The organism is Silvania confinis (assembly GCF_025564085.1).
In the GTDB taxonomy this organism is placed as follows: domain Bacteria; phylum Pseudomonadota; class Gammaproteobacteria; order Enterobacterales; family Enterobacteriaceae; genus Enterobacter; species Enterobacter confinis.
This window is the reverse complement of the sequence record NZ_JAMGZJ010000069.1, coordinates 115344-171505: the sequence shown is the minus strand read 5'-3', so window position 1 is coordinate 171505 and position 56162 is coordinate 115344. Positions and strand designations below refer to the sequence as shown.

The window sequence follows — 56162 nt, the reverse complement described above, 5'->3', positions numbered from 1 at the left end:
ATCTCTCGCATCCCACGGCATAAGCGACTCCATATACGGGTTCTTATGCCTTAGTTGTAAGTGTCTACCATGTCCCCGAACAAGCGTTCACTATGTCCCCAGTCTGTACACCCACGGGGAGAGGGAGTTTTAAGTAGGCCGGGCAAGGCGAAGCTGCCGCCCGGCATCACAGACTTACACCTTCGTTGCAATCCAGTTCATCATCAACTCCGGCCATACGGCCAGCGGCAATCCCTGGGCATCCCGAATACCAAATCCGTGTTTCCCGCGCTCGAACAGATGCATCTCTACCGCCACACCCTGGCGGCGCAAGGCGTTGAACATCATCAGGCTGTTCTCTACTTTCACCGCCGGATCGTCTGACGCATGCAACAGGAAGGTCGGCGGTGCGTCGCGAGTGACCCGGTCTTCCAGCGAATAGTGGCGGATCTGCGCCTCGGTCGGCGTGTCGCCCATCAGCTCGTGGCGTGAGCCAGGATGGTGCGGCCCGCTGTGCATGGTGATCACCGGATACGCCAGCGCCATAAACGCCGGGCGGGCAGAGCATTCGTCGACGGCGTCCAGCGGCGTATACACCGCTTCATCGTGGCGGGTGCCGAGGCTGGCCGCCACGTGCCCGCCTGCGGAAAAGCCCAGCACCCCGATGCGGGATGGATCCAGCTTCCATTCCCGGGCATTGGCGCGGATCACCCGCATCGCCCGCTGTATGTCGGCCAGCGGCGCGTCGGCACCTTCTTCATGACCATCGCCCGGCGCGCGGTAGGTCATCACAAACAGGGTATAGCCGCGTGGGTTAAAGAACGCCGCCAGCGCGCTGCCTTCTTTATCCAGCACCACCCGACGATACGAACCGCCCGGTGCCACCAGAATACCGATGCCGTTGGGTTTATCCGGGGCGTAGACGGTGATTTGCGGGGCCCGCACGCCGGTGACGGCGCGATCGAACGCGGAGGTGCCGCTGTGGCGTGGCTCGGGGGTAAAGACGGCGTCGCTGGAATGCGCGCCTGGCGCTTCAGGGGGGGGCCAGATCGGAAAAGTGGCTGAACGGGCAACGGCTTGCGCCATCTGCTGTTCTAAGGTGTCGCGGCTCAATGCTTCCATGTTAACGCTCCCTCTTGTGGAAAGCGTTTGTTATATCAGGGTTAATGAAATGAAAACCGGAACAAATTCACAGCTTGCGGACAGCAGGGCTGTCCGCGGTGAAATTAAAGGGCAGCGAATTTATCTAAGGTTCGCACCAGTTGGGTGACAAACCCGTATTCGTTGTCGTACCAGGCGACCGTTTTCACCAGCTGCACATCACCCGCATCGGTGACTTCGGTCTGGGTAGCGTCGAACACCGAGCCAAAATGCGAGCCGATAACGTCAGACGAGACAATCTCTTCCTCGGTATAGCCAAAGGAGTCATTGCCCTCGGTGGCCTTTTTCAGCGCCGCATGGATCTCATCGACGGTGACTTTCTTGTTCAGAATAGCCACCAGCTCGGTCACGGAACCGGTTTTTACCGGCACGCGCTGGGCATGGCCCTTCAGCTTGCCGCTCAGATCCGGGATCACCAGCCCGATGGCTTTCGCCGCCCCGGTGGTATGGGGGATGATATTTTCCGCTGCTGCCCGCGAGGCGCGCAGATCCTTCCCGCGTGGGCCATCGACCAGCGCCTGGGTGCCGGTATAGGCGTGGATAGTGGTCATGGTGCCCGCCCGGATGCCAAAGGCATCGTGCAGTACCTTGGCCAGCGGTGCCAGGCAGTTGGTGGTGCAGGAGGCGACAGAGATAATGGTATCGCTGGCGTCAATGGTGTCGTCGTTGACGTTAAAGACGATGGTTTTCATCTCGCCAGCGGGGGCGGAGATGAGCACTTTTTTGGCCCCGGCGTCGAGGTGCGCCTGCGACGATTCTTTCGAGGTGTAGAACCCGGTGCATTCCACCACCAGATCCACCCCGGCGGTCTGCCACGGGATATGTTTGGCTTCTTTTTCGGCGTACACCGCAATCGATTTGCCGTCGACGATCAGCGAATCTTCGGTGAAGTCCACGCTCCACGGGAACGCGCCGTAGTTTGAGTCGTGTTTTAACAGGTAGGCCAACACTTTCGGCGACGTTAAATCGTTTATCGCCACCACGGTATTACTGTCCTGGGTTTCCAGTAATCGACGCAGTACCAGTCGACCAATGCGACCAAAACCGTTAATGCCAATCTTACTCATGATGTTCTCCTGAATGGACGTACGGGATGTTGAACTCCACCAGGATTAGACCATCAGCCTGACGGAGGCAATTGAAGATGCTTCATTTATCGGGAAGTTTTTGAAAATCCATGGACAAAACTTAATGAATTTTTAACGGAAGGTGGTTATTTTACATTTTTGTTCGCCTTATATTCAGGAAAGTCTTATGCGTAATAAATACACCGGCCTGCAAATCGGTATTCACTGGTTAGTGTTCTTGCTGGTGATCGTGGCCTACTGTGCCATGGAGTTTCGCGGCTTTTTCCCGCGCAGCGCACGCCCGCTGATTAACATGATCCACGTTTCCTGCGGGATCTCGATCCTGGTGTTGATGGTGGCGCGCCTGCTGGTGCGGCTTAAGTATCCGGCTCCGCCGATCGTGCCAAAACCGAAACCGATGTACATCGGCTTATCCCACCTCGGCCACCTGGCGATCTACCTGCTGTTTATTGCGCTGCCGATAATCGGCCTGGTGATGATGTATAACCGGGGCAACACCTGGTTTGCCTTCGGACTGGGTATGCCGCACGCCGCCGAGTCTAATTTTGACGTGGTGGATTTGATGAAGTCCTGGCACGTGACCCTAGCCAACCTCGGCTACGTTATTATCGGCATTCACGCCTTTGCCGCGCTGCTTCACCATTACTTCTGGAAAGACAACACCCTGCTGCGCATGATGCCGAAAAAGCGTTAATCTGCCCGACCCCCTCTGACCAGCCGGTGAATCGGCTGGTCGCTTAGGCTTTATTTCAGCGTTACAGGCCCAGATCGGATAACCCCGGATGATCGTCAGGACGACGACCCAGCGGCCAGTGGAACTTGCGTTCACTTTCTTTGATCGGCATGTCATTGATACAGGCAAAGCGACGCTGCATCAGACCGTCTTCGCCGAATTCCCAGTTCTCGTTACCGTAAGAGCGGAACCAGTTACCTGAGTCATCGCGCCACTCGTAGGCATAACGGACCGCTATGCGGTTGCCACCAAACGCCCATAATTCTTTGATCAGGCGATACTCGAGCTCTTTTTTCCATTTGCGTTCAAGGAACCCTCTGGCTTCTTCGCGATTGACGGCGAATTCGGCACGGTTACGCCATTGGGTGTCCAGAGAGTAGGCCAGCGACACTTTTTCAGCATCGCGGCTGTTCCAGCCATCTTCAGCGAGACGCACTTTTTCAATCGCAGATTCGAGGGAGAAGGGAGGAAGCGGCGGACGATTTTGTGAATCAGTCATGGTTAAGACTCCTGTAAATGTGGATAGACCCGGTTAAGCTATTTTCAATATTCAGACATAAGGCTTCGCCCCTTGCTAACTTATTTCCGTTACGCTAATGACAGTTCTGAATAATGCATCAGCGTGGATATTCATCTGACCTGGGGAGTCACTTGTTGTCCATGCATTCATGGTAGAACGTTCGTTCTACCTCGTCAAGGGAGTATTTAATAAGGTGATGGGAATAGGGGTGGCAGGAGAGGGGGTTGCTCTTCTTTCAATAAGCATGAATGGTGTTAGCTACTGTTTTTAAATGGTTTAATTCGATGTGGCGTTGTGTTGGGCTCGGTGATGAAATAGTGGGTAGGGTGTAATTGCAGGGGGGGCGTAGTGCAAATAAAAAATCCGACAAAAGTCGGCATAGGTTATTTCATGATTAGACAGTATGGGCTGATTTTTTATATCAGACAGTCACTCTTCGATAAGCGTAATATCAAAATTGAACGTCTCGAATGTTATGTATTCGAGCCGTTCCCCGCGTAATGTAACTAATAGAATGATTCAGCGTTGGCAATCAGGTCTCGATTACGAGACCTGTTTCAGTAACAGCTCAGCTATATCCCTTGCATCGTCGGCGGCACTGTAATCGCCCATCACGCGTGACATTGTGATGGCACCCTCAATCAGTATCAGCAGCTGCCGGGCCAGGGGTGAGGCGTGTTCAATATTCAGTTGCCCGGTAAGTTCACGCGTGTAATCGAGTAATTTCTGTTTGTGCAGTCTGGCAATCTGTCGCACAGGATCGGCGCTGTCGCCTACCTCACCGGCGGTATTGATGAATGCGCAGCCGCGATAGCCTTCTGACTCAAACCAGCCCTTAAGTACGGTAAAAATATTCAGGATCCGCGCCTGCGGCGTATCCGCTTTGTCGCACTCGGAGCGGAACCATTCCATCCAGCGCACATCACGCGCATTCAGCGCGGCCGCCGCCACTTCGTCTTTGTTGGCGAAATAGCGATAGATACTTTTGCGCGCGACGCCTGACGTCTTCACCAGAAGATCCATGCCGGTAGCATGAATGCCGTTCTGGTAAATGAGTTCCTCAGCCGTCGTGAGGATTTTTTCTCGGGTATTAGTTGTATTTGTGTTCATAGGTCAAGGGTAGAACGGTCGTTCTCCTGGGTCAAGTGTTAGTCATTCATTTTTCTGTTTCTGAAGGCCGCCACTTTCATCCGATTGCCACACGTCGCCATACTGCACCAGCGGCGGCGATGCGATTTACTCAAATCGTGGAACAGTAAAATACAGTTATGGGCTTCACACTGGCGCACGAACTCAAACTTATCGCCGGTGATCAGTTTCACCAGCGCATCGGCAACGGGCCAGAGCAGGCTTACAGGGCTATTACTGGCGGGATAAGCCTCGACAAGATACTGCCGGGTTTCTTCATCCCATTGCAGTCTCGTCAGAGGATGTCCCTTTTCAAGGATCCTGTTAATCACCGCCAAATCAGCCGCAACAGAGTCCATCGCGGCATGCACGACTGCCCTGGCGGTATCGCGGAGCTGGCGGGCTTCTGCCAATAATCCTGCCGGGGGCTCAGTCCCGTCAGGGACAACGCCCGTCGTGACCAGCCAGTCTAAAACGCTACGATCGTCGGCAAAGCAATCATGTCGCTCTTCACCTGTACCGTATTCACTGTTGATGAAATCCAGCGCGAGGTTATCGGCCAGAAAGAGCGGCTGACCAGAATGTTGTTTAATGTCCATACCTGTCCGTAACTCATAAAATCATTTTGACAGGTTACCAAATTTAGCTGTAACCTTCAATTAGGCACTTTAACGGTTACAAGAGGGTTTATCATGACATCTTCCCCCATCGGACTGTCTGCTGCAGAAAATGCATCAGCTTCGTCAGCACTAAAAATACATTACCGCTACCAGCAGGCAGGCGATGTTAAGGTTTTCTACCGTGAGGCTGGCGATCCGCAGTCACCGACGTTACTTCTGCTGCACGGTTTTGCGGGCTCATCGTTTATGTTTCGTGACCTGATTGCGCAACTGGCCGATCGCTATCACCTGATCGCCCCAGACCTGCCGGCCTTTGGCTTTACCGAAGCGCCACCGAGAGGCGAATACGCTTATACCTTTGACCAGCTTGCTCAGACCATGGATCAGTTTACCGACGCGCTCAATCTCAGGACCTATGCGCTGATGGTGCACGATTACGGTGCCCCTGTCGGGTGGCGACTGGCGTTAGCGCATCCCCAGCGCGTGACCGCCATCATTTCTCAGAATGGCAACGCATACGAAGAGGGGCTGGGCGAAGCCTGGGCACCTATTCAGCGATACTGGCGCGACCCCACGTCGGAGAACCGCAGTGCGCTGAGTGAATTTCCGACACCGGCCGCAATCAAATGGCAGTATCTGGAAGGGGTATCCGATCAGAGTCTTGTGTCGCCGGATGGCTATTCGCTTGAAGGGATGCAGATATTGCGGCCAGGCAATGCGGAGATCCAACTCGACCTGCTCCTCGATTACGCCTCGAATGTGAAGATGTACCCGCAATTTCAGCAATATTACCGTCAGCATCAGCCACCGCTATTAGCCGTCTGGGGAAAACATGATCCGTTCTTCATGCCTGCGGGTGCCGAAGCCTGGAAACGCGATTTGCCGCAAGCAGAGATACATTTTTATGACACTGGACACTTCGCCCTTGAAACACATGCCACTGAGATAGCGGCGGACGTTCGCGACTTCCTGGAGCGGCATCTGCGCCCGTCAGAGTAAAAGACCTGGCGGTTTCAAATCTTGAAAAAAGTGCCAGGTTCGTTATTCAACGAGTATAAATAAAAATGCGCCCCTATATTCCATGGGCGCATTCTCTGATGCCTCGATTATAATATGTGACCTCCGGCGGTCATATCAGTGTCAGGCTATATTCTCTATTCACGCTTCGTCCTTTTTTCCACCGCTATGGCTATTATGTCCGCCTTTTTTACCGGCCTCTGATGCCCGCTGCGGATCGTTCTTAAAGTTGCCACCACTGCGCTGCCCGCCCTTGCGGCCTGCTTCGGCCGCACGCTCGCGGTTTTCTGCGAAATTGCCTGCACCACCTCGATGTTTTGCCATACCACCTCTCCCGTATTAAATGATGATATTGAATGCGGAAAATAAATCTCTTCTGTCCGTGCAAAATAAATGTAGTTACCACCCTAAAAACGTCAATAAGCCTTCTTGCTCTTTTTATTGTCGGCGCGACAGTTATTTTCCGATTATTCTGAGGGCGGGCATAAATAGCGTTCGGCGGTGGAAATCCTGTGATAAGGCTAGCGACACTGCTCCCGCTCGACCACCTCTTTGACCTTCAATAATGCCAGACGTAAATGCTCGACCGTGACCGAACCGAGGGCGATGCGGATCGCCTGCGGCTGGCAGGTGATCCGCTGGGCGCTGATACTTGCGCTACCTTTTATGGTCGTGGCCTCATTTTTCGCGATGCCCGCAACATTGCACGGCATCACTCTGTCTGCCTGGGTTGCCCTGGGGTATGTATCGTTGTTCAGTATGCTGATTGGCTTTATCTTCTGGTATAAGGGACTGGCCAGGGCGGGATCGCTGCGGTCGGTCAGCTGCAGCTACTGCAACCGTTCCTCGGGCTGGGCCTCAGTGCCTGGCCGCTGCATGAACGGGTCAGCCCGCTGATGATGCTGATCTCGTTGGGCGTCATTGGCTGCGTTATCGGGTCCAGAAAGTTCTCCCGCTGAATTTTACAAGGAATCAACGATGTTTACAGGTCTGAGTGCATTCCCCCTGACGCCGCTGGTGAAGGGTGAGATTGACGAACAACGGTTTGCGGCGCTGATTGAGTCGCTGGCGGCGAGCGGCGTGAATTCCATTGGCGCGCTGGGCTCCACGGGAAGCTATGCCTACTTAACCCGCAAGCAGCGCCTGGCGGCCACTACCCTGGCGGTACGCGCCGCCGGGGAGATTCCGGTGATGACCAGCATCGGCAGCGTCAACGCCGACGAGGTGATGCGTCTGGCCGAAGATGCCCAGCAGGCCGGGGTGCGCGGACTGCTGATGGCACCCCTCAGCTACCAGCCGCTGACGGCCGATGAAGTGTTTCGCCTGTATGAACGTGTGACCAACGAACTGTCGGTTCCGCTGTGCATCTACGACAACCCGGCCACCAGCGGGTTTGAATTTACGGATGAACTGCTGGTGGCGTTGTCGCACCTGCACCATATTGGCTCTGTTAAGCTCGGCGTGTTCCCGGCTGACCCGGTTGAGGCCGCGGCGCGCGTTGCCCGGCTGAAAAGCACGCTGGCAGAAGGGGTGACCGTAGGGATCAGCGGTGACGGCCAGGCCGCCGCCGGGCTCGTCGCCGGGTGCGATGTCTGGTACTCGGTGCTGGCCGGGCTTTTCCCGCAGGTTTGCCTGCGTCTGACTCAGGCGGCGGTGCGCGGTGATGCTGAGGAAACCGGGCGGCTTAACCGCGGCCTGGAGCCGCTGTGGGTCTATTTCCGCCGTCACGGCAGCCTGCGGGTGATTGCCACGGTCGCCGAACTGATGGGCAGCGTCACTGCGCCGTGCCTGCCGTTCCCGCTGCAAACGCTGACGGGTGACGCGCGCGATGCGCTGCGTACCACGCTGGAACAGCTGCCGTTGAACCGGGTATAGCCTGGCACTCCGGCACGGACTGGCCCCTCTATTCCCCACATTGTGGCGTTGGAGGCCCGCACGTAAACGTACTGATCTGATTTGCGAGGCGGCTTCCAGGATATCGTCCTGGCCCCCCTTGTCGCCTCGCCTCTCCGCTGTATCCTCATGTTGCGCCTGCTAAAGACGCTGCCATTCTCGTGTTCCTCTCGCTTATGGCTTAGCGCGTAGTTTAGCCACTCGTCAAAGCGGTTCATACGTTATCAAGAACGATGATGTTCTGGTCTGATGGGAATGTGCGGAGGCTACGATTTTTCATTTATATCCCATAATGGGACTAAAAGGATTGCGGTAGTCCCATTATGGGACTACCCTTTACGATGAAGATCATCTCAGTAAAGATACTAAGGGATTTCTGGGCGGAGAACCCCGATGCCGAACAACCGCTAAAGTCCTGGGTGGATGAAGCTACAAAGGCTGACTGGCAAAACCCGGCAGAAATTAAAGACCAGTACCGCAGTGCCAGTATTCTTAAAAACAGGCGAGTGGTCTTCAATATCAAAGGAAACAGTTACCGGTTAATCGTTGCCATTGCGTATCAACGTGGATGGATTTTCGTGAAGTTTATCGGAACGCATAAAGACTATGACGCGACAGATGCGGATACGATTGAACGGGAGTGAACAATGAACATTAAACCTATTCGAACTGAGCAAGACTATAAAGACGCGCTCCAGGCGGTCGAACCGATGTTCGAAAATGAACCTGCAATGGACACGCCGGAAGGTGAATACTTTGAGGTGATGTGCCTTTTGATCGAAAATTATGAGAAAAAGCACTACCCCATTGAGCCACCATCCCCGATTGAGGCCATTAAATTCCGCATGGAGCAGCAGGGGCTCAGTGCTAAGGATCTTGAACCGGCGATTGGTAAGTTAAATCGTGTTTACGAAATTCTGAACGGCACGCGGACACTCACGTTACCGATGATCCGCCGTCTGCATGCGCAGCTGGGTATTCCTCTTGAGAGTCTGGTGGGTGTATGACAATGTGAAAGGTCTTTCAGACGCAAAAAACAGATCATCTTCCGTTCGCCAAATCAGCGTGTAACCTTTGTGGATCAGGAAACACTTTGCTTCCGGTGTGTTAATTAAATTGCTCACGGGGCATGGAGTGTAAGGGCAAGAGTGGAGTCGATATTTAGCTGGAAATGTTCCGCCGCCAGAAAACTATCACCAGTCATTTAACGTTAATCCAGAAATGGATAAATCTATTAAGGAAGATACATCCCCGACGTAATAATCTGTTATTGCCGAAAGGCATCAGGTTGCGTGTTTGCCTGGTCCTTGTCGGTTTTTTTTAACAGAGAGGAACAGGTTATGAATATGACTTTACGCACTTTAAGCCGCGTTACCGCCGTCGCGATCCTGAGTCTGACCATGGCCTCCGCCGCGCTGGCGACCGAGCAGGCGCACCAGCGCCGTGAAGCGCGCGATACCCGTCAGGACACCCGTTCGGATGCCCGCGATGCCAAGCATGAGTGCAAGCAGGCGGACGATAAGAGCAACCACGACTGCCGTCAGGACAAGCGCGCAACCAGGCAGGATGGCCGTCAGGAAGCCCGCGATATAAAGTACTGATCTGATTTGCGAGGTAGCTTCCAGGATATCGTCCTGGCCCCCCTTGTTGCCTCGCTCCCATCTCCGTATCCTCTTGTCACGCCTGCAAAATCAGGCGTCGGGATTAGCCTCTCGGGTAAAATTACAGGCGATATAGTAATATGTCGTGCGCACGGTTACATCTCAATGGTAGGCCGGGCGGGGGCGTCGAAAGACGCGCCGGTTTCCTGTAATGCCGGTAAGGCTAACTCTGCTCGGTTCTGCCACCACGAGATTAGCCTCTCGGGTGGCAGAAAAAATGCAAATTACAGGAGGCTGCCATCATGGCTACGACCACCACCCTTGATCATTCTTTATTTACCGCACCGTTCTCCCATAACACCGATTTCACCGAGCTGGCAGATCATTGCGAGCGCTTTGCCCACACCCTGCTGGAAAGCGACGACCCGGCGGAAAAGCTGGCCCTCTGCGGTCGCCTTTCTGCCTGTCTCGCGCTGCTGCAGCCGACGCTCAACGAGCCGATCCCGCCGCATCTGGTGGAGTTCTTCACCCTCAACGATCTCCCCGCGCATCTGCCCGCGTTTGAGCCGGAAAGCGATCTGCTCGGCTTGTATTGCCAGACCGTCACCCAGCTGCTGCTCAGCAAGGCACTACCGCCAGAGATGGCAGAGGTGATGGAAGGGCTGCTGTATGAGCTGGTGAGCTACTACGCCGACACGCTGAACGCGCCGCGATGGCTGCACACCGCGGAGGGGCGGGTGGCGATAGAGGAGTTGATTAACTAAAAAGCGGGAAGGTTTCTGCCATTACAGCGATGAAGTCATGACTGGACAATAAAGAGATAACCGCGACGTCCTGGTCCGGCTGTAAATCGCTGAGGCGTTGACCGCAGGCCGGGGCGAGGCGCAGGGATACGCCGAGAGGGCGTGACCTACAGGGATGTAGGATCACGGCCGACCCGAAGCCGAAGGGAATAAGCCGAAGACAAAATTGCCGGGAGCAATTTTGAACAGCGCTTGCGCTGGCCCCGGAGGGGTGAGCCCCATGGAGGGGGCGAATAATCCGCGTAGCGGCGATTTTCTTGCCGGTAGCCCGGGTTGCCAGGGCGGCGGCGATTGAGCCGCCATGGCACGTTCACCGGTTCGGTGATTTCAGAGTAGCAATGAACGTAAAGTGAACGGAACCACCACCTCAGTCGCATGTTCCCCCTCACCCCAACCCCCTCCCCAAAAAGGAGAGGGGGCCGTCCGTGCAATTTAACGCGCTTTCTGCACGGTTTGGCGTTAAACCAGAGTGGTTTCTGTGAGACTGGTGATTCCGTTGTTGTGAGTCCCGTTGATGGGCGGGTGAATCGCACCACCCGATTCGTGCAAATGCACCCCCATCTGCGGATAAGCAAGCGAGATCTGGTTAGCATCCAGCGCATTTTTGATGTTCTCCATCAGGTCGTAGTAAACATCCCAATAGTGGGCGTTCTCCGCCCACACGCGCACCACAAAATTGAGCGACGACGGGGCGAACTCGCTTAAGCGAATGGTGTGGCCTCTGGCGTGCAGAATACGCGGATCGAGCAGCACCACCGTTTTAATGACACCTTTCAGATGCTCAACCGAGGTGGAGCACGCTACCCCGAGGGTGATATCCACCCGACGCTCTTTCTGCCGGGAGTAGTTGATGATTTCACTGGCGATGATTTTGCCGTTCGGCACCACCACCACTTTGTTGTCGGCGGTGCGCAGCGTGGTCGAGAAAATATGCACTTCCTCGATGGTGCCTGCCACTGCGCCCACGCTGGCATATTCGCCCGCGCGGATCGGGCGCAGCGTCACCAGCAAAACCCCGGCGGCAAAGTTCGCCAGCGAACCCTGCAACGCCAGGCCAATCGCCAGCCCTGCGGCACCCACCACCGCGATGATCGACGAGGTCTCGACCCCCACGCGTCCCAGTGCGGCGATGACGGCGAACGCCAGCAGCGCGTAGCGCAGTAACGCGCTGCAAAACTGGGTGATAGTTTGATCGACATTACGGGTCAGCATCAGGCGCATGAAACCCGAACTGACGACACGAGAAATAAAAATCCCCGATACCAGGATCAGCAGGGCACCCATCATATTGATCACCCCCTGAACAATTGCCGGTTCGTTATTAACAACCCAGGCAATAAATTGCCTGACGCCCGGGAACGCCTGAATTTCCATGTACTCTCCTGAATAGCTGACATAACCGGGGGAAAATAAGCCCAGAGCCTGCCTGACACCAGCGAAATGGAATTCAAAATTAAATATTTCCGTCAAAGGTATGGGCGATACCTGACGGGTGCGGCTTCCAGAATAAAAGGCTTAATTAGCGGGCGAACTGATATTTATTTTTAAATGAATTACGCATCGCATCAGGAATATGTTTCCTATACTTTTTTTGCCTCTAACGAAAGGAGTTCTACCATGCTCAAGACCGTTCCATTCAAGCGGACAGTGTTGGCCAGTATGCTGACACTTGCATCGAGTGCAATAACCGCAGCCTATGCAGCGCCCGCTACGTCGACGACCACTGCTCCAGAACAAAAGAATTCGAAGCCTAACATTGTTGTCATATTTGGTGATGATGTAGGTTACTGGAATATAAGTTCTTATAACCAGGGAACCATGGGTTATAAGACGCCGAATATTGATAGTATTGCGAATGAAGGTGCCAAGTTCACGTCGTATTATGCCGAGCAAAGTTCCACGGCCGGGCGTTCCTCTTTTATTACCGGACAAATGCCGTTCCGTACCGGGATGAGTAAAGTGGGGATGCCGGGTGCGCCGCAGGGTCTTAGCAAGGACGATCCGACTATTGCCAATATTCTTAAGCAGTTGGGCTACGCCACCGGGCAGTTTGGTAAAAACCACCTCGGTGACCGGGACGAATTCCTGCCTACTGCGCACGGTTTTGATGAATTCCTTGGCAACCTGTACCACCTGAACGCCGAAGAAGAGCCAGAAAACCCCGATTACCCGAAAGATCCTGAATACCGCAAACAGTTTGGCCCACGCGGCGTCATTAAGAGCAGCGCCGACGGCAAAATTGAAGATACCGGGCCACTCACCATCAAACGTATGGGCACCGTTGATGATGAAACCCTGGCCGCCAATAACGACTTTATGGAACGTCAGGTTAAAGCCGGTAAGCCGTTCTTTACCTGGTACAACACCACCCGTATGCACAACAAAACCCACCTGAAAGACGCCAGCATAGGGGCGACAGGGTTGGGGACCTATGCCGATGGCATGGTGGAACATGACAAGACGGTGGGTGAGGTGCTGAAGAAGATTAAAGATCTCGGCATCGAAGATAACACCATTGTGGTGTACACCACCGATAACGGCCCGATGCTCGCCACCTGGCCTGACTCCGGGATGACCCCGTTCCGCGGTGAGAAAAACACCGGCTGGGAAGGCGGCTTCCGCGTTCCGGCGATGATCAAATGGCCAGGTCATGTCAAACCAGGCACCTTGATCAACGATATCTTCGCCAGTAATGACTGGTTCCCGACCCTGGTCGCCGCAGCCGGCGTACCGGATATCAAAGAGCAGCTGCTTAAAGGCTATAAAACCACCTCGATGAACTACAAGGTGCATCTCGACGGGTATAACCAGCTCGACTTCCTGCAGGGCAAAGGTGAAGACCCGCGTAAAGAGTTCTTCTACTGGAGCGATGACGGTGACCTGCTGGCCATCCGTTACGGCCGCTGGAAAGCGCACTTTATGATCCAGGAACACACCGGCATGGACGTCTGGCGCTATCCGTTCACCAAGCTGCGCGTACCGATGCTGTTCGATCTGGAAATCGATCCGCTGGAGAAAGGCGATACCGGTATGGACTACAACAGCTGGTTCTACAGCCGTCTGTTCCTGCTGGGTGGGGCGCAGAAATACGTAGGCGAAATGCTGCAAAGCTTCCAGGAGTTCCCGCCGCGTCAGAAACCGGGTTCGTTCACCGTATCTGACGTCCAGTCGCTGATTGAGCAAGGCGCGAAGAGTAACTAATTGCTGTCATAAACCCGGGTGGGTAACCACCCGGTAATCAGGGGTTTGCGATGAAGTACAGCACTACGTTGCCGGTTAAAGCGTTACCGTCCGCTGAAAAGTACGACGGCAAGGGGCCTGAATATAAAAGACGCTTCCATGTGATGGCGAAACCCTCGGGTTCGACCTGTAATCTCGACTGTTCATACTGTTTTTATCTGCACAAAGAAGACCTGCTGCATCAGGATCGGCATACCGGCATGAGCGACGAGGTACTGGAAAACTTTATTCGCCAGTACATCGACGGTCAGGATGGCGACCAGGTGGTGTTCTCCTGGCAGGGCGGCGAGCCGACCTTAATGGGGCTCGAGTTTTACGAAAAAGTGGTCAAATTCCAGAAGCAGTACCAAAAACCCGGTCAGCGCATTGAAAACGACTTACAAACTAATGGCGTGCTGATTAACGATAAGTGGGCGGAATTTCTCAAAGAACATCGTTTTCTGGTGGGGCTGTCGATCGACGGTCCACGAGAATTACACGACCGCTACCGCGTTACGCGCAGCGGCAAACCGACCTTCGATCTGGTGATGAAGGGCGTCGAGGCGCTTAAAAAGTACAAGGTGCCGTTTAATGCCCTGGTGACGGTCAACCGCACCAATGCGCGCTTCCCACTGGAAGTGTACCGGTTCGTCACCCGCGAGCTGGGTGCAACCTACGTGCAGTTCAACCCCTGCGTTGAACCCGTCGATTTTAAAGTCACTGCGCCGCAGTTCTGGCGCGATGACACCATCCCGGTGACCGGCAGCCGCCGCGCGCGGCCGGGCGATTTGGATTCTATCGTCACCGACTGGTCGGTCGATCCTGAAGACTGGGGCACCTTCCTGAAAACGGTGTTCGAGGAGTGGGTCAATAACGATCTGGGCCGCGTGCAGGTGAACCTGTTCGAAACGGCGGTGGCGCAAACCATGGGGATGCCAGCGCAAATCTGTACCGCCTCTGAGTTTTGCGGCAAAGGGCTGGCGGTCGAGAAAAACGGCGACATCTACTCCTGCGATCACTACGTCTACCCGGAATACCAGATCGGCAATATCGCCGACACCAAACTGGCACATATGGCCTTTTCCGAACGCCAGAAAGCGTTTGGATTAGGCAAAAAAGAGACCCTGCCGGACTACTGCAAACAGTGCCCGTACCTGAAATTGTGCTGGGGCGAGTGCCCGAAAAACCGCATTGTCCGCACCCCGGACGGTGAAGTTGGCCTTAACTATCTGTGTCCTGGCATCAAAGCTTTCTTCAACTACGCCGAGCCGATCCTCGTCGGTCTCGCCACGCTTTTGAAACGTGACTTCACGGGATTGCGCAAATGACCAACCGAGAAAAGCTGCTGCAGCTTGAGCAGCGCATGAATCAACAGGTGTTAGGCCAGGAATCGCTGGTACGAATGCTGATTGTGGCCCTGCTGTGTGACGGTCACGTGCTGCTCGAAGGGCTGCCGGGGCTGGCAAAAACCCGCGCGGTGCGCGAGCTGGCCCGCCATGTGGAAGGGGAGTTCCGCCGCATTCAGTTCACCCCGGATCTGCTGCCCTCCGACATCACCGGCAGCGAAATTTACCAGCAAAACGCCACCCGCGAAGAAGATCAGTTCCGTTTTCGTCCGGGGCCGGTGTTCGGCAACATCATTCTGGCCGATGAGATCAACCGCGCCTCGGCGCGCGTGCAGTCGGCACTGCTGGAGGCGATGGAAGAGCGCCACGTCACCGTGGCCGGTAAAACCTGGCCGCTGCCCGGCGTCTTTATGGTGCTGGCGACGCAAAACCCGGTCGATCAGGAGGGCACCTGGCCGCTGCCGGAAGCCCAGCTGGACCGCTTTTTAATGAAAGTGCTGGTGGATTACCCGTCCGGCGAGAACGAACAGAAAGTGATGCAGATGGTGCGCGCCGAACAGCAGCAGAAGTATCAGGCGCAAAGCACCGAGCCTGCTGTGGCCGAGCCCGACATCCTGATGCTCTCCCAGCAGGATATCGCCAGCTGCTGGCAGGAGATCTCGGCCATTTACGTTGCGCCGACGGTTGAAAATTACATTGTTAATCTGGTGAACATGACCCGCCATCCGCAGGCAGTCAGCGACACCCTGGCGGGCTACATCTCGATTGGCGTCAGCCCGCGCGGCACGCTGGCGCTGGACCGGTGCGGTCGGGCGCTGGCCTGGCTGGAAGGGCGCGACGCGGTAATGCCGGAAGATATTCAGCACGTCGCCCCGGCGGTGTTGCGCCATCGTCTGATGCTCAGCTATCAGGCCAATGCCGATAACTGCTCACCGGACGACATTGTCCGCATGTTGCTCGACGCCGTGGTGGCGTGATGGACAGCGCACTGCAGGTCGACCGCGACACGCTAATGGCGCTGGCCGGTGCTGCCCGGCTGCTGTCGAATCCACCGGGGCAAATCCCGCCCGGCGCACTGGCCGGTGAGCGCGTCTCCCGCCAGCAGGGGCGCGGGCTGAATTTTGACAGTCTGCGCCGCTATCAGCCGGGTGACGACGTGCGCCTGATCGACTGGCAGGCCACCGCCCGCCTGCGCACGCCGTGGATCCGCCTGTATAACGAAGAGCGCGAGCGCCCGGTGTTTCTGATTGTCGACCAGCGGCTGGATATGTACTTTTCTACCCGTGGGCAGACCAAATCCGTTGCCGCCGCCAAAATTGCCGGGCTGCTGGCGTGGCGAAGCTGGCACGATGGCGATCGTATCGGTAGCCTGGTGTTCGGCGACGACGACCTCAGCCTGCAAAAATGCCGCTCCCCGGCCAGCAATTTACACGCCGTGCTGGACGATGTGCTGCGCTACAACCAGGCGTTGCCCGCCCGCTATCCCGCTGAACCCCCGGCTACAGTCACCCTCACCAGCGTATTGCAACGCGCCAGTCAGCTGATCCCCAGCGGTGCGTGGGTGGCGGTGTTAAGTGATTTTCACGATCTGGACGCCCCCGCGGAAGCGCTGCTTGCCGCGCTGCGCCGTCGCTGCGAAATCAGCGCCTTTGTCACCCTGGACGATCTGCATCTGCGGCTGCCGTCGCACGGCGATTTAGCCGCCCGCTATCAGGGGCATGACGCGGCGTTTTCCCTGTCACCGCATCTGCAAGGGGCCATCCAGCAGAGCATCACCGCCCGGCTGGCGCGTCTTGAAAATCGCCTGACGCGCCTCGGCGTCCGCGTCAATCAGATTGTGGTCGCCCAGGACCTGATCAAACAGCTACAAAAGGGAGTCTGAATGCTGGAGAAAGGCTTTAGCGTGCCGGAGCTTGCCGTTCCGGCGCTACCGCAGGATATTTCATGGTTGCCGCTGCCGCCGGGCTGGTGGGGGACGGGCGTGGTGCTGGTCATCGCGCTGCTGATCTTTATCCTGTTTCGCCTGGCTCGCTGGCGGCGTAACGCCTGGCGACGCGAGGCGCTGGCCGCATTGCAACACCCGCACAGCGTCGACGGCTGGCTGGCGTTGATCAAACGCATCCAGCTGATGCACCAGCCGCGCAGCAGGGTTAGCCAGACCCTTTCCCCCGAACAATTTTTGCAGCAAGTGGCCATCGACCCCGATCTGCGCCAGCAGCTGAACGCGAAATATTGCCAGCCCGACAACCAGCTCGACGCCAGCCACAGCGCGCGTCTGCAGGTTCAGCTTAAACACTGGCTGGAGAAATTACCCAATGTCTGAGTTACTGAGCCGCATTGATTTCGCCTGGCCGTGGGCGGGGTTACTGATTTTTCTGCCGCTGATCGGCCGCTATTTCTTGTCGCAGGATCGTGAAGTGAATGAGCAGGTGCGGGTGCCTTTTTTACCGGAGTTGATCGACGAACTGAAGCTGAACAGCCAGCCGGTCCGCACCAGTAAACTCTCCAGCCTGCTGTTCTGGCTGGTGTGGATCCTGCTGGTGGCTGCCCTCAGTCGCCCGGAATACCTGACCCCGCCGCAGCATATCCAGAAGCCGATGCGCGACCTGGTGCTGATTCTGGATGTCTCTGGCTCTATGGCCAAAAACGACGTTCAGGGCGGGGTGACGCGCCTGCAGGCGGTGCAGGACTCGGTTCGGAAATTCGTCGCCGGACGCAAAACCGACCGCATCGGGCTGGTGATTTTTGCCAGCCAGGCCTGGCCTTTTGCCCCGGTCAGCGAAGACAAACAGGCCCTGCAAACGCGCATTGACCAGCTCTCGCCCGGCATGATTGGCCAGCAGACGGCGATCGGTGATGCGCTGGGCGTGGCCGTCAAGTTGCTCGACAGCACCACCCACACTGATGCCAGCAAGCTGGCGATCCTGCTGACCGACGGCAACGATACCGCCTCGCAGCTGGCACCGGCGCTGGCGGCGCAGCTGGCCGCCGACCACCACGTTCAGGTACACACCATTGCCTTTGGCGACCCGAACAGTACCGGCGACGACAAAGTGGATCTGGCCCTGATGCAGAACATCGCTGAGATCACCGGAGGCAAAGCCTGGACCGCCGCCAATACCGGGGCGGCGCTGGACAGCGTCTGGCAGGCGATCGACGCCATCACCCCGGTACAGGTGAAGTCGATTGGCTGGTCGTGGCATCTGCCGCTGTTCCAGTGGCCGCTGCTGCTGGCGCTGGGGCTACTGATCTTGCTTGCGGTCGGGCGCGTTATTCGGGAGAAAACCGCATGAGTGATTTTCACTTTACCCATCCCTGGTGGTTAGTGGGTCTGCTGCTGTGCGGATTGCTGTGGTTTGTGGCCAGCGGTCAGCGCAGCGCCTGGCTGCAGATTATGGACAAACCCTTTGCCCGGGCGTTGATTATCGGGCGTAAAAAACGCCTGACCCGGGTGCTGCCGTGGCTGTGTGCGCTGGGGGTGATTGCGCTGGCGGGCCCCACCTGGCAGCGCGAACTGCCCGCCGCCCTGACGCCGCAAAGCAATCTGATGGTAGTGCTGCAGCAGGATCCGGCGATGTACGCTCAGGATCTCGCCCCCAGTCGTCATCAGCGGATGCAGAGCAAAATTATGCAGCTGATGTCGCGCTCAACGGGCACCCATTTTGGACTGGTGGTGTACCACGCCAACGCGTACCTCACCACGCCGCTGACCGTCGATCCGACGTTTTATTCTCTGTTTTTGCATGCGCAAAATCCGGGCCTGCTGCCCGAAGGAGAAGGCTCAGGGTTAAAACAGGCGTTGGATCTGGCAATCAAAAACATGCCGGAATCGCCCGATGCACCGCGCAACATCATCCTGATTGCCGATACCCTTTCCGCGCAGGAGGCCGACTGGCTGGCGCAGCAGACATTACCGCTACAAATCTGGGTGCCGGGCACGGCGCGCGGGGGAGCGTTACCGGAAAGCTACGCCCAGCGCGGGATCGACACCCGTCTTAACGTCGAGCGCTTCACTAAGCTGCGCGATGGTGGCATTCCGGTGACGCTGGTGACCAGCGATGACAGCGATCTGGCGGTCATCGCCAGCCATATTCAGCAGTCGGTGGCGGCGCAAAATAACGCCCGCGGCGATCTGCACTGGAAAAACAGCGGCTATCTGCTGGTGATCCCGATGCTGCTGTTACTGCTGTTCGGTCGCCGACAGCTGATTTGCTGGCTGGTGGTGCTGATGCCGCTGCTGTACGCGCCGCAAGGCCATGCGGCCTGGCAGGATGCGTGGGTCAGCCCGGATATGCAGGGACAAATCGCTTTTAATCACGGCGACTATCAACAGGCGGCGCAACGCTTCCAGGATCCGCTCTGGCAGGGGATTGCGTACTACCGTGCCGAGGATTTTGTCGCGGCCGCGGCCGCGTTTCGCCAGGCACCGCAGACCACCGATACCCTGCTGTGGCTCGGTAACAGTTATGCCCAGCAAAAACAGTGGCAGCAGGCGCTGAACAGCTACGATCGCGCCTTAAGCCTGCGCCCGGACTGGACGCTGGCGCAGCAGAACCGCGCCGCGATTGCCAACATCATCATGCAGCTGCGCCAGAAAGAGCGCGACCGGCAGGGCGCGCAGGGCAAAGAGCAGGACTACAAGCCCGACGAAATTAAACAGGATTTGAAGAAAGGCGAAGGGGTGAATCAAAAAGATCTCCAGCCCACCGCCAGCAGCAGCCCGCAGGTGAATCAGTGGTTCGAGAATCTCGAGGTCTCGCCGTCCGGCCTGCTGGAAAATCTGTATCGTTCCACGACGGAGCCGACGCCATGAAAGCCTTGCTTCTTTTGCTGTTAGTGGCCGTTTTGCCTGCCCGTGGGGCGATGGATATCACCCGTGAACTGGTGGCCCCCGAACACGTCACGCCGGGGCAGCCGGTGACCATCGCCGTGACCTACTGGACCGACAGCTGGTTTAACCCACCGCCGGAATGGCCCGATTTTGTGATTAAAAACGGCGCATTAATGACGACGCCTGTGCCTAACCAACTGCTGAGCCGTCAACAAGGGGGCATCAGCTGGAGCGGGGTGCGTCTCGAACGGCAGGTGATGGCGTGGGATCAGGGCGACCTGCTGCTGCCGGCCACCGAAATCACCCTGACGTCCGCCAGCCAGGCCCCGGTCACCGTGCAACTGCCGGAGCTGAAAAAGCCGATTGTCTGGCCAAAAGGCGTCGAGCAGCCCGATCGCTTCCTGCCCGCCAGCCGTTTAACCCTGAGCCAGAAAATTACCCAGTTTCACGCCAGCAACGACGACAGCCTGCATGCGGGTGATGTGGTCGAGCGCACCGTGACGGTGGAGGCGGGCGGCATTGTGGCGACCCAGATCCCGCAAATTCTGTATGCGATCCCGGGAACCGATACCCAACGCCTGACGCCGGAGAATACCTTGCTCAAATCAGGGCGGGGTGAGATTGAAGGTGCCCGGCGGGTGGAGAAACTGCGCTATCTGCCGTCGCAGGCGGGCAGCATTGTTATTCCGCCGGTCAAATTGCGCTGGTGGGACACCACCCATCAGCAGTGGCAGAACGCGACACTACCGGGATCGACCCTGCAGGTGGCGGCGGCGCGTGCGGCCGGCAGCGAGTCGGCCCTGCGCGGCACCACCCGCGAAAGCCCCTGGCGCACGGCGCTGATTATCGCAGCCAGCATTGCGCTGGCGGTGGTGGTCTGGTTAACGCGGCGTCTGCTGGGACGCAGCCTGACGTATCTCCATCACATCTGGCGTCGTTTCTGGACGCCAGTCCACCTGCCGAAAATGACGCCTGACAAAAGGGGTGAACGATGAATAAGAAGGTAGTCCTCAGCGTACTGCTGCTCGCTGCCATGAGCAGCGCGCAGGCGGCGGATCCGCTCTCCGCCTGGAACGATACGGCGGCGAAAAACGCCATTATGCAGTGGGTGCAAAATGCCACCAATCAGGATCGCTCCACCTATATTCCGCCGGACAAGCGTTACGTGGTGTTTGATAACGACGGCACCCTGTGGCCGGAAGCGCCGCTGACCTTCCAGCTGCAGTTTGCGGTGGACGAAGTGAAGCGTCTGGCCCCGCAGCACCCGGAGTGGAAGAACGATCCGGTGCTCGGCGCGGTGCTGAATAACGACCTGAAAGCGGTCGCCGCGTCCGGTGAAAAAGGGCTAATGCAGCTGCTGGCCGCCACCCACAGCGACATCACCACCGAGGAGTTCGCCCAGCGCGTCAGCCAGTGGGTGGACAACCAGCGCGATCAACGCTTTGGCTGCCGCTACGACAGCATGGGCTATCAGCCGATGCGCCAGGTGCTGGACTACCTGCGTGACAACGGCTTTAAAACCTGGATTATTTCCGGCGGTGGCATCGACTTTATGCGCGTGCTGAGCCAAAAAATGTACGGCATTCCGCCGGAGCAGGTGGTGGGGTCGTTCTCGCTGAGCGAGTTTTCGTTAACCGAGGACGGCACCCAACTGCGCAAAACCATGAAAGGGGCGTTCAATGACGATGCGGCCGCCAAGCCGGTGGCCATTCATCTGTTTATGGGGCAACGCCCGGTGGCGGCCTTTGGCAACAGCGACGGCGATTTAGCCATGATGCAGTACACCGCCGCCAACCCGGACTTCAAAACCTTTGGCCTGATCGTTCACCATACCGACGACAAACGGGAATATGCCTACGACAGCCATCCGCCCGCCAGCGGCAAACTGGTCGAAGGCCTAACGGTGGCGAAAGAGAAAGGCTGGACGGTGGTGGATATGCAAAAAGACTGGAAGACGGTGTTTGATCCGGCGCAATGTGCGCTAAAACCCGGCAATTAAAAACTCATTGCCAGGCCGATCCCGTACCCGCTGGTGTCTTCCCCGAACATATAGCGCGCCACCAGCCGGGTACGGGTGATAAAGACCGGGTATTTACTGCTGTCGAGCTCAATCCCGACGCCGACCGAGCTCAGGCTGTTAAACCCGAGTGTGCCGCGCTGGTCGCCCAGGTATTCGGTATGCGCCCCTTCCAGCACGTAGCGGACAGGGCTTTTTAACAGCGTCCAGTCGGAGATGGGTGCCCGGCGGCGCAGATACAGGCCCAGATTATGCGCCTTCGCATGGCCTTCCACGGCGCGGGAGGTGTTGGCAAAGGTCTGGATTTTCATGCCCGAATAGCGCAGTTCGATATCCACATCCTGCGGCTTAGAAACCAGCTCATAATCCAGCATCAGCGACCCGCCCAGACCGTAGGCGTTTAAGCGTCCGCCATCCAGAAAATCAAAGTCGGCGTTGGTGCGCCGATCGATGACCCACGCCCCGATGCGGGCATCGCTGGCCAGGGTGCCGAGCATCACATTGGCAATCGGGCGCAGCACCAGATTACCGCCCCGGTTATCGCGCCAGAGCGTTACATCCCAGCCGATCCCCCCGGTGGCGGTGAGGCTGTTCCATTTGGTCGGTATCCGTCGCGTTTCCGTGCCATTGCTGACCAGAAATTGCGGATCGTAACGGCTGTAGCCCAGCGCCCCTTCAAGGTACAGCGGGAAGGACTCGCCCATCGTCGCGCCGCCGCCAAACTGGGTAACCGAGAGTTCGTTGCTTTCACTGGTGCCGGTGCCGATGTTCAGATCGCTGGCGGTGATATCCGGGATCGCCATATAGCTCATCAGGGTCAGTACCGCATCTGCGCGTTGCTTGATGCGATGACCGTCCGCAGTAAGCCCGACGGGCTCAAGGCCATCGACGCGAGCAGCAGGATGAGAAGGAAGGGAGGTTTTATCGCCATTGTGTAGGCAGGCCAGAGAGATAACACCCTCGCGATGGAGTCGCGAGGGTGTCGTTACGTTACGGTGTCACAATATTGAACCAGAATTCAAACTTGTCCATATAGCCCAGCATCTGGTCAAGTTTGGCACCGTCGCCGGTCAGTTTCACATCGCCGCTGTCTTCAGCCTGTTTGAGGGTAGTCTCTTTCAGGATGATTTTATTCAGCGTGTCGCGGCTGAGGGTCAGGGTCGCGTCAGCATCTTTCGCTTCTGCGTTGGCGGTGTGGTTCAGCACCCCGTTTTCCAGCTCCAGCTTGTACTTGCCGCCTTCGCTGCCCAGATCGATGTTAAACACCGACTTCGCGCTACCTGCTTTCTCGCCGTTGATGTGCACCGCCAAATAGTCGAAGAACATCTCTGGCGTCATCGCACGCACGGTATCCGGGCTGGCAGTGTTCGGGGTCGGGCCTTTCACCACGCCGTTACGCAGTTCCTGCGCGCCGGTGAGGTAGAAGTTACGCCACGGGCCAGACTCAGCCTGATAACCCAGCTGCTCCAGCGCATCTGCTTCCAGATTACGCGCGGCCTGGTTTTGCGGATCGGCGAACACCACTTTGCTCACCACCTGCGCGACCCAGCGGTAGTTACCCTGGTCGAAGTCGGTTTTCGCTTTCTGCAGAAGCGCATCGGCACCGCCCATGTACTCGACAAATTTCTTCGCCGACTCTTCCGGCGGCAGTTCGTCGAGGGTGGCCGGGTTGCCGTCAAACCAGCCGAGGTACAGCACGTAGGTGGCTTTCACGTCGTGGCTCACCGAGCCGTAGTAGCCACGGTTCGCCCAGGTGTGGGCCAGCGAGTCCGGCAGTTTGAAGTTGGCGGCAATCTCATCCCGGGTCAGGCCCTGGTTGGCCATACGCAAGGTCTGGTCGTTGATGTAGCGGTACAGGTCACGCTGGCTTTTCAGCAGTTTATTGACGTTTTCGTTACCCCAGGTCGGCCAGTGGTGCTGGGCCATCAGGATCTCGGCTTTATCACCCCAGCGCACAATCGCTTCGTTGATGTATTTCGACCACGGCAGCGGCTCACGAATTTTCGCCCCGCGCAGGGAGTAGGTGTTGTGCAGGGTGTGAGTCACGTCTTCGGCTGATTCGATGAGTTTTTTCTCTTCGATAAACCACAGCATTTCTGACGGGGCTTCGGAGCCTGGTGCGAGCATAAAGTCATAGGTCAGGCCGTCGATGGTCTCTTTCTGACCGTCTTTCTCGATGATATTGGTTGGCGCAATCAGCGTCACCGTACCCGCCGAGGTGGTAGTCCCCAGACCGGCACCGACCTGGCCTTTGGCATCCGGTTTCAGCAGGTTGCCGTACATGTAGCTGGCGCGGCGGCTCATCACGTTACCGGCCATAATGTTTTCTGCCACGGCGGCTTCCATAAAGCCGGCCGGAGCGTAAATTTTGGTTTTACCGGCTTTCACGTCGGCTTCGTCAACCACGCCGCGCACGCCGCCATAGTGGTCAACGTGGCTGTGGGTGTAAATAATCGCCACAACCGGTTTTTTACCGCGCTGTTTGAAATAGAGGTCCATCCCGACTTTCGCGGTTTCTGCCGAGACCAGCGGGTCAACGACGGTAATGCCGGTAGTTCCTTCGATAATGGTCATATTCGACAGGTCGAGGTTGCGGATCTGATATACCCCGTCGGTGACTTCGAATAAGCCGCTAATATTAATTAGCTGCGACTGTCGCCACAGGCTCGGGTTAACCGTATCCGGTGCTTTTTCACCTTCTTTAATAAACGCGTACTGCTGAGGATTCCAGACCACATTTCCCTGTTCACCGTGAATCACTTCAGTTGGCAGCGGGGCAATAAAGCCTTTGTGCGCATCGGTAAAGTCAGTGTTATCAGAGAAAGGAAGTTGGTTATAAAGACTGTCGTTAGCTTGTTTGGTGGCGGCGGTGGCGTCTTTAGGGGAAACATCGGCATACGCTGGAACAATGAATGTGGTCAACAGACCAGCCAGCGCCAGTCCTCTGGCTATGGGTTTCAGTTTCATTTACATCCTCGCACTTTTAGCGGCTCGACGAAAATTGTCTACATCCCGAAAGTTACAATCTGTAACCTGCTTTAAAATATAAACCGTTGTTTGTAATCAGCAAGTAAGATGTGCAATTAAATAATTAGGCCTACAGACTAATTGTTTTTAAATTGATTAAGAGTGTTAATGCGTTAGCGCAGCTAGATTATATTCAGCATCCCGTCAATATCATTGATTTATTTTTTCAATAATGACTATTCGTGAAAATTAAATATTCAGCTAACCTTATCGTACTACTCCCACTGATGTTTCTTAACTTTTCTCGTTATTTCCATTGATTTCAAACCTATGGATCAGGCAGGGCTGTTATGAATAAAATATATCGTCATGTATGGAGCCACGTGGCTGGCTGTTTTGTTGCGGTAAGTGAGCTCTCTACTGCGCACTCCGGCAAAAAAAGTCCTCGCCGTCTGATTATCCCCAGCGTTGTTACGGTAATACTTTCTGGCTTATCCGGCGCAGCGTATGCAGACGATATAAACTGGGCGACCGCCTATCCCAGTTATTTATTCCCGACTGACCCCACCTATAACTTTGATACAGTCATCGATACAGGTATAGCCTTTAGCATTGATAATCAGGTTTTACCGAATCATTATTTACCGGGCACTACGCTTAATATTCTGGGCCCAATCCCGCAACTGCCGGATGTGACGTCCGGGAACGGGGTAACCGGGCGGACCGTTACGGTGGTCAATGCGCTGCCAGGGGCCATTGCCCCGGAAGGGGATCGGATCCTCACTATTCAGGCAACGGATTCGCAAGGGGTGATCACCCCGATTACGGCCGCCAATATCAGTGAATTTACCTACTCGCCTAATCCGGCGAATCCGCAGCAGAACGAGGAGCTCAACGTTGAGGTCCCGGGGCTGGACGGCAGCTTCCAGGTCATCAGTATTTACGACTCCTCAACCTTTGTCTCGGCGGACGATACCCCGGTCGGCAATATGCAATTATCGGTTTATGACCCTGAATCTGTGCGGATCATGAACCAGTTCGGCATCGTTGAAATCGGTACTGATGGCGGTACAGCGAATATCAATATTGGCGCGGACACCCTTGGCGCGACCCCGATTGCCGCGGCGGCCAATACCCTCGACCTGCTGACCAAAGACTCCACCCTGGCCCGTGCCGACGGGGATGGATCGGCCACCAGCGCGGTTAACTGGCAGTCCGATAACTATATTCATTTCCGTCCTGCGGCGGTGATCAGCAACCAGAGCCAGAGCGTGGGCGCGCAAAGCACCCAGTATAACTACACCCTGACGTTACCGAATTACACCGAACTCCCCGGCGGACGCGTGATCCAGTTGGGCAGCCGCACGTTCGACATCACCTCTTCGGACGATATTGCTGATGTGAATAATTACCTCACCGGGCAGGGTGCGTATGCTGGCAGCCCGCAGATCCAGTACTGGCTGACCGCCGGGGCAACCGTTCAGGGTGAAGTCATTGACTCCGCCGTTGAAGCGCAAACTGTCTATAACAGCATCATTACCGGATTACTCAACCAGGCGCAAAGTACCCAGATAAACCTCACCTATGACGTCTGGGAAGATCGTCTGAACCATACCAACAACGCCACCATTGGCACGGGCGATCTGCGGGTCATCTATGCTAACGGCGATGCGGCAACCGGCACGGTCACCGCGGATGGCAGCCTGGCCGTTGATGGCGCATCCGCCGTCATGGAAGCCTTTGATGGCGGGGTGATCACCAACAACGGTGACATCAATGCCTGGCGCAGCAGCGGCAGCACGTCGACGGTAGCGATGCTCGCCAACTTTGGCGATGCAATCAATACCGGGACCATCAATGCCGGGCTGTTCCTCGAAAAAGACGGGGTAAATCAGAATGTGAGCAACGTCGGCAGCGTGGGGATGGCCGGGCTTGGCGACGCGACGCTCAGTAACTCGGGGTATATCAACGTTGCCGTCACCAATAGCGCATCCCATAACGCCTGGGGGATGGCGGTTGGCGACAGCAGCACGCTCACTAACACCGGCACCATTACCCTGACGGGCAACAGCCGTAATCCAGACGGACGCGCGGGTGGCTATGCGATTTTAAGTGACTCCACCGGAACGGTGACTAACGCCGGGCGCATTTTTATTGGTGGCGCACCGATCACCACCGTCGCGGTACCGCAGGCCATTAATCTGGTCGGCAGCGGGAATTTAACCGCCGGGATGTACACCACCGGCAAGGGCAACATGGTGAACACCGGCACGATCACGCTGCTGTCACAAACCCGCAATGCTGCCGGGATGCTGGTTGACGGTGGTACCGAGGACGTGACCAACAATGGGCAGCTGAATGTGCTGGGTTCCCTGACGTCCACTTCAGACGGCGGGACCGCTGCGGCTGCCAACTACGGCATGTATGTCAAAGACAATGGCGGGGTGGTCACCAACAACGGCAGGATTTTCGTGGATGGCGACAACAACATCGCCCTCAACATCCTGGCGCAAACCGCAAACGCTACGCTGAATTCAACCGCGGATGCCAGCATCATCGTGGGAACGGCCGGTGATGCAGGGGGAACCGATTCCCAGCCCTATACCTATCGCAACTATGCTGTTTATGCCGAAGGGCTTAACAGCCAGGCGGCGCAGGTAACGCTGGATTCGGACATCAGTCTGCTGTCGGCAGGGGCCATTGGGGTGCATGCCCGTGGCAACGCCACCATTGATATTGGCGCGGACGCCTCGTTGTCATTCCAGAATTCGCAGCAGATGGGCTATTACGCCTGGGGCCAGGGCGCCAGCATCAACATTACCAATGCGACCATTACCGATAACGCGCAGACGGACTCGATTCTGTTCGCCGTCGATCATGGGGCGATCTTCAACGGCAATACCGGCACCGGCAGCAGTTACGACCTGATTGTCTCCGGGCAAGGCTCCACCGGGGTCTTTGCCAACGGTGTGGATGATCTGAACAATAACGATCTTGCCGATGATGTCGCTACCCAGTTAACCACCGGCGCTGCCACCATCACCGTCTCCGGCAACAATGCGGTCGGGGTCAAAGTGACCGGCGGGGCAAACGGGGCGATCACCGACGGGGCGATTAATCTGGCCGGAAACAACACCACGGCGGTGCTGGTGGATGGTCGCAATTACAATATCGACGCCACCATTGATCCCGTGGCGCGGGAAACGCTGGTGACGTCCGATGCGGTGATCGCTTCTGCCGACGGGCAGTCGGGGATTGTCGGCTATAACATTGGCTACCTCGGCAATCTGACCTTAAATGCCGGGGCGGCGATCAATCTGCTGGGAACAAACAGCACCGGGATCATCCTGCATAACAACGGCCAGGCGACGGTTACGGCGCCGGTCAGCGTCGCGGGTACCAACAACATCGGGGTGGATATTCAGAATGCCGGACTGCTGAACAACAGCGGTGCCATCACGGTGTCCGGTGCCTCCGGCAGCGGGAATATTGGTCTGCGGGTTGAGGGCGCAGGGGCGACGGTCAGCCAGCTCGGTACGGTTACCGCCAATGGCGGGTTAGCCGCCGTACAGCTGGCAGGCAACGGAGCCACGCTGACCGTCAACGGCAGCGGAAACCAGATCACCGCCAGCAACGGTGCGGACGGGGTGCGGATCGACAGCACCGGGGCGTCCTCTTTCAACGCCAGCAACACCACTATCGATGTGAGCGGAACCGGCGCGGGCATCAATAACAACGCCAGCGCCAGTGATATCAACCTCAACGACGTGACGATTAATGCGGGCGATGGCCCGGCGATCCGCACGGCGGTGACCTTTACCGCCGAAGGCAGCGACAACGTCCTGAATGTGTTGGGCAGCGGCAGCGGCTTTGCCTTTATGCAGGCGGATGGCTCGCAAACCAGCGGCAATCTGACCATCGGCACCGGCTACACCATCAACGGAACCGGCACCGACAGCACCGGGATCCTCGCGCGCACCAGCGGCAGCGTGAACTCGGGTACCTCGATCACCATGGGGGCAACGGCGGGGGCGGCGATTGAAGCGACCAATGCCAGCAGCCTGAGCAACAGCGGCGTGATCACCACCAGCAGCGATACCGGCAGTACCATCCTGGCGCAGAATACTGCGGCCTTCAGCAACAGCGGGACCATCACCTCCACCAGCACCACCAACGCCCAGTCGCTGATTGCGCTTAACGGCACCGCAGCCACGCGCAGCATCAGCAACACCGGGACCATCATCAGCCAGAGCGAAGACGCGACGGTGATTGACGCCTCCGGTAGCGCGAATAACACCGTGACTAACACCGGCACGCTGCGTGCCGCCAGCGACAGCGCCCAGGTGGTGTTAACCGGCAGCGGCAACGACGTAATGAACATCAACGCCGGCACCACCCAGGGCGAGATCACCCTCGGCAGCGGCAATGACCAGTTTGGCTATACGGCGGGGGAATTCGCCGGTGGCGTGACCTTTACCGGGGGCGATGGCAATGATACCGCCACCTTCGGTGACGTGAGTCTGTCCACTCTCCACCATGTTCTCAGCGAAGGCGGCACCAACAACGCGCTGACGTTTAACAGCACCCACAGCGCTGGCGGGTCGGCAAACATTGGCTCGCTGGCGGCAGACGATCTGGCCCAGGGCACCAACATTGGCACCGGCTGGAGCTCCCTGACCCTTGATGGCGATCCGGCGGATGTTCGCGTGGTCAACGATCTGGCGCTCTCCGGCGCGCAACAGATTAACGTCAACAACGGGGCGACGTTGCGCACCGGCGATAACGGCGTGACCAGCGGCGAAGCCACCATCCGCCAGTACAACATCGCGACGACCGGGCCTACCAGCCTGGTGTCGTTTGATGGCGCAGCCGATCAGACCTACAGCGGAGTGATTTCCGGCTCCGGCGGCATGGAGCGCATCAACGGCGGCAACACCATCCTGCTGGGTAACAACACCTTCACCGGCAATACGCTGATCGGTCCCGATTCCGAGCTGGCGCTGGGCAACGGCGGCACCACCGGCAGCCTGTCGACCGTCACCAACATCACCGACAACGGCCTGTTAACGGTGAACCGTTCGGACGACGTGGCGCTTAACGGCGTGATTTCGGGTACCGGGGACTTCCGCCAGTTGGGCAGCGGCGTGACCCGCCTTGGCGGCAACAACAGCTATGCCGGAACCACTACCGTCGAGCAAGGCACTTTGCTGGTTAACGGCGTGCAGAGCGGAACCGGGCTGACCACCGTCCAGTCCGGCACCACCCTCGGCGGCTACGGCACGCTGGGCGGCGATGTGGTCTTTGATACCGGCACCGTGCTGCGTCCGGGGGATGATGCCCGGGGCAACGGCACCGGGGTGCTGACCATCAACGGCGATCTGACCCTCGCGAGTGACACCGACAGCCAGTTCCAACTCGGGGAAGCCTATACCCCTGGCGGGGCGCTAAACGATCTGGTGGACGTGGCCGGGAATCTGACCCTCGACGGCGTCGTCAATGTAGCTCTGACCGCAGGCGGAACCTTCCTGCCAGGGGTCTATCGTCTGTTTAACTACGGCGGTGCGCTGGTCAATAACACCATGACCATTGGCACGCTGCCGCCAAACGACGCTGAACTGTATGCCGTCCAGACCAACATTGCCAACCAGGTTAACCTGGTGCTGGATTTCCCGCAGCCCGCGGATCAGCTCCAGTTCTGGGATGGCGATCTTAATGCCACCAACCACGGCGACGGCACTTCCGGGAACGGGACTGTCGACGGCGGATTCGGCTTCTGGACGGCGTTAATTTCCGGGACCAGTAACAACTGGACCCAGGTCAACGGGGTGGGCAATGCCCCCTGGTCGCAAACCGCCTTTGCCGTCTTCCAGGGGGCGGCCGATAACGTGCTGATCAGCAATGTCGCGGGGGATGTCCTCACCAGCGGGATGCAGTTCACCACCGATGGCTACGTGCTGGCGGCCGATCCCGCCAACCCGGACTCTCAGTTGCACATCGTCGCCACCAATCTGGCGGGGGCAGGTTCGCCCGATAACAGCTACGATGCCGTGGGCGGGACGCATGGCGACAGTTTCTTTGTGATCCGCGTGGGTGACGGCGCGGCCGGTGCCGATGTGACCACCACGGTCAATGTCGATCTGGTGCAGGACAATAACGACGACGGTGCCATCCGCCTGCTGAAAACCGACCCCGGTCGTCTGATCCTCAACGGCGACAACCAGTACAGCGGCGGCACGGCGGTGTGGAACGGCATTTTACAGGTATCAAAAGACAGCAGCCTCGGCGATGCCGACACCTTTGTGCTGATCAAAAATGGTGCCACCTTCCAGACCGGGGCCGATTACACCACCGACCGCCTGTTTGTTGTCGATGGCGTGGCGGGCGGCACCTTCGACGTCTTCGGCCAGACCTTTACCCCACAGGGCGGGATTGGTGGCGACGGCCCGCTGGCGGTGAAAGACAGTTCTACCGGCACCGACGATGGGGTGTTGGATCTGAATATCGCCAACAGCTATCAGGGCAATACCACGATTATCGGTAAAAACGGCACCGGCACATTAACCGTCAATGCCAACGCCAGCGGAGCGCTGGGCCGCGCCGACAGTACGGTCGCGCTGACCGATGACGCGCGGCTCAATTTCAACAACGACAGCGCCGCCGAAGCCCATCTGTTTACCGTCACCGGCTCGACGCTGGCGTTTAACGATACCGCCACCGCGGACGGCAGCGCTATCAACCTGGTTGACGGCACGCTGACGCTGGGGGATGACAGCAGCGGCGGCAATGCGACCGTCAATGTTGATACCGCTTCACAGATGCTGCTGTCAGGCAGTGCCGATGCGGGCAACAGCCTGACCACCAACAGCGGCACCGTGGCCTATACGGGCAATGCCCAGGGCGCGTCAGCACGCATCAGTAACCTGGCGGGCGGCAGCGTGTCGCTGGTCGATTCCGCAGGCAATACCGCCATCGGTTCGCTGTCCGGGGCCGGGGACGTTAACCTCGGCAGCGCAACGCTGACCGAAGGCAACCTTGGTCTCAACGACACCATCAGCGGGCTTATCAGCGGTATCGGCGGCGGGCTGGCGAAAACCGGCTCCGGCACGCTGACCTTAACCGGGGATAACAGCTATACCGGCGCAACCTCGGTGCAACAGGGCGTACTGCTGGTCAACGGCGACCAAAGCGCGGCGACGGGGGCAACCATTGTGGCCACCGATGCCACGCTGGGCGGGGCCGGGATCTTAGGCGGCAGCGTTACCGTGGCCGACAATGGCCATCTGACGCCGGGCGCGGCGGTCGGCAGCGTGGGCGAACTGACGATCGGCAGCCTGACGCTGGCGCAAAATGCGCAGCTGGACTTCCAGTTTGGCCAGTCCGGTACGCCGGGCGGGGCGCTGAACGACCTGCTGACGGTGAACGGCGATCTGAATCTCGATGGCACACTCAATATTACCCAGACCGCAGGCGGCAATTTCGACGTTGGCGTCTATCGGGTGATCGACTACAGCGGCGCGCTGACCAACAACATTCTGCAGATTGGCACGGCGCCTGCGGCGGCCGACGATCTGTATGTTCAGACCTCGATCGACGGACAGGTGAACCTGGTCAACCGCAGCGGTTACACCATGCGCTTCTGGGACGGCTTCGGCGGCGAAGGCGGTTCGCTGAAAAACAACGACACGATCGATGGCGGTAACGGGCTGTGGCAAAACAGCAACGGCAACGATAACTGGACCACCGATCAGACCTCGCCGGAAGGGGCCTTTAACACCCCGTTCAGCGATGGCGCTTTTGCGGTGTTTGGCGGCGAGTCCGGTAACGTCAGCGTCGATAACAGTCTCGGTGCGGTGACCATCAGCGGCGCGCAGTTTATGACCAACGGCTACGTGATCAATGACGGGGTGATTACCACCGATACCGCCGACACGATTATTCGCGTCGGGGACGGGACGTTGCGCGGGGCGGGCTATACCGCGACCCTTAACTCGCAAATCGCGGGCAGCGGCGGGCTGAATAAAACCGACCTCGGCACTCTGGTGCTCAACGGCAACAATACGTATCAGGGCGGGACCACTATCAGCGACGGGGTGCTGCAGGTCTCGGGCGATCCGAACCTCGGTGCGGCAGGCACGGCAATTACCCTGAATGGCGGTACGCTGCGCTACGGTGCGGCGTTTGATACCGCCCGCGAAGTGACTCTGGCCGGGGACGGCGGCGCCATTGATACCAACGGCAACGACGTTTCTCTTCTGACCGCGGTGAGCGGCAGCGGCAATCTGGCGAAACAGGGCGACGGCGTGCTGACCCTGACGCAGGACAGCAGCTTCCAGGGCGAAACCACGGTGCGCAACGGCACCTTGCAACTCGGCAATGGCGGCACCAGCGGCAGCGTGCTGGGTAACGTGGTCAACCTCGCCACTCTGGTGGTGAATCGCGCCAACACGCTGGAGCTTAACGGCATCATTACTGGCACTGGTGATTTTATTCAGCGCGGTGAAGGCACCACGGTGCTGAACGGCCTCAATAAATGGACCGGCTACACGCTGGTGGAAAACGGCACCTTGCTGGCGGGCGGCATCAATCGCTTCAGCAACGCCTCCAGCCATATCGTCAGCAGTAACGGCACGCTGGATACCGGCGGTCATAACCAGACCGTGAAGGACCTGGTGAACCAGGGCACGGTCAATCTGCGCGGCGGCAACGTTGGCTCGACCCTGACGGTGGCGGGCGATTATGTCGGCCTCAACGGCACGCTGAAAATTGCAGCCCAGCAGAACAGCCCCGGCATCGCCGACCGGCTGGTGATCGACGGCGGCTCGGCCAGCGGCAGCACGCTGCTGGATATCGACGTCAGCCGACTTGGCGAGCCAACCGAAGGTGACGGCATTCTGGTGGTCGATGCGATTAACGGCGGGGTGACCACTGCGCAAACCACCAAAGATGCCTTTAACATCGGGTCCGATTACCTGACGGCGGGAGCCTGGGAATACCAGCTGTTCGCCGGGGATATTAACGGCGCGGGCGAGGACTGGTTCCTGCGTGCGGGCTATCGCCCGGACGTGCCGGGCTTCGACACTCTGCCGTCGATTATCCGCCAGGCCGATCTGTTTGTGCTCGGCACCCTGCACCTGCGTCAGGGTGACGAGCAGCCGTATCGGGCCGACAACCCGGCAGATCAGGAAGGGCGCTTCTGGGCGCGCTACCTGACCAAAACCATCGATCAGACCCTCGATGATGCGACCAGCAGCACCAGCCACAGCCAGTATAACGGTATGCAGATGGGGCTCGATCTGTGGCAAAACGACCAGTGGCGCGCCGGGTTGTACACCACCTTTATGGACATCGACAGTTCGATTGATGGCAACACCGGCATGAGCGGCGGCGCGGCGTATAACTCCACCTTCTCGACCTATCTCGGCGGGTATGCCACCTGGACCGATACCGACGGCTTCTACGTCGATAACGTTCTGCAGTACGGTTATCACTCGGTTGACCTGAAAAACATGACCGATCATCAAACCTATCACCCGGATGGCAACACCGTGACGGCCTCTGTGGAAGTGGGTAAACCCTGGTACTTCGGCGACACCGGCTGGGCGCTGGAGCCGCAGGCGCAGCTGATCTGGCAGTGGAGCAACTTTGACGACGTCACGCTGAACGATGCCGCCAGAACCAACGTCAGCGTTAATGCCGACAGCGCGGTGATTGGCCGTCTGGGGGCGCGTCTTACCGCCGAATACGATACGAACTACGGCAAAGTGAAGCCGTACGTGCGAGTCAACTACTGGCAGGAGCTGACCGACGGTCAGGATGAGGTGACCTACCGCAATACCGCCAACGGCGACGGCAAAACCACCCTGAAGGCCAACCAACAGTTTGCCGCCACCGAAGCAGCGATTGGTGCCACCTGGACAGTAACCGACGACGTGCAGGCCTACACCGAAGTGGGCAAAACCTGGGATAACAGCGGCAAAACCAGCCTTGATGCGGATATTTCGGCGTCTCTGGGGATGAAGATCCGTTTCTGAGGGTGATGGCGAAAGCGAAACGCTGGACTACGCTCTAAACAGCACAGGCCACCCGAGGCGCGGGTGGCCTGAAAAATAACAATAATGTCGCGTTAGGGTGGTGGTGATGAACAGGATCCTGCTCGCTTTTTTAACGTCTGTGCTCGCGTCACTGGCCTTTTCGCCGCAGGCGGCGGAACCGCGCCAGCAGCCGTCTGAGCAGGAGCGCGCCCGCACTGTTTACATCTTCCACCAGCCAATAGTGATGCTGCAGGCAAAGTTTGGCCTCACCACCCCGGAAGAGCGGGTGCTGCGTATTCGCAATACCCTGCGCAACTTCACCGAGGCGGACTTGCGCGAACCGCTGAAAATTGTGCCGGTCACCCGCTACAACCAGCAGGGAAGGCTGATTGTCATGAACGGCAAACCGGTGATGCTGCTGGCGCAAGCGGATCTGGATGAAGGCGATGATCTGACCCTCGATCAGGCTGCCCAGCGCGTGCTGACCCGCATGGAAGCCCAGCGCACAGCCCTGCGCGATCAATATGATTCTGGTTGGCTCGCGTTGTCGGCGGTGAAAATGGCGGCGGGTGTGCTGGCGCTGGGGCTCTTCTGGTATGGCGCCTACCGCTCGTGGCGCGTGGTGCGGCGCTTTTACCGGCGACGCATTCTGCAAAATCGCAGCTGGGTGCCTCAACGCTGGCGGCGCTTTATTGGTGTCATCGAAACGCGCCTGTATGCCCTGCTAATGATTTTACTGGGTATCCTCGCATTTTACGCCTGGCTGAGCTGGGTGTTCAGCCTGTTCCCCTGGACACGCGTCTGGGGGGCGTCATTGGGCGACTGGTCGATTCACGTGCTGCGGGAGATCGCCCTGTCGATTGCCTCTGCTTTCCCGGGGATCATGATTGTCCTGATCATCTTTCTGATCACCGCCTTTATCCTCAAACTGCTGAAAGTGGTGCTCAATCAGGTGGAAGCCGGGCGTTTGCAACTGCCCGGCATTCACCCTGAAACGGTCGGTGCCACGCGCAAACTGATCTCAGTGGTGGTGTGGCTGTTCGCCCTTTCGGCGGCGTATCCTTTCCTGCCCGGTGCCAACTCATTGGCGTTTAAGGGCATCAGCGTCTTCTTTGGCTTAATGCTGACCCTGGGCTCGGCGGGGGTGATGAACCACGCCATGAGCGGGCTGGTGCTGATCTATTCCCGCGCTCTGCGCAAAGGCGATGTGATTCGGGTGGCCGATAACGAAGGGCTGGTGAGTGAGGTTGGGATGCTCGCCACCAAAATCATCACCCGCGAAAATTATGTCGTCACGGTGCCGAATGCGGTGGTGGTGAGCGGCAAAATCACCAATCTCAGCGCGCTCAATCCGGAGGGCGGCATCAACCTGACGGTGGGCGTCACCATCGGCTATGACACCCCGTGGCGTCAGGTTCACGCCATACTTGAGCTGGCCGCCAAACGGGCCGCGGGGATCGACCTTGCCGTTCCCCCGCTGGTGCGTCAACTAGGGTTGATGGACTGGTACATCTCGTATGAGCTACAGGTCCGGCTCCTGCCGGGGCAGTCGCTGGCGGCGGCGCGCAATGCGCTGTACAGCCATATTCAGGATGTGTTTAACGAATTCAATATCCAGATCATGTCGCCGAACTTTGTCATGCAGCCCGAAGCCGCAGTGATGGTGGCGAAAGAGAACTGGTACACCGCGCCTGCCGCGCAGCCTGAAGAGAAAGCACCATGAAAAAAACGCTGCTGTTCATGCTGTTTTTTTGCTGCCATGCGCAGGCAATCGATCTGACCGACCCCGAAGACGGCATGCTGGATATGAGCAGCTATTTGCAGGACAACCCCTACGGCTTTTTACCGATCCCGGTGGTGATCACCGAGCCTGCCGTTGGCTACGGTGGCGGCTTGTTTGGCTTGTTTTTGCACGGTAAAGGCAAGCAGGTGGACGGGCAGTTTATTCCTCCGGCGATGAGCGCCTTTGGCGGCGGTGGCACGGAAAATGGCACCTGGTTTGTCGGCGGCGGCCACCGCCATACCTGGCAGGATGACCACATCCGCTATCTGATTGCGGGCGGGTATGCCGATATCAATCTCGATATCTATTCCGGGGATGTGGCGGGGTTTAGCCGCAACAAAGCCATTAACACCGAAACCAAAGGCTACGGCGGCACGCAAAAACTGCTGTTCCGGGTGGGGGATTCACCGGTGTTTGTCGGCGCATCGCAATTCTGGGCAAAGATGGATATCTCGGCCAACAACAACCCGGTGATTGACCGGCTCTGGCAGCAGGTGCTGGGCGACAGCAGCACCTCATCAGCCCTGGGGATTGTTGCGGAATATGACACCACCGATAACTTCTTTTGGCCGGGAAAAGGGGTGGCGCTGAGCGGCGAATACCAGTTTTACGGCCAGTTTCTCGGCGGGGATTATCGCTACGATGTGCTGACGCTCGACGGCAAATTCTTCCTGCCGCTGAACCCGACCTGGACCCTGTCGCTGGCGGGTAATTATCAGATGCTGTCCCAGCAGGACGCGCATTTGCCGCCGATGGCCCGGCCTTACATTGCGCTTCGGGGGATCTCCCGCTATCGCTATCAGGATGATGCGGTCGGTACCGTTCAGGCGCAGCTCGGCTGGCAGGTGACACCGCGCTGGATACTGCAGGGATTTGTCGGCGCAGGCAGTGCCGCCGACAGTACCGGCGATCTGTATCACACCGCCGAAGTGGCCTGGGGCTCCGGGTTTCGTTACCTGGTCGCCCGTGAGTACGGGCTGCATACCGGGATAGATGTGGCTTTCAGCGATCATGAGCAGGCGGTCTATTTCAACGTGGGTTCTGGCCTGTAATGGCGCGAGAGATTAATGAGGAGGGTCTATGAGATGGACTAATACGGTGGTGCCGTTGCTGCTGGTTTCGGGCGTAGCCTGCGCGGCGGACAGCGAAGAGCGTACCTTTCCCATCTGGGGCGACGAGGCGAGGGCGCGGGGATATTCGATTCCGTTACCCTTTGGCATCGGCATTAATTACATGAATATGCGCCAGAACATTGATGTCGACAGCATCGGCTTTTCTGGCCTGGCGCTGGGTAACCATACCATCCCGACCGATATGTTCAACATTGATGCCGGGCACACGCGAGAGCAGAGCAAAACGGAAAACCTGCGCCTCGATATGTGGGTATTTCCGTTTCTCAATGTTTACGGCATCGTCGGCCATACCCGCGGTTCATCGGTCTCTAACGTCTCGGTTGATGCGGATCCTTCGCGCTATACCGGCGTGGATCGGCTGATTGCTTCATCGGTACATCAGCTGTATCAGAGCGGTGACCTGCAGGACATCGATTTTGTGCTCGACTTCAAAGGCACCACCTGGGGCACCGGGATCACCCTCGCGGGCGGCTATCAGAACTGGTTTGCGCTGGTGGATACCAACTATACCCGCACCGATTTCGACATCCTCGACGGCAAAATCTCGGCGCTGACCGTCTCGCCACGGGTGGGGTATCGCTTTAGCTTCCAGGGGCCAGCGGGACAGTCTCACCTCGGGGTGTGGCTGGGCACCATGTATCAGGACGTGCAGCAGGAGTTTCGCGGCAGCCTGGCGGATCTGCATATGCCCGCCGCGCTGCAGCCGCTGATTAACGCCGTCAACCAGGACGGTGACGGGCGCTTTGATGTGAAACAGAAGCTGACCTCGCCGTGGAACATGCTGATTGGTACCCAGTTCGAAATGACGCAGAACTTTAATCTGCTCACCGAATTCGGCTTTAACCAGCGCAACAGCTTCTTTGTGGCGGGTGAGTACCGCTTCTGATGACGGCCTGCCGCGTGGTGCTGGCACTGTCCCTGACGCTGACGGCGTGGCCTTCGGCGGCGACGCTGCTGGACCGGCAATCCGTGGATCACTTGCTCTCCGGGTTGGGCGCGGATAACCAGTACGATCCGCAGAAAGGCATTAACTGGAGCGTGCTGCCGGGGCCGTTTTATACCCCGGAGCTGCGGCTGGGCCTGGGTATGGCGGTGGCGGGGATTTACCGGATCGACCCCAATGACACCACTACCCAGAACTCGTCGCTGTCGTTTACCGGCTATGTCAGTTCCAGCGGTGCGTTAGGGTTGGGGTTAAGCAGTTATACGTTTTTTACCGACGACCGCTGGCGGCTGTTCATCGACGGATCGGTGAACCGGGTGCCGACCGGATTCTGGGGGATTGGCTACGACGCGGCGCAGGGCAATGAACAGGAGTACACCAGCAATGCTGTTCGTGTGCATCCGGTGGTGCTACGGGAGATAGCACCCGACGTGTATCTCGGGGCGGGCTGGGATGTGTCTACCCTGCAGGCGGATGTCGACGACCCGCGAGCTGACGACAAATTTAGCCGTTATCACGCCGGGACCTCGCCTCTGGCATCGGGGCCCAGCGTCAGCCTGCATTACGACTCCCGGGACGTGATCACCCGTGCCAGTCGTGGGCATTTTTTTAAAGTGGAATACACCTGGTTCGACCCGGCGGTGGGCTCAGACAGCCATTTCAACGCCACCGAACTGCAGTACGACTATTACCATTCGCTGAACGAAAAAACGGTGCTGGCCTTTGACCTGTGGGGCCGCTTTACCCGGGGCGATGTGCCCTGGGATCGGCTGTCGATGGCCGGGGACGATCGGCGGATGCGCGGCTACTATCAGGGCCGCTACCGGGATAACGACGTGGTCAGTGGGCAGGTGGAGTACCGTCGCAAGCTGAACTGGCGGCACGGATACGTGCTGTGGCTGGGGGCAGGTGCGCTGGGGCAGAACCTCCGCGCGCTTAACGATCATCCCCTGTTGCCCACCGCTGGGGTGGGATACCGCTTTGAAGTGAAACCGGCGATGAACGTGCGTCTGGATCTGGGGTTTGGCAAAGAGAGTGCAGGATTTTATTTTCAGGTGGCGGAGGCGTTCTGAATGGGAAAAGGATTGATGCTGTTATGGCTGGTGGCGGGTTTTGCCTGCGCGGATGCGGATCTGTTCCCCATCAGGCACGCGGGCAAGGTGTACCCGGTCGTCAGTCAGCTTGCGCCACCGGAGTCGTTACGCCCGTGCTGCGCGTTCGGCTATGACCTGCACGTCCGCGCCGTGGGGGTGCCGATCCCGGTGTATCAGATTGGTAACGTCCTCACCCTCGAGACGCTGGGCCATCACCACTACAACGACAGCGCGCTGGGGGCGGTGAAAAATATCGTCGGGCTCAGCGACGAAAAAGACGGCCTGATCTATACCCAGCGCGGTGGGTTTATTGATATTGCCCACGTGCGCGATACCGCTGATAACACCCTGTATCTCTTCTCCCGGCTGCTGCCGGAATTGGGCCAGCACGGACGTTATTTCTACAGCGAAGAGTTGGGGGTGCGCAGGATCCAGCTTCATGCGTTTACGCCGCCGTCCTCCATGCCCGAACGCTACAGCCTGACGGCCTGGCTGGCGGGGTATCTGGCATTTCAGCTGGCCCAGTGGCATGAGATCGCCCAGTGGTACGGTTTCCAGTCGGTTCCCGGATTTTCTGAAGAGATTTCTGCCTTTTCGCCGGAAGATTTGTATTCCAACCTGTTAGGCGCGCGGCTCGCGATCAACGTGATCTTGCAGGGAAAGGCCGGAACCACAGAGGCCTATAACGCGGCGATGGACGTGGAACTGCATCGTGCGCTGCTGCAGCTGGGGGTGGCGACCCGCAGCGAAACCGAACGCAAGTTTCGCGAGCTGGACGGCGACTGGTGGAACAGCAAGCGCCGGGTGCCGGATAAATTTCTGGTGCTGAAGCGCAACTATAACCTCGACCACAATCGCTTACCGACCCCGGTGGCTTACGAAAAAACGCCGCCGACCATGCTCACGATGCCGAGCGTGGTGGCGGGGTATCAGCTGGCGCGTCTCGGCGAGCTGCAAATTTATCCGGGGGCGTCGATGCAATCCCTTCCGCCACCGAAAACATTTTACGGTCCGTCTCAGTTTCAGGCTCTGGCAACCCAAGCCGAGGAGGCGGATAAAACCCAACTGAGTCGGTTTCAGAAATAGCTAATTTCAGCGCAGCGGTGTGCGCACGATATCAATAACGCAAACAAGCAGGTGGCAAATGAATAAATCTACACTGGTTTGTCTCGGTCTGTTTTTATCCCCCACAAGCTGGGCCAGCGGGCTCTATTTTTATGAAATCGGCACCGAAGATACCGGGCTGGCCGGGGCGGGGCAGGCGGCGCGCGCCCAGGATGCCTCGACCATTGTCACCAACCCGGCCGGGATGACCCGTCTTCCCGACCACATGTTTACCGGCGGATTGCAGGTGATGGACGGGGATATCCCTTATCAGCTTGATGAGTCTGGCCGCCGAAGCCCCGGCAACATCATGAACCTGTTCCCGAACGCCAGCGGCTTTTACGCGCAAAAGCTGAATGATGATTTTTATGCCGGTATCGGGATGTACGGTAACTATGGCCTGGCAACCGACTACGGGAACTGGGCCGGGGATCGGCTGCTGAAGAAAAGCGCGATGGTGGCTCTGACCTTAAGTCCGTCGCTGGCGTATAAGCTGAGCGATAAAGTCTCGCTGGGTGGGTCGGTCAACGTTAACTACGGTCTCTTTTCACTCACCCGCAACGTCGACGGGGATGATAAAACCGAAAAAGATCACGACTGGGCGATGAGCTATCGGCTGGGTTTACTGATGGAACTGACAGACCAGACCCGGGCGGGATTAACCTGGAACAGCAGAACCAAATATGACTTTAATATTGATGCCAAAGCGCGCTTCCCGAATTTGCCGAACGTCGAATACGATCTGCCGATAACGGCGCAGGTGCAGGCCCCGCAGCAAATCATGCTCAGCCTGGTGCACGACCTCAATAAACAGTGGTCGGTGATGGGCGATCTTGGCTGGCAGGACTGGAGTCAGTTTGGCAGCCCACAAATCTCGGTGGTCGGGCAGGATCTCGATAAAACCAACCGCCTCAAAGACACCTGGCATACGGCGTTGGGGGTGCAGTATCGCCCGACAGAGCAGTGGCGGGTGAATGCCGGGGTGGCGTTCGACAGTTCGATTTATGAATCGCAGAGCGACATCGCGCTCTCTTTACCGACCGGGGATGAGTGGCGCTTTGCCACCGGGGCGCAATATCAGGTGACGCCGCAAAGTAACGTCGGCTTCGCGGTGTCGTATCTGCATATGCAATCGTCCCGCGTGCAGTCGCCGGAACTGTTAAAGGGCAGCTACGATAATCCTTATCTGTGGTTTGCCAGCGTGAACTATAGCTATCAGTTTTAAACCATAAGCATGTCTATCGCGCGTTATTTTGGCTTTTTTCTAATCGGATATCGCGCTTATCAATTTCCTTTTTGTTACCCCAGCCGAGCCGGGTATAAAACATCTCAGCCCGGCTGTTTTTTGCCGTTTCCAGCCAGAGGGTGACGTGATGTTTGAATAATTCTGCCTCAGCCGTCGTCACCAGCGCCCGTCCTATCCCTCTGCTTTGATATGCGGGAAGCACAAAGGCGGCAAAAAGGCAGCCTTCATCGGGCAAAATCATGGAAAAACCGACAATGCTGGCACCATCAGTCGCCACCCAGGCGCAAGGGGTATGTTGGATCATCGCGCCAACGACGCTCTCCGTGATCCCCATCTGACGCATCTCCTCACGGCTGAGATGATTTTCCGTTACCGATGTCCTGACATCGAAGATAGCCTCGACATCGTCGATCGCCGCAGGTCTTATGATTATCTTCATGCGAATGTCTCCCTAAGCTTAATAACCCGATTATCCTGTCAGAGTGTTCCTGATGAGAATCAGTTTGCTTTATACGCCTGCCACTCGTTCCAGACATTCTCCGGATCAATATCACGGTAGCCACGCTCTCTGATCATATCCTCTGCTGCCTCGTGCGGCAGACGGATGGCTGTAGCGCCATCGCGGATCGACTCAACCTCTTCCCGGGTCAATTCCCGTCCCGCTTCCTGTTCTTTATCTATAAGGACGACGATCAGCGCAGGGACAAAAACAATTTTCATCATGATAAGCCTCTGAAATATTGGCATGTCACTGTATCACTGACAGTTTTGGTGTTGGGCAGAAATTGTGGGTTTTTTATCGGGAAGGGGGCATTTATGGGTGTTTGATGTGGGGATCTTGCCAGGAGCGGACGTGTAATTGATGTATTGCTTGTTGCAACAAGCGTGCTCTACATCGCAAGTACGAAATGGCGGCATTCTTATTTTTGCCCGGTATTACGCCGCGCAATTGCAGCTTACTACTGAATACAATCGTACATCTGCGCCGCATGGTACGCATTATGTACATACAGATACTCCTGGAGACATAAAGGCAGGTAAATCCGCTACCCAGAACCAGCCCTATTATCCTGCAAAAGCACAGGCTGGCCGGATTGAGGGGGTTGTAAGGGCTTCATACACTGTGAATACAAAAGGGTGCGCGGAAAACATCAAAATCGTATCAGCGCAGCCAGCCGATGTGTTTGAGAAAGAAACGATCCGTGCAATGAAAAAGTGGTGTGGCATGAACCCCACTTTATTGCCGAAAATTATCACTATCACATTCCGGCTGAACGGTGGCGCAAGCATGGAAGAAGTACCGCTGACGGTCGATAAATAAGTCAGTGAGCTTGAATCCGAGACTGAAGACCATATGCCTGGTATTGCGTCTTACGGCGGGAAAACCCTGGCTCAAATACTTTTGCTTAAGTTTCTCTGGTCACCCTATAGCAAAGTTGAGTGGGTGACAGCACGATAGTGCTAATGATTCGTCCTTCAACTGAAGGAGTAAGAGTGAACTTCCGTTACTCGTTCGAAGCTGCCTACCATGTCTACTTAAAAAACAGGCTTGGCGTAGGATATTTCCCGTTTGCAAGCGGCCCCCTTCATACTACCTAAAGTCATCTGACTGACCCGGTCCAGAAAATCCTATGACGATGGTGGACCTTGCGGAAAGTATCTTCGATACGTGCACGCTGACCGATATGAAGGGAATTAAGGCGCTGCGTTGTATGGCATGAATCGACGGTAAATAAGCATATTACTACCAGTAATTTTAAAAATCCCTGACCCTGTTGAGCCATCAAGAAGTCCTTCAACATGACAGTGAAGAAGAAGAGGGTCAGGTTTCTTATTGCCGCCTGAAAATGCAGGCTCAGAAATTGAGTATTGTCGCACTGAAAGATGAGCAAGATCATAAAAGCCAGACTAATCAGTTAACTCAGAAAACAAAAGAATCTCGACGCGACAATCTTAACCACGTGATTAATAAGGGAATTCTCCCGTCTAATTTTTTTCCATTAATTTAACCTGGGATTTATCGCGTACACAGACGGACCCTTCTTAATTGCATCTTAGATGATTCTGGCAAGATAATGCATCTGCAGAGTAAGGAAGGTAGATACAGACTCTCATGTTTTTATAATATGAGAAATAAGATGTGAAAACAGTATGTATTAACAGATGCGCTTAATTAGCTAAAAACACTCTTTGTATTCATCCATTTATTTAAGAAAAAATTCTATTTTATTCACAGAAGGAGTTGTCTATGAAAATCAAATCTCTTTACCTTGCTATATTAATGCTAGGGCTTTCCTCCACCTCTGTTCTGGCAGCAGACGGTACACTTAAATTTATGGGTAATATCGGCACTTCGAGTTGTATGGTAAGCAATGGTGACAATGCCGAGATCAACGTCCCTATGGGGACGGTCCCTGTTGAAAGATTGGAAAATGACATAAACGGCCCGGCCGTAGGTTTTGCCATCACCCTGCAGGGCTGTAAGATAGGTACTTATTATCTGGTGCTGGATGGTACCAGCCCTTCAGGCCAGGAAAACGTTTTAGCCCTTGATGAGGCAGGTGGCGATGGTGTTGCTCAAGGGGTGGGAATTAAAGTGACGGACATTGCTGATAATCCTGTCACTTTATCGAAACAACTCGATACTGTTCATGACGCCAGCGTAAACATAACAAAGGAAAACGAATCCGGGACATTTTATTTGAAAGCACATTATTATGCTTTCGATACAGACAATCTGACAGCCGGGGTAGCCAACGCTACGGCCACCTTTACTATTATTCAGAAATAAATCCATGCAGGCCATTCAAGGCCTGCACTTCTCAGGTGATATATGAAATTGCTTATGGTATTTATATTATCGTTATTCGCGACAGATGTTTTTGCTGCGGTTCAGATAGAAAGCTCCCGGGTTATTTACCCGGGAGAACATAAGTCTGCCTCGCTCACCATTCATAATGTAGCGAAGAAAAATTATATCGTGCAGACATGGCTTGATGCTGATGACGGCAACCGTAATAAAACAATGGTGGTAACCCCGCCCTTACTTAAACTTCTTCCTGATCAGTCGACAGTGCTGCGGTCTATTTATTCAGGCACCGGACTTCCGACGGACAGAGAGAGTGTTATCTGGATAAATGTGCAGGAAATACCCCCGCGCGCCAGTGAGCCAAACGTGATGCAATTGGCCGTGCGCACCCGACTGAAACTCTTTTATCGTCCGGTAGCGCTGAAAACAACACTTGCAGGTGAAGTTGATAAGCTAAAAATTAAAAAGTTTAACGACGCACTGGTCATTAATAATAACGGGCCTTTACATGTCAGCCTTAATCAGTTAGTTCTTCGCAACGTGCAAGGGCTTGAGAAACGCATACCTGCAACAATGATTTCACCGTTTAGCGTTCAGACGATTAATTTTTCAAAAGGCTCGAAAGTGGTCGGGTTGACATATATTAACGATCATGGCGGGATTGCGGAAGTTAAAATGGATTAACACTTCGGCACCGATTAAAATAATGTCAGGGATGTGTCATTATGCAACGGTCATTTATAAAAATCTGTGCGTTGACCTCAGCGTTACTTCCCGGGGCGGAATGTGCAGCGAAAAGTGAATATAACACCGCTTTTTTTCATGGCGTGGACGCCGGCACCCTGATCAATCTCATTGATCCTGATTCCGGCATTATACCCGGCATTTATGCACTGGATGTCTATGTGAACCAAGTGCTTGTTGAGCAGCGGGATATCGAGTTAGTGAGGCGCAAGGAAAACAACCAGGTACGCCCCTGCCTCAGCACCGGGCAACTGCAGGCATGGTCGGTCGGTATTTCCGGAGAACAGCAGAGCCAATGCGTGGATCTGGCCAGCCAGTTCCCCGGTGCCTCAATGCATGTCACTATCGCGGAGCATCGTCTGGATATCCAGGTGCCACAGCTTTATATGAATAAACAACCGCGTGGAGCTGTACCCGCCACACTGTACGATGAAGGTGTTACGGCAGCGTTTATTAATTACAATCTCGTGGCAAATAACATAAAAAGCTACGGCGAAAATAATCAGTATGCCTATCTTTATCTGAACAGCGGCCTGAACCTTGGTGCCTGGCGCTTGCGCTCTTCGTCCAACCTGACCAAAAACAGCGGTGAGGAGCACCACTGGCAGAACGTTGCTTCCTGGGCGGAGCGTGCGCTTCCCTCCCTGCAAAGCCGCCTTATTTTCGGCCAGACCAGCACCGGAAATACCGTTTTCGACAGCGTTCCTTATCGTGGTCTTCAGCTTGCTTCGGAGCAGATGATGCGCGCCGACAGCCAGTCTCAGTATGCGCCGGTGGTACGGGGAATGGCGGAGAGTAATGCCCGGGTGGAAGTCAGGCAAAACAACTACCTGATTTACTCAACCAACGTTTCACCCGGCCCTTTTGAATTTAACGATATTGTTCCGGCCAGCCGCAGCGGTGATTTGCTCGTCACCATTATTGAGGCTGACGGACGGCACAGTAACCTGGTCATCCCCTATACAGTCCTTCCCGGCCTGGTTCGTTACGGCCAGTACAACTATGAGCTGGTTGCCGGAAAATATCATGATGGAGCTGAAGGCTATTCTCCTTCTTTTGCTGAAAGTCAGCTTTCCTATGGCGTGAGCAATACCATCACCCTGAACACTGGCGCACTTACCGCCGAACATTACAGCAGCGTAGCTGCGGGGCTCGGAAAAAACATGGGCAATCTCGGCGCCGTTTCTTTTGATCTCGCTCTATCCGATACCCGTCTTGCCCGGGGCGACAGCCGCCAGGGTGCCAGCGCGCGTTTTTTATATGCTAAATCATTTATTGATTCCCACACTGATTTCGTGGTGGGGGGATACCGCTATTCATCTTCCGGATATTATGACTTTCAGGAAGCGGTGGAGGAGCGTCGTCGCTGGGATAATGACCACTATAAAAGTTATTATTGGGATGAAGACGAAAATAGCGATCCACAATGGATTGTCACCCGGCCAGACATTACTTACCAGTCGAATTATGCCACCAAAAAGGATCGACTTGATGTCTCAGTCAACCAGCAGATTGGCGAGCTTAGCCAGCTATATTTCACTTTCAGCAAGCAAAATTACTGGCAGGGAAGCCGGTCGGATACCACGGTACAGTCTGGTTTATCCTCCGTACTGGGCAAAGTCACCTGGAGCCTTTATTACCAGAATACCCGTAACCATTACACCGCGAATGACAGCAGTTTGAACCTGCGTTTATCGTTGCCACTAAACTTTAGTGGCCAACCGGCTAACGCAACGGCAGATTTTCATAGTGACCGTTCGGGTAAAGTATCCTCCACTGCCGGGCTTAGTGGTTCGTTGCTGGAAGATAACCGGCTCAGCTACAGCGTGCAGGCGGCACAGAATGATTCAGAGCGTACCGCAGGAAGCGCGGGCATTGGTTATCGAGGGCATGCCGGAAACCTGTGGCTCGGCTATGCCAGTTCTGAACACGCGCAGCAAAGCAGCCTGAACCTTTCCGGTGGCCTTGTCGCACACAGTGGCGGGCTGACGCTGTCGCAACCTTTGGGTTCAACGTTTACGCTGATCGAGGCTGAAAATGCGCAGGGTGTTGGTCTGAAAAATCAGACGGGTAACCGAATTGATCCATTTGGTTATACTGTGGCTCCCAACGCCATTCCATACCGTAATAATGTCTACACGCTGAATACTCATGATTTCCCTGACGACCTGGATGTGCCAGTGGCGACAAAGAAAACGGTACCAACCCGGGGTGCAATAACCCGCATTCGCTTCGAAACTTACAGCGGCGGAAGCCTGCTTATCCACAGTCGCTTGCCGGATAACAGTTTTCCACCTGTCGGGTCGCAGGCTTACAGCCGCGGTGAGCGCAGTAATGGCATTGTAGGGCCGGACGGAGACGTATTTGTGTCCGGCGTTGAGCATGGCGAAACGCTGGTAATTCGCTGGGGTGACCAGTCTGACGAGCAATGTCTTATTCAGATCCCGGAGGATGAGGGACAGAAGAAAACAGGTTATCGCGAACTGAGTGCAGTTTGCCAATAAAGGGATGGCATGATGAAAACTTCCGGACGATATTTTTTATTGACTGCCATGCTCGGCCTGGCGTTATTTTCTTCAGCGGCACAGGCCCTGACGTGTAAAGCAGGCACCTCTGTGAGCGAAACCGTGGCTATCGACAGCGTGTTAAAGGCCTCCGTTGGGGATTTTGGCGCAAATACGAAGATCTGGGTTTCGTCACCCATTACTGCCACTTTTACCTGCACCGATACCAACGGCTATCCTAAAGGGGAAAACGCCTATCTGTGGCTTGATCCCAATGATGTGGTTAAAAATATCCATAATTCCCTGGAAGTAGGGATAACGTATAAAAATGTGGATTACAAACTTATCAAGGGAGACAAGATCGAAATTGGTCCGGCTACCCTTTGCCGCTCAGATGGTAGAGGTGGCTGCCTTTCGCCAGCCACCTCTCAGACATTTACGCTTACCTACCAGGTGTATATCAAAACCACTGGCTTACCTGCAGCAGATGACGGCAAAGTGATGGGCAATGTCAGCCTCTCGCTGTTCCAGGTTGATGGCGTGGGCGGGCTGCGTGTAGGAAGCGGAGGAAATGATGGTAACTTTAACCTTTATATAACCGGCCTGAATAATATTACTTTTATTGCCTGTACTCCCCGCGTAACGCTGGTGCCTGATACGCTTGATTTTGGGGTGATCAATGCCCGCTGGGCGGCTCCTGGTAGGATTGAAAAAACCAAATCTTTCAACGTCATAGTGGACCTGACGAGGGAAAAAAGTGGAAAAACCTGCACCGGTGAGACGCTGCTGCTGACTTTAAGTTCCAGCAACCCGGTTAAGGACGGGAGTATAATCATGCCGGTAGCAAATAGCGGTTTTGGTTTTATTATTTCTGAAAACAGTAACCTGCTACCCCGGATCCCCCTTAATACACCCCAGACTTTCGGTATGATTAGCGGTGACCATATGATGCATGAATATTATGCCGGATTTGTCTGGACAGCCATTTCGCCGCTCCTGGGCGACTACAGCGCCACGGCAACTGTGACGGTGACTTTTAAATAGAGAACAGGCCCGGGAAAGAGAACTGCTGAATTCAATCTGTTGAATAAAACAGCAACATTTTACGCTAAATATTTATTCACGATGAGGGAGGTGCGCCTCAGCGCATCCTCCTTTAAAAGTAATTCCATGTGTTTTTTCCGGCATCAGAAATCCCAGTCTTTCTTTTGCAAAATTTCGATGTTCAGCACCATCCTTTATTTGTTTAAAAATGACTCAACTGCGGTGGAAAACCGTTCTGGCTGATCCAGCATGACAAAGTGAAAACTGTCGTCGATCTGCGTGAAATGGGCATCAGGTGCAGAAGCATAGGCTTGACGGTACATTGCTTCCACGCTGGCGGCTGGGATCCCGAATAAGGGGTCATACGCGTACAGGATCTCCATCGGCGCGTTGATGCGCGCGAGCTCGGGGCGCAGGTCGGTGATCATCAATTCATACACGGCATCGGCAACCGTTTTACGATCGGAATTGATCCCCGCCGTCACCAAAGCAGGCCTCACCGCCTCGGTCTTCGCTAAACGGTTTATGGATGTCTTCTGAAACTCTTTTCTTTGCTCCGGCGATTGCCCCAGTAGCCAATCCCGCATCGCTGTGGCCTGCCGGGCCGCCGTTTCGCTGGTCGCTGCCGGGTCAATCATCAGCGTATAGAACGGCAAGGCATCGACGATCATCAACCGACCGACCAGGTCGGGATGACGGGCCCCCAGCATCAATGCCACCTCTCCCCCAAGCGAATGGCCAATGATCGCCGGTGCCTGGATGTGCTGGGTTTGGATGTAATCAGCGATGGCGTCAACTGCCGGAGCGATGACCTGTCCCTGTGGATTGGAAACGGCAGGCGTACTTGCAAAACCCGCGAGTTCAACAAGATGAATACGGTGGTTCTTACGTAAAGTGGCTGCTAAATCGGTCCAGATGTCGCGAGACGACGCCAGCCCCGGAATCAGGATGACATCCGGCCCTGAGCCTTGCGTCTGTACAGAGATACGCTGCGAAATCGGATGCGCTGAAGGTATGGCCTTAGACTGCGTTGCGGACGCGGAGGCTAATACTGACAATAATAAAAGAGCCCCGCCGAGGGTGGCGCGGATTGTTGCGGTACGCATGGGTGTCGTCCTTGTTATGTTACCCCTGACAACCCGGGGCAAGCTGAAAGAAGTGTTTAGCAAAAAAATCATTGCGGGATTATTGGATGTGTAATCACGATCTTTACTTACTGTAAGTGGTAGGTGCGAGCGTTCCAGTAACCCTTACCCTGTCGACGACTCTCTTTCCAGCCCATCGATATAAGTTGCTTTGCAATCAGTCGATTCATCACCCCATGCCCCATAAGCAGCACGGGCCCGTTTGCTTCTTTTACAGATGTTACCAGGATATCCGCAGCCTGAACGGCGCGTTGTTTAGCGAGCCCCAAGGACTCTACATTACGGGAGCTGCCACAAAGCCACATGACACGGAAAACCGACGCCCAGAAGAGGGGGGATAACCTAAAAGCCGGCACGTGGAGTAGGGGCAAGCCAGCTTCTCTGAAAACGTCATCTATGAGGTCAGGTTTACGCCCTAATGCGATCAGGGAAGAAAGCGCTCTGGGAAGAGGGCTGCTTATGATGCGCAATGCGCTGGATGCTAACGTTTTGCTGGGCTGTGGGGGAATATCGCTGCCCGTATCAGAGAGGTCATATCGTGAAATCCACTCGGCCATCTCAAGGCTCGTTACTTTCGTCAAACCAGTGAAAGCAGGCTTTCCATGTCGCATCAAAATAATTTCCATACAGCGCTTCTTGTTTGTGGTCCCTTTGGCGCAAACAGACTAACGCGATGAAGGCCGGTTGCACTACCACCATATTTAGGGTTGACCCCGGTAGCTGAGATAACGTATCAGTCGTGCTGAATACAGCATGGACATTCCCTGTGGTTGTATTGAAAGCGTTAAAAGCTGATTGCCACTTTACCCCTATACTTGACCATGATACTTTCATTTGATGAATACAGAACACGTCATCTATTCTTTCAAACACGACCTCTGGTGGCTGCCTTTCTAAGGGCGGCCTGATAATGTATTTTCCATTTCAAATAACCGCCGAAAGCGGTTATTTGCATTTATAAGACCCCTTTCGGTTTACGACTTAAGGAGTCTTATATGAATAGCAAAGCCATCATTCTTACGGGCGATCGTCCAACAGGGCCTTTACACCTCGGTCACTATGCCGGCTCGCTGCGCCAGCGCGTTGCTCTACAACATCATTATCAACAGTTTGTGTTGGTCGCAGATCTGCAAGGACTGACCGATAACGGTAGCAATCCTCAAAAGATTCGAGACAACATTCCCGAAGTCCTTGCCGATTATCTCGCTGCAGGTATTGATCCCTCGCTCACGACAATCTGTCTGCAATCTGCGTTGCCCGCCCTTGCTGAACTCACCGCGCTTTATATGAATATCGTTACCGTGGCACGCGTGGAACGTAACCCAACGGTAAAAAACGAAATTGCACAGAAAGGGTTCACCCGCTCACTACCGGTCGGGTTTTTGGTCTATCCCATCAGTCAGGCGGCTGATATCACGGCCTTCAAAGCCAACCAGGTTCCCGTCGGCGACGATCAGTTACCGATGATTGAACAGACCAATGAAATCGTGCGTAAAATGAACAGCCTAATGCCGGAACCTGTTTTGCATCATTGCAACGCGATGTTGAGCGAAACCAGCCGCCTGCCTGGTCTTGACGGTAACGCCAAGATGTCTAAATCACTCGGCAATACGTTGCTACTTTCTGCCAGCGAAGAAACCATCCATCGCGCGGTCAATGCGATGTACACCGACGCTAATCACTTAAAAGCCACCGATCCGGGGCAGATAGACGGAAATAGGGTTTTCACTTATCTGGATGCTTTTCACGCCAATAAAGCAAAAGTGGCGGAAATGAAAGCGCATTATCTCCGGGGCGGGCTGGGTGACAGGACATGCAAAAACGAGCTAGAGATTTGCCTGCAGGAACTGATTGCGCCCATGCGCGAGCGTCGTGCAACTTACATTCAGGATAAAGGTGCGCTTATTGCGCTTTTGAAAAAAGGGAGCGAACGGGCTCATAACGTCACGCAGAAGACATTACGGGAAGTGAAAGAGGGGTTGGGATTACCGGTATTCTGAAGCCACACGCTCGCCCGCTTCGTGTCAGACGCGGGTGTAGCTGAAAAAACAATGGGTAGGGCTTCAAAAGGACGTTCAATATCTGTGTACAACATTAAACTTGAGTGTCTATATTGTCTTACCGACTTCGTCCATATGGATGAGCAAATGCCTAATTACTGTTTTTATAAAAAAGATAAGCAAATAGTTGTGCTGGAAAAATCGGAAGAGCACGAAGCTTTTCATTTAATTAAACAGGGTTATGAAAAACAATTTGAAGAAGTTAGTTCTTCCAATAAAGAAAACGCGCTTACCCGCTTTGCTGATATTCGAAGGAATAATCGGGTAGACCACAGTAATTTCTTAGCAGGCGCTGGCGCTATGCCACTGATCGGTGTCCTGACAGCCGTTGCAGTTTTTCTTTTCCGGAAAAAGCGGCCAAGGCATTGATATTGCCCGCTTCTCGCTCATAGCGAAACAAGATTAAATCATTTGATACTGTTCTTCTTTTAAGGCAGGTGACTGAACTCACTCTGCCTCGTCAGGGGCATGAACCACTTCGCGATAATTGTCTATGTTTCTAACTGCCGTGCCGCGAGAGCCTGTCTTGCTGCGTTTGATGCCCATTCATCGGATGGGTCCAGGTGTTCAATCTCCGACTCTGCTATCGGCGTTACTCGGATCAGCGGAACGGAACCGAAAGGCAGATTATCAATCCTGCGGCCATCAAGGCTGAGGATGATTCGGGTCAATGGCTTAAAGTCGTCTGTAAGCATGCAAAACAGGATTGCGCCATATTTTTCAACATCGGCAGCAACCTGATACCCATCGGCGACGAGATCGCCCAGGTTGATCAAGAGATGAGCCCAGTCATTAATCGGGTGGCGGGCAATATCCGAAGCGTCTAACTCCATAACAAGCTCGCATTCTACGCCATTTTCCGGGTCGGCAATGCCGGCCGAGGGCGTCGAGAGGCCATCAGTGGCCAGCGTTAATGTGGTGTTGCTCTTCGTGTTGAGCACCCGGCGATGGGGCCCGAACCATTTCGTCTGGTTGTGCACGTTTGCGTCATCTCGTTCAACCGTAAAGCCATCTGAGACGCTGCCATACCTTTCCCAAAAGGCTCGCCTTGCTACAGCAGCTACCTCATAAATCGGATCCTGAGGACCACGCGGCACAATTGTCTCATCGAAGAGCGTGTCAACGGTAACGCTCCCCCGTATGAACGGTATTTTAGACCTTGTCCAATGAACGATAACTTTATTAAAGGGCTGAATCCTTGATGCTTCGAGTTTCTCGACGACCTCTCGGACCTTCTGGAAGGCGTGGGTACCCTCTGCAACGTGACTTCCGTCGGCATACATGTAGCCTCCGGTTTGTGAGGAGACTCCAGCCTGTTCGGTGATAAAAAACCATTCTCCTTTCACAGCGCCTGCGGGTCCCTTGTCTAAGGCCGAGCGTAAATCCTTTGCCGCATCAGAGTTTGAATATGCTGTCATGTCTGTCCTTTATAGAAGTGCAGGGAGACAGAAAAATCCATTACTGTCAGTTCGGGAACCATGCGATTCCAGTAGGGTGCTTTCAGCTCAGTCATTGCTCAACTCCGTTTTGACTGACGTAGCATATATCAGATGGCTTGAAGAAGGTTCAAGTCCATGGACTCAGCGACTCAGTGTGAGACGAATTGTGATGATATCAGTTGTTTGCTCTTAACTGCCCTTAAAGCCCTGACAGGGAGAGTTTTTTGCCAGGAGCAGACGCTCCTGAGTAATTGACAACAAACATACCGATCGGTATGTTTGTCTAATGACAATCAATCATCTTCGTAAAAAACAGCCTGCACTGGTCAGGGCTTCACTAATTGAATGCACCAAAGCACTGGCGGCGCGTAACGGTTTGTCCACTGCCAGTGTGCAAGCAATCTGTGATATGGCTGGCGTGACCAAAGGTGCATTTTTTCATCATTTCCCAAGTAAAGACGCGCTTCTAAACTGCGTGTTTGAACAAATGGTGAATGAGTTTTCTGCCGAAATTACACGGCGGATAGATATGGACCCCTGTGATATCGGTGCATTCACTCGTGCCTATCTTGAAATGGGCGCTGCAACTATTGATAACCCGGACATGGTGACGTTATGGAAGTCTGCCATGGCGGATGAACATATCTGCGAGAAATGGCGGGAATGGTATCTGGGCATTCTTAACGAACGCGGCTGCCTGGAAGATCGCCCTGAGTTCGCCGTGGTTAGGATGGCTGCTGATGGACTGTGTCTGGGCGCCAGTATGCAGATATACCCTGGCGACTTAAAGGGTGCTCTACACGTCCTGCGCACTCTTTCTGCAGCTCCAGCCGAGAAATGAACGACTGATTTCCATTAACGCTTCCCCTTCAGAGATTAATTATGCATAAACCTTTTCTTATCATCGGTGGTTACGGGACGGTCGGTTCTCACCTGGTATCACGTCTGAATCAATTTTTACCCGACCTGCCTGTGGTTATCGCTGGCAGGAATGCAGAACAAGCCCAAAAATCCGCCGCGCGATACGACAACACAACCGGTATCGCAGTTGATACGCTAAGGGCCGATTTGGGCATTGATTCCTCAATGAAATTCAGTGGCATTGCGGTCTTAACCAACGATCTTTCCACTCATCCGGCACAGTACGCAATTGCACACGGCATACCTTATACAAGTATTGCTACCCAGTTGAACCACATCGCCCCTAAGTTGACGTTGTATCTTCGTAATCCAGCTTGCAGGGTGCTAATTCAGGATACCAGTTTTGCTGGCATCCTTATTTCTGCAGGCATTCATTGCTCTGGCTACTTCCAGAAGGTAAAACTTATCCGTGCTGCTGCGCTTATGGATGAGAACGATCTTGGCGGACCGGCAAGTCAGGCCGATTCTGGTGATTTTTCTCAGAAGGAAGCTGGGTTGCTGCTTGAAGATTCTCAATGGATAGTTCCACGAGATGGAAAAGAAATGAGGGAATACACCCTGGAAGATGGTTTTGCATTCACAGGAATGAGTTTCCCCGGGTTTGATGCTGCAGAACTGGCTTACGCCACCGGCGCAACCTCAGTCCGCGTTGACTTTGCACTTGGCCAATCTCATGGCAGCCGTCATGGTGAAAAACCATCAGTCGACATTATTTATGAGATCGAGGGTACGCTCACTGATGGCCGGGATGGTAAGTTGAAATTCCAGCTGACGCATCCGGAAGGACAGGCGTTCCTGACCGCGGTAGGTGTGGCTGTTGGTATAGAATCGCTTCTTCAGGAAGAAGAATGTCCAGGTTTGTATCTCACCTCCCAAAAGATCGATCCCGATCTTATGCTGTCACGACTCCTTCAGTCGGGTGCCATACTCAGTCGTTTACCGGGTTAACTGAACGTTCCTTGCTCTAATATGACAACCAGTTGGCTGCTCTCAGGGCTTATATAGACCGCTGCAGCCAATCATAATGAGCTAACATGTCCGCTTCTCGCTCACAGCAGACCTTCTGAACGACACGTCCGGCACGCTTTTTACCTGAGGCGGACAATATTTTTACCAACAGCGTTTCGTTTATGACGTGGTAACATTGACCATTCTCTTTGCTGATTTCCCAGAACAGAGAACAATACCGCAAATAATCAACAACGCGCTGACCAAGTGAAATAAATGTAATGGCACATT

At 55.7% G+C, this 56162-nt stretch carries 47 protein-coding genes and 3 pseudogenes (1 of these 50 only partly in view); 34 read left to right on the top strand and 16 right to left on the bottom strand.

Features of this window, described 5'->3' with window-relative positions; all coding sequences use genetic code 11:
• Positions 1 to 174: 174 nt before the first annotated feature.
• Together M8013_RS05920 and gap are read right to left on the bottom strand one after the other, a co-directional pair.
• Positions 175 to 1101, bottom strand: coding sequence for an alpha/beta hydrolase (locus tag M8013_RS05920; protein WP_271266876.1), 927 nt, complete (start codon positions 1099 to 1101; stop codon positions 175 to 177).
• Positions 1102 to 1205: 104 nt separating this feature from the next.
• Positions 1206 to 2207 (bottom strand): type I glyceraldehyde-3-phosphate dehydrogenase, encoded by a 1002-nt coding sequence (gene gap / locus M8013_RS05915; protein WP_271266875.1) that lies wholly within the window; start codon positions 2205 to 2207, stop codon positions 1206 to 1208.
• 187 nt (positions 2208 to 2394) lie between these two features.
• On the opposite strand from gap, the gene cybB reads away from it, so the two are divergent.
• Positions 2395 to 2922 (top strand): cytochrome b561, encoded by a 528-nt coding sequence (cybB, locus tag M8013_RS05910; protein WP_271266874.1) that lies wholly within the window; start codon positions 2395 to 2397, stop codon positions 2920 to 2922.
• A gap of 61 nt (positions 2923 to 2983) precedes the next feature.
• Here cybB and M8013_RS05905 read toward each other — a convergent pair whose 3' ends face one another.
• From M8013_RS05905 to M8013_RS05895, 3 genes are all read right to left on the bottom strand, one after another.
• Positions 2984 to 3460, bottom strand: coding sequence for a nuclear transport factor 2 family protein (locus M8013_RS05905; RefSeq protein WP_271266873.1), 477 nt, complete (start codon positions 3458 to 3460; stop codon positions 2984 to 2986).
• A 564-nt stretch (positions 3461 to 4024) separates the two neighbouring features.
• Positions 4025 to 4591, bottom strand: a complete 567-nt coding sequence (locus M8013_RS05900; RefSeq protein ID WP_271266872.1) for a TetR/AcrR family transcriptional regulator — start codon at positions 4589 to 4591, stop codon at positions 4025 to 4027.
• Between the two features lie 38 nt (positions 4592 to 4629).
• Positions 4630 to 5208, bottom strand: coding sequence for a CGNR zinc finger domain-containing protein (locus tag M8013_RS05895; RefSeq protein ID WP_271266871.1), 579 nt, complete (start codon positions 5206 to 5208; stop codon positions 4630 to 4632).
• 93 nt (positions 5209 to 5301) lie between these two features.
• On the opposite strand from M8013_RS05895, the gene M8013_RS05890 reads away from it, so the two are divergent.
• Positions 5302 to 6228, top strand: coding sequence for an alpha/beta fold hydrolase (locus M8013_RS05890; protein WP_271266870.1), 927 nt, complete (start codon positions 5302 to 5304; stop codon positions 6226 to 6228).
• 159 nt (positions 6229 to 6387) lie between these two features.
• On the opposite strand, the gene M8013_RS05885 is transcribed toward M8013_RS05890, so the two are convergent.
• Together M8013_RS05885 and M8013_RS05880 are read right to left on the bottom strand one after the other, a co-directional pair.
• Positions 6388 to 6570: a con-10 family general stress protein gene (locus M8013_RS05885; protein ID WP_271266869.1), complete on the bottom strand. Its 183-nt coding sequence runs from the start codon at positions 6568 to 6570 to the stop codon at positions 6388 to 6390.
• Positions 6571 to 6767: 197 nt separating this feature from the next.
• Positions 6768 to 6959, bottom strand: coding sequence for a hypothetical protein (locus M8013_RS05880; RefSeq protein ID WP_271266885.1), 192 nt, complete (start codon positions 6957 to 6959; stop codon positions 6768 to 6770).
• Here M8013_RS05880 and M8013_RS05875 point away from each other — a divergent pair.
• The 7 genes and pseudogenes from M8013_RS05875 to M8013_RS05845 all read left to right on the top strand — a co-directional run.
• Positions 6868 to 7205: pseudogene (locus M8013_RS05875) on the top strand (EamA family transporter); the annotation flags it as partial. The gene M8013_RS05880 and the pseudogene M8013_RS05875 sit on opposite strands and share 92 nt — an antisense overlap.
• A gap of 19 nt (positions 7206 to 7224) precedes the next feature.
• Positions 7225 to 8121 (top strand): dihydrodipicolinate synthase family protein, encoded by an 897-nt coding sequence (locus tag M8013_RS05870; RefSeq protein WP_271266868.1) that lies wholly within the window; start codon positions 7225 to 7227, stop codon positions 8119 to 8121.
• Between the two features lie 359 nt (positions 8122 to 8480).
• Positions 8481 to 8783 (top strand): type II toxin-antitoxin system HigB family toxin, encoded by a 303-nt coding sequence (locus M8013_RS05865; RefSeq protein ID WP_271266867.1) that lies wholly within the window; start codon positions 8481 to 8483, stop codon positions 8781 to 8783.
• Between the two features lie 3 nt (positions 8784 to 8786).
• The gene (locus M8013_RS05860) at positions 8787 to 9146 is read left to right on the top strand and encodes a helix-turn-helix domain-containing protein (protein ID WP_271266866.1); all 360 of its coding nucleotides are present in this window, start codon (positions 8787 to 8789) and stop codon (positions 9144 to 9146) included.
• Positions 9147 to 9479: 333 nt separating this feature from the next.
• Positions 9480 to 9740, top strand: coding sequence for a hypothetical protein (locus M8013_RS05855; RefSeq protein WP_271266865.1), 261 nt, complete (start codon positions 9480 to 9482; stop codon positions 9738 to 9740).
• Positions 9741 to 9905: 165 nt separating this feature from the next.
• Positions 9906 to 9986: pseudogene (locus tag M8013_RS05850) on the top strand (hypothetical protein); the annotation flags it as partial.
• A 56-nt stretch (positions 9987 to 10042) separates the two neighbouring features.
• Entirely contained in the window at positions 10043 to 10504 is a 462-nt protein-coding gene (locus tag M8013_RS05845; protein ID WP_271266864.1) for a hypothetical protein, read from the top strand.
• Between the two features lie 498 nt (positions 10505 to 11002).
• Here M8013_RS05845 and mscS read toward each other — a convergent pair whose 3' ends face one another.
• Positions 11003 to 11917 (bottom strand): small-conductance mechanosensitive channel MscS, encoded by a 915-nt coding sequence (gene mscS, locus M8013_RS05840; protein WP_271266863.1) that lies wholly within the window; start codon positions 11915 to 11917, stop codon positions 11003 to 11005.
• Between the two features lie 243 nt (positions 11918 to 12160).
• Between mscS and M8013_RS05835 the strand changes: the two genes are divergently transcribed.
• From M8013_RS05835 to M8013_RS05795, 9 genes are read left to right on the top strand one after another with little or no spacing between them, the layout of a single operon-like run.
• Positions 12161 to 13744: an arylsulfatase gene (locus tag M8013_RS05835; protein ID WP_271266862.1), complete on the top strand. Its 1584-nt coding sequence runs from the start codon at positions 12161 to 12163 to the stop codon at positions 13742 to 13744.
• Positions 13745 to 13794: 50 nt separating this feature from the next.
• Positions 13795 to 15090, top strand: a complete 1296-nt coding sequence (locus M8013_RS05830) for an anaerobic sulfatase maturase (protein ID WP_271266861.1) — start codon at positions 13795 to 13797, stop codon at positions 15088 to 15090.
• Entirely contained in the window at positions 15087 to 16085 is a 999-nt protein-coding gene (locus M8013_RS05825) for an AAA family ATPase (RefSeq protein ID WP_271266860.1), read from the top strand. The genes M8013_RS05830 and M8013_RS05825 overlap by 4 nt, the downstream gene beginning before the upstream one ends.
• A complete protein-coding gene (locus M8013_RS05820) occupies positions 16085 to 16990 on the top strand; it encodes a DUF58 domain-containing protein (RefSeq protein WP_271266859.1) in 906 nt (301 codons plus the stop codon). The genes M8013_RS05825 and M8013_RS05820 overlap by 1 nt, the downstream gene beginning before the upstream one ends.
• Positions 16991 to 17431, top strand: a complete 441-nt coding sequence (locus M8013_RS05815) for a DUF4381 family protein (RefSeq protein WP_271266858.1) — start codon at positions 16991 to 16993, stop codon at positions 17429 to 17431. It begins immediately after the preceding gene.
• Positions 17424 to 18401 carry a VWA domain-containing protein gene (locus M8013_RS05810; RefSeq protein ID WP_271266857.1) on the top strand — a complete coding sequence of 326 codons (978 nt, stop codon included), beginning with the start codon at positions 17424 to 17426 and terminating at the stop codon, positions 18399 to 18401. The genes M8013_RS05815 and M8013_RS05810 overlap by 8 nt, the downstream gene beginning before the upstream one ends.
• Positions 18398 to 19921, top strand: coding sequence for a vWA domain-containing protein (locus M8013_RS05805; RefSeq protein WP_271266856.1), 1524 nt, complete (start codon positions 18398 to 18400; stop codon positions 19919 to 19921). Before M8013_RS05810 ends, M8013_RS05805 begins: the two co-directional genes overlap by 4 nt.
• Entirely contained in the window at positions 19918 to 20934 is a 1017-nt protein-coding gene (locus tag M8013_RS05800; RefSeq protein WP_271266855.1) for an oxygen tolerance domain protein, read from the top strand. Before M8013_RS05805 ends, M8013_RS05800 begins: the two co-directional genes overlap by 4 nt.
• Entirely contained in the window at positions 20931 to 21938 is a 1008-nt protein-coding gene (locus M8013_RS05795; protein ID WP_271266854.1) for an HAD family hydrolase, read from the top strand. The genes M8013_RS05800 and M8013_RS05795 overlap by 4 nt, the downstream gene beginning before the upstream one ends.
• Here M8013_RS05795 and M8013_RS05790 read toward each other — a convergent pair.
• Both M8013_RS05790 and M8013_RS05785 read right to left on the bottom strand, forming a co-directional pair.
• A pseudogene (locus tag M8013_RS05790) lies at positions 21935 to 22831 on the bottom strand (hypothetical protein); the annotation flags it as partial. The gene M8013_RS05795 and the pseudogene M8013_RS05790 overlap by 4 nt on opposite strands.
• A gap of 115 nt (positions 22832 to 22946) precedes the next feature.
• Positions 22947 to 24923, bottom strand: a complete 1977-nt coding sequence (locus M8013_RS05785) for an alkyl/aryl-sulfatase (RefSeq protein ID WP_271266852.1) — start codon at positions 24921 to 24923, stop codon at positions 22947 to 22949.
• Between the two features lie 350 nt (positions 24924 to 25273).
• Between M8013_RS05785 and M8013_RS05780 the strand changes: the two genes are divergently transcribed.
• The 7 genes from M8013_RS05780 (at position 25274) to M8013_RS05750 (ending at position 42236) form a co-directional block, all read left to right on the top strand.
• On the top strand, positions 25274 to 34954 hold the full coding sequence (locus M8013_RS05780) for an autotransporter-associated beta strand repeat-containing protein (RefSeq protein ID WP_271266851.1): 9681 nt from the start codon (positions 25274 to 25276) through the stop codon (positions 34952 to 34954).
• Positions 34955 to 35060: 106 nt separating this feature from the next.
• Entirely contained in the window at positions 35061 to 36677 is a 1617-nt protein-coding gene (locus M8013_RS05775; protein ID WP_271266850.1) for a mechanosensitive ion channel family protein, read from the top strand.
• A complete protein-coding gene (locus M8013_RS05770) occupies positions 36674 to 37789 on the top strand; it encodes a BamA/TamA family outer membrane protein (protein ID WP_271266849.1) in 1116 nt (371 codons plus the stop codon). Before M8013_RS05775 ends, M8013_RS05770 begins: the two co-directional genes overlap by 4 nt.
• 28 nt (positions 37790 to 37817) lie before the next feature.
• Positions 37818 to 38756 carry a hypothetical protein gene (locus M8013_RS05765; RefSeq protein ID WP_271266848.1) on the top strand — a complete coding sequence of 313 codons (939 nt, stop codon included), beginning with the start codon at positions 37818 to 37820 and terminating at the stop codon, positions 38754 to 38756.
• Entirely contained in the window at positions 38756 to 39886 is a 1131-nt protein-coding gene (locus M8013_RS05760) for a BamA/TamA family outer membrane protein (RefSeq protein ID WP_271266847.1), read from the top strand. The genes M8013_RS05765 and M8013_RS05760 overlap by 1 nt, the downstream gene beginning before the upstream one ends.
• Positions 39887 to 40993, top strand: a complete 1107-nt coding sequence (locus M8013_RS05755; RefSeq protein ID WP_271266846.1) for a DUF4056 domain-containing protein — start codon at positions 39887 to 39889, stop codon at positions 40991 to 40993.
• A 58-nt stretch (positions 40994 to 41051) separates the two neighbouring features.
• On the top strand, positions 41052 to 42236 hold the full coding sequence (locus M8013_RS05750) for an OmpP1/FadL family transporter (protein ID WP_271266845.1): 1185 nt from the start codon (positions 41052 to 41054) through the stop codon (positions 42234 to 42236).
• Positions 42237 to 42249: 13 nt separating this feature from the next.
• Here the strand turns inward: M8013_RS05750 and M8013_RS05745 are convergent, their stop codons facing one another.
• A complete protein-coding gene (locus M8013_RS05745; RefSeq protein WP_271266844.1) occupies positions 42250 to 42696 on the bottom strand; it encodes a GNAT family N-acetyltransferase in 447 nt (148 codons plus the stop codon).
• Between the two features lie 59 nt (positions 42697 to 42755).
• Positions 42756 to 42977, bottom strand: coding sequence for a hypothetical protein (locus M8013_RS05740; protein ID WP_271266884.1), 222 nt, complete (start codon positions 42975 to 42977; stop codon positions 42756 to 42758).
• Between the two features lie 142 nt (positions 42978 to 43119).
• Here M8013_RS05740 and M8013_RS05735 point away from each other — a divergent pair, with 142 nt between their 5' ends.
• From M8013_RS05735 to M8013_RS05715, 5 genes are all read left to right on the top strand, one after another.
• Positions 43120 to 43578, top strand: coding sequence for a TonB family protein (locus tag M8013_RS05735; protein WP_271266883.1), 459 nt, complete (start codon positions 43120 to 43122; stop codon positions 43576 to 43578).
• Positions 43579 to 44505: 927 nt separating this feature from the next.
• Entirely contained in the window at positions 44506 to 45048 is a 543-nt protein-coding gene (locus M8013_RS05730; RefSeq protein ID WP_271266843.1) for a fimbrial protein, read from the top strand.
• A 42-nt stretch (positions 45049 to 45090) separates the two neighbouring features.
• The gene (locus M8013_RS05725) at positions 45091 to 45750 is read left to right on the top strand and encodes a fimbrial biogenesis chaperone (RefSeq protein ID WP_271266842.1); all 660 of its coding nucleotides are present in this window, start codon (positions 45091 to 45093) and stop codon (positions 45748 to 45750) included.
• 41 nt (positions 45751 to 45791) lie between these two features.
• Complete coding sequence (locus M8013_RS05720; protein ID WP_271266841.1) at positions 45792 to 48314, top strand: fimbria/pilus outer membrane usher protein; 2523 nt, start codon at positions 45792 to 45794, stop codon at positions 48312 to 48314.
• Between the two features lie 9 nt (positions 48315 to 48323).
• The gene (locus tag M8013_RS05715) at positions 48324 to 49358 is read left to right on the top strand and encodes a fimbrial protein (RefSeq protein WP_271266840.1); all 1035 of its coding nucleotides are present in this window, start codon (positions 48324 to 48326) and stop codon (positions 49356 to 49358) included.
• Between the two features lie 194 nt (positions 49359 to 49552).
• Here the strand turns inward: M8013_RS05715 and M8013_RS05710 are convergent, their stop codons facing one another.
• A complete protein-coding gene (locus tag M8013_RS05710) occupies positions 49553 to 50464 on the bottom strand; it encodes an alpha/beta fold hydrolase (protein WP_271266839.1) in 912 nt (303 codons plus the stop codon).
• 107 nt (positions 50465 to 50571) lie between these two features.
• Positions 50572 to 51129: a histidine phosphatase family protein gene (locus M8013_RS05705; RefSeq protein ID WP_271266838.1), complete on the bottom strand. Its 558-nt coding sequence runs from the start codon at positions 51127 to 51129 to the stop codon at positions 50572 to 50574.
• 369 nt (positions 51130 to 51498) lie between these two features.
• Here M8013_RS05705 and trpS point away from each other — a divergent pair, with 369 nt between their 5' ends.
• Entirely contained in the window at positions 51499 to 52503 is a 1005-nt protein-coding gene (gene trpS / locus M8013_RS05700; protein WP_271266837.1) for a tryptophan--tRNA ligase, read from the top strand.
• 147 nt (positions 52504 to 52650) lie between these two features.
• Positions 52651 to 52932 carry a hypothetical protein gene (locus M8013_RS05695; RefSeq protein ID WP_271266882.1) on the top strand — a complete coding sequence of 94 codons (282 nt, stop codon included), beginning with the start codon at positions 52651 to 52653 and terminating at the stop codon, positions 52930 to 52932.
• A 122-nt stretch (positions 52933 to 53054) separates the two neighbouring features.
• Here the strand turns inward: M8013_RS05695 and M8013_RS05690 are convergent, their stop codons facing one another.
• The gene (locus M8013_RS05690; protein WP_271266836.1) at positions 53055 to 53981 is read right to left on the bottom strand and encodes a hypothetical protein; all 927 of its coding nucleotides are present in this window, start codon (positions 53979 to 53981) and stop codon (positions 53055 to 53057) included.
• A 307-nt stretch (positions 53982 to 54288) separates the two neighbouring features.
• Between M8013_RS05690 and M8013_RS05685 the strand changes: the two genes are divergently transcribed.
• Together M8013_RS05685 and M8013_RS05680 are read left to right on the top strand one after the other, a co-directional pair.
• Complete coding sequence (locus M8013_RS05685; RefSeq protein ID WP_271266835.1) at positions 54289 to 54843, top strand: TetR/AcrR family transcriptional regulator; 555 nt, start codon at positions 54289 to 54291, stop codon at positions 54841 to 54843.
• 41 nt (positions 54844 to 54884) lie between these two features.
• Positions 54885 to 55871 (top strand): potassium channel family protein, encoded by a 987-nt coding sequence (locus tag M8013_RS05680; RefSeq protein ID WP_271266834.1) that lies wholly within the window; start codon positions 54885 to 54887, stop codon positions 55869 to 55871.
• Between the two features lie 180 nt (positions 55872 to 56051).
• Here the strand turns inward: M8013_RS05680 and M8013_RS05675 are convergent, their stop codons facing one another.
• On the bottom strand, positions 56052 to 56162 hold the end of the coding sequence (locus M8013_RS05675; RefSeq protein WP_271266833.1) for a DMT family transporter. Its footprint extends 804 nt past the window's final position; 111 of the gene's 915 nt are visible here — the last part of the coding sequence; its start codon lies off the right edge, out of view — the gene reads right to left on this strand; its stop codon occupies positions 56052 to 56054.

Excerpts from the sequence above, each read along its gene's own strand:
- M8013_RS05845 (WP_271266864.1), top strand. The coding sequence starts at position 10,043 with ATGGCTACGACCACCACCCTTGATCATTCTTTATTTACCGCACCGTTC.
- M8013_RS05690 (WP_271266836.1), bottom strand. The coding sequence starts at position 53,981 with ATGACAGCATATTCAAACTCTGATGCGGCAAAGGATTTACGCTCGGCC.
- M8013_RS05860 (WP_271266866.1), top strand. The coding sequence starts at position 8,787 with ATGAACATTAAACCTATTCGAACTGAGCAAGACTATAAAGACGCGCTC.
- M8013_RS05920 (WP_271266876.1), bottom strand. The coding sequence starts at position 1,101 with ATGGAAGCATTGAGCCGCGACACCTTAGAACAGCAGATGGCGCAAGCC.
- M8013_RS05755 (WP_271266846.1), top strand. The coding sequence starts at position 39,887 with ATGGGAAAAGGATTGATGCTGTTATGGCTGGTGGCGGGTTTTGCCTGC.
- M8013_RS05865 (WP_271266867.1), top strand. The coding sequence starts at position 8,481 with ATGAAGATCATCTCAGTAAAGATACTAAGGGATTTCTGGGCGGAGAAC.
- M8013_RS05740 (WP_271266884.1), bottom strand. The coding sequence starts at position 42,977 with ATGAAAATTGTTTTTGTCCCTGCGCTGATCGTCGTCCTTATAGATAAA.
- M8013_RS05890 (WP_271266870.1), top strand. The coding sequence starts at position 5,302 with ATGACATCTTCCCCCATCGGACTGTCTGCTGCAGAAAATGCATCAGCT.
- M8013_RS05785 (WP_271266852.1), bottom strand. The coding sequence starts at position 24,923 with ATGAAACTGAAACCCATAGCCAGAGGACTGGCGCTGGCTGGTCTGTTG.
- M8013_RS05705 (WP_271266838.1), bottom strand. The coding sequence starts at position 51,129 with ATGGAAATTATTTTGATGCGACATGGAAAGCCTGCTTTCACTGGTTTG.
- M8013_RS05745 (WP_271266844.1), bottom strand. The coding sequence starts at position 42,696 with ATGAAGATAATCATAAGACCTGCGGCGATCGACGATGTCGAGGCTATC.
- M8013_RS05810 (WP_271266857.1), top strand. The coding sequence starts at position 17,424 with ATGTCTGAGTTACTGAGCCGCATTGATTTCGCCTGGCCGTGGGCGGGG.
- gap (WP_271266875.1), bottom strand. The coding sequence starts at position 2,207 with ATGAGTAAGATTGGCATTAACGGTTTTGGTCGCATTGGTCGACTGGTA.
- M8013_RS05685 (WP_271266835.1), top strand. The coding sequence starts at position 54,289 with ATGACAATCAATCATCTTCGTAAAAAACAGCCTGCACTGGTCAGGGCT.
- M8013_RS05870 (WP_271266868.1), top strand. The coding sequence starts at position 7,225 with ATGTTTACAGGTCTGAGTGCATTCCCCCTGACGCCGCTGGTGAAGGGT.
- trpS (WP_271266837.1), top strand. The coding sequence starts at position 51,499 with ATGAATAGCAAAGCCATCATTCTTACGGGCGATCGTCCAACAGGGCCT.
- M8013_RS05715 (WP_271266840.1), top strand. The coding sequence starts at position 48,324 with ATGATGAAAACTTCCGGACGATATTTTTTATTGACTGCCATGCTCGGC.
- M8013_RS05905 (WP_271266873.1), bottom strand. The coding sequence starts at position 3,460 with ATGACTGATTCACAAAATCGTCCGCCGCTTCCTCCCTTCTCCCTCGAA.
- mscS (WP_271266863.1), bottom strand. The coding sequence starts at position 11,917 with ATGGAAATTCAGGCGTTCCCGGGCGTCAGGCAATTTATTGCCTGGGTT.
- M8013_RS05880 (WP_271266885.1), bottom strand. The coding sequence starts at position 6,959 with ATGCCGTGCAATGTTGCGGGCATCGCGAAAAATGAGGCCACGACCATA.
- M8013_RS05830 (WP_271266861.1), top strand. The coding sequence starts at position 13,795 with ATGAAGTACAGCACTACGTTGCCGGTTAAAGCGTTACCGTCCGCTGAA.
- M8013_RS05765 (WP_271266848.1), top strand. The coding sequence starts at position 37,818 with ATGAGATGGACTAATACGGTGGTGCCGTTGCTGCTGGTTTCGGGCGTA.
- M8013_RS05680 (WP_271266834.1), top strand. The coding sequence starts at position 54,885 with ATGCATAAACCTTTTCTTATCATCGGTGGTTACGGGACGGTCGGTTCT.
- M8013_RS05735 (WP_271266883.1), top strand. The coding sequence starts at position 43,120 with ATGTATTGCTTGTTGCAACAAGCGTGCTCTACATCGCAAGTACGAAAT.
- M8013_RS05720 (WP_271266841.1), top strand. The coding sequence starts at position 45,792 with ATGCAACGGTCATTTATAAAAATCTGTGCGTTGACCTCAGCGTTACTT.
- M8013_RS05780 (WP_271266851.1), top strand. The coding sequence starts at position 25,274 with ATGAATAAAATATATCGTCATGTATGGAGCCACGTGGCTGGCTGTTTT.
- M8013_RS05825 (WP_271266860.1), top strand. The coding sequence starts at position 15,087 with ATGACCAACCGAGAAAAGCTGCTGCAGCTTGAGCAGCGCATGAATCAA.
- M8013_RS05725 (WP_271266842.1), top strand. The coding sequence starts at position 45,091 with ATGAAATTGCTTATGGTATTTATATTATCGTTATTCGCGACAGATGTT.
- M8013_RS05730 (WP_271266843.1), top strand. The coding sequence starts at position 44,506 with ATGAAAATCAAATCTCTTTACCTTGCTATATTAATGCTAGGGCTTTCC.
- M8013_RS05820 (WP_271266859.1), top strand. The coding sequence starts at position 16,085 with ATGGACAGCGCACTGCAGGTCGACCGCGACACGCTAATGGCGCTGGCC.
- M8013_RS05885 (WP_271266869.1), bottom strand. The coding sequence starts at position 6,570 with ATGGCAAAACATCGAGGTGGTGCAGGCAATTTCGCAGAAAACCGCGAG.
- M8013_RS05795 (WP_271266854.1), top strand. The coding sequence starts at position 20,931 with ATGAATAAGAAGGTAGTCCTCAGCGTACTGCTGCTCGCTGCCATGAGC.
- M8013_RS05800 (WP_271266855.1), top strand. The coding sequence starts at position 19,918 with ATGAAAGCCTTGCTTCTTTTGCTGTTAGTGGCCGTTTTGCCTGCCCGT.
- cybB (WP_271266874.1), top strand. The coding sequence starts at position 2,395 with ATGCGTAATAAATACACCGGCCTGCAAATCGGTATTCACTGGTTAGTG.
- M8013_RS05895 (WP_271266871.1), bottom strand. The coding sequence starts at position 5,208 with ATGGACATTAAACAACATTCTGGTCAGCCGCTCTTTCTGGCCGATAAC.
- M8013_RS05775 (WP_271266850.1), top strand. The coding sequence starts at position 35,061 with ATGAACAGGATCCTGCTCGCTTTTTTAACGTCTGTGCTCGCGTCACTG.
- M8013_RS05815 (WP_271266858.1), top strand. The coding sequence starts at position 16,991 with ATGCTGGAGAAAGGCTTTAGCGTGCCGGAGCTTGCCGTTCCGGCGCTA.
- M8013_RS05855 (WP_271266865.1), top strand. The coding sequence starts at position 9,480 with ATGAATATGACTTTACGCACTTTAAGCCGCGTTACCGCCGTCGCGATC.
- M8013_RS05750 (WP_271266845.1), top strand. The coding sequence starts at position 41,052 with ATGAATAAATCTACACTGGTTTGTCTCGGTCTGTTTTTATCCCCCACA.
- M8013_RS05805 (WP_271266856.1), top strand. The coding sequence starts at position 18,398 with ATGAGTGATTTTCACTTTACCCATCCCTGGTGGTTAGTGGGTCTGCTG.
- M8013_RS05835 (WP_271266862.1), top strand. The coding sequence starts at position 12,161 with ATGCTCAAGACCGTTCCATTCAAGCGGACAGTGTTGGCCAGTATGCTG.
- M8013_RS05770 (WP_271266849.1), top strand. The coding sequence starts at position 36,674 with ATGAAAAAAACGCTGCTGTTCATGCTGTTTTTTTGCTGCCATGCGCAG.
- M8013_RS05695 (WP_271266882.1), top strand. The coding sequence starts at position 52,651 with ATGCCTAATTACTGTTTTTATAAAAAAGATAAGCAAATAGTTGTGCTG.
- M8013_RS05760 (WP_271266847.1), top strand. The coding sequence starts at position 38,756 with ATGACGGCCTGCCGCGTGGTGCTGGCACTGTCCCTGACGCTGACGGCG.
- M8013_RS05710 (WP_271266839.1), bottom strand. The coding sequence starts at position 50,464 with ATGCGTACCGCAACAATCCGCGCCACCCTCGGCGGGGCTCTTTTATTA.
- M8013_RS05900 (WP_271266872.1), bottom strand. The coding sequence starts at position 4,591 with ATGAACACAAATACAACTAATACCCGAGAAAAAATCCTCACGACGGCT.